We start from the raw sequence: 57,671 nt of genomic DNA, 5'->3' as shown, positions 1-57,671 counted from the left end.
TTGCAACATTAAACGCCAGTACTGGACCAATATATATAGGAAAAAATGCCGAAATAATGGAAGGCGCGATTATCCGTGGGCCATTGGCACTTTGCGAAGGTGCGGGTATAAAATTAGGCGCAAAAATTTACGGGCCTACTACTGTGGGGCCTTTTAGTAAAGTTGGTGGAGAAGTTAACAACTCTGTTATTTTTGGGTATTCAAACAAAGGTCATGATGGATTTTTAGGAAATTCTGTTTTGGGCGAATGGTGCAATTTAGGTGCAGACACTAACAATTCAAATTTAAAAAATAACTATGCCGAAGTGCGTCTATGGGATTATCAAACTCAAGGTTTTGCCAAAACAGGACTGCAATTTTGCGGCCTTATGATGGGCGATCATAGCAAATGTGGCATCAATACTATGTTCAATACAGGAACCGTTGTGGGTGTAAGTGCTAATATATTTGGCAGCGGTTTCCCGCGTAATTTTGTACCAAGTTTCAGTTGGGGCGGCCATAGCGGATTTACAACCTATCTCACAAAAAAAGCTTTCGAAGTTGCCACGGTGGTTATGGCTAGACGAAATGTCGAGTTTTCAGACCAAGATAAAGCCATTCTCGAGCATGTTTTTGAAGAAACCAAACAATATAGAAGAGATTAAAATTTGGGCGTTGCCTTATATAAAAGATGGGATAAACTATACAAGTAGAAATATACCAAACGACTAATCTTTTCTCACGTACCTTAAATCCAATAAATTAATAGGATTGGTTCCTAAGCCTTTTACATTTTTTCTTGTAAAGCGTATCACTTCATCATAATACAAAGGCACCATAATGGTTTTTTGCATCGCTAAAGAATCAATGGTGGTATATAAGTGTTTTCGTTTTTCAATATCGGTTATCGTAAATGCTTTGTTGTACAAACTATCTACAAGAGCGCTCTTATAATGAAAGTAATTGGAGCCATCGGGTGCGAAATTTTTACTGTAAAATATCGATAAGTAGTTTTCAGCATCTAAATAATCAGCAACCCATGAGCTTCTAAACATATCTACTTTGCCGTTCGATCTTGCAGATCTTAATGTAGATTCGGGCATCACGTCCACATTAATGGTTAAGCCTGTTTTTTCAAGTTCACGCTGTATAAATTCACAAAAACTTAGGTAGTTGCTAGAAGTGACTAAGGTAATTTCAGGATTTGTAATTCCGCTTTCCTTTTTAAATTGTTCTACCAGTTGTTTGGCTTTTTCAGGTTGGTAAGTAAACCCAATTGTTGTATTGTGCCCCGGTAATCCTTTCGGAATAAAACCGCCATTCGCAGGATTACCAATACCGTTTCTTAGATAAATCATCATTTTTTTTCTGTCAAAACCATAGTTAATAGCTTTTCGTATCAATTCAGATTTAATTTCTGGTGTTTCAGAATCCAAATAAAATCCCAGGTATTCAGTATTCAAATATGGGCCACGAATCATATCTACCGTTTCAGCATATTTAGCCCTCAATTTTCCATCGGCAGTTAAAAGTTCGTCTTTATAGGAGGCATCCAAACTGTTCAAGAAGTCAATATTCCCTTGAGCGAATTGTAAAAATTCACTTTGTTTATCGGGTAAAAAAGTAATAGCTACAGCCTCTAAATAAGGGAGTGACATTCCTTGCTCATCAGTTTCAAAATATAAATTGTTTCGTCTAAAAACCAATTTAATATTTTCTTCCCAACGCTTAAATTTAAATGGGCCTGTGCCAATGGGATTCGACCTAAAATCAGTGCCGTAATAATCAGCAACTTCTTTTGGTACTACCGAGCAATATTTCATACTTAACAAACCTATAAATGCTGGAAATGGTTGTGTTAAATTAATTTCAAAAATAGTATCGTTAACTGCTCTAAAATTAGCTACTTTATTTAATACCCAGCTTCCAGGGGCTGCAATTTTTTCATCTTTTAGGCGGTTTAAGCTATAGGCGAAATCATCTGCTACAACGGTTCTAGTGGAGTCCTTTCCAAATAATTCATGTTTATGAAAGTACACATCGCTTCGTAAATTAAAAGTGTATGTTAAACCATCCTCAGAAATAGTCCAGTTTTTTGCAATCGATGGTAAAATATTTAATTCACTATCCAGCTGAACTAACCCATTAAACAGTTGGTTGCATACCCAGGTGTCTTGTAAAGTTCTGGAAAATGCAGGGTCGAGGGTGTTTATGTTGGCGTGTTCGTTGTATCGAAATACTAAGTGGTCTCTATCGATCTTTGATTTTTTGTCACAGGAAAAAAACAAAATGATAACGCAACTAATTGATAAATAGGTAATTGATCGACTTAAAATTGGTTTTATCATGTAAGTAATTAGTTGTAAATTTGCAGACTTTTAAATGTAAAGATAAATTTTTTAACCTTCCTGATGCAAACTCAGGATGATAAAAATAATGAATAAAAAAGTTGCTTTTTATACTTTAGGTTGTAAACTGAATTTTTCAGAAACGTCTACCATTGCCAGAAGTTTTAATAGTGAAGGTTTTGATAGGGTTGATTTTTCTGAAAAGGCAGATATTTACGTTATAAATACCTGTTCGGTTACAGAAAATGCCGATAAGCGATTCAAAACTATTGTAAAGCAAGCCCAAAAGGCAAATCCTGATGCTTTTGTTGCTGCGGTTGGTTGTTATGCACAACTAAAACCACAAGAATTAGCCGATGTTCATGGTGTTGATTTGGTTCTTGGAGCAACTGAGAAATTTAAAATTACGGATTACTTAAATGACCTTTCTAAAAACGACTTTGGCGAGGTGCACTCTTGTGAAATTGAAGATGCCGATTTTTACGTTGGTAGCTATTCCATTGGTGATAGAACACGTGCCTTTTTAAAAGTACAAGATGGGTGTGATTATAAATGTACCTATTGTACCATTCCGTTGGCAAGAGGAATATCTAGAAGCGATACCGTGGCCAATGTTTTAAAAAATGCGCAAGAAATTTCGAAGCAAAATATTAAAGAAATTGTGCTTACAGGCGTCAATATTGGTGATTATGGAAAGGGTGAATTTGGAAATAAAAAACACGAACACACCTTTTTAGATTTAGTTACCGAATTAGATCAAGTAGAAGGAATTGAGCGCTTGCGAATTTCGTCTATCGAGCCTAATTTATTGAAAAACGAAACCATTGATTTGGTGTCAAAATCGAGAGCCTTTGTGCCTCATTTTCATATTCCTTTACAATCAGGAAGTAATGCTATTTTGAAAAAAATGAAGCGTCGCTATATGCGTGAATTGTATGTGGATAGGGTAGAGAAGATAAAAGATGTGATGCCTCATGCTTGTATAGGAGTAGATGTTATTGTTGGTTTTCCGGGTGAGACAGATGAGGAATTTCTTGAAACTTACAATTTTTTAACGGAGTTAGATATTTCATATTTACACGTCTTTACTTATTCAGAAAGAGATAATACCGAAGCGGCTACAATGGAAGGTGGTGTGCCAAACAATGTAAGAAGTAAGCGTAGCAAAATGTTACGAGGGTTATCTGTAAAAAAACGTCGTGCTTTTTATGAAAGTCAGTTGAAAACAAAAAGAACGGTATTATTTGAAAGCGAAAATAAAGAAGGATTTATTCATGGATTCACTGAAAACTATATTAAAGTTAAAACGCCATGGAATCCGGAGTTGATTAATACCTTACATCAAGTAGAATTAACTGAAATTGACGCAGATGGTTTAGTGAGATTTGAGTTTGATAAGCTGTTTATGAATTAATTGAGGTCATTTTAAACTTATAAACCTTGATTTTAAGCCCTTTAGCCTATTAATTATGCAATTAAAACAATCGCTATTATTTTTACTAGTAATTAATCATGCCCCAAAATGAATAAGGTAATTTTTAACCTCTTAGCTATCCTAATTTTAGTTTGTTTTGCCAGTTGCTCTTCTGATGACAATCAAGAAACAGATAGCAATCCATTAACAGGTGTTTGGGAATTAACGGCTTGGAATATTGACGGGGGTTTTGATATTAATAATGATGGCACAGTGAATACAAATCTTCTAAACGAGATAGACTGCGCGAGAAATGAAACTTTATTTTTTGATGATAATGGTGTGGTTTCTTTAAACACGACCTTCAATCCAGACTTAGACATTATTTTATTAGATCCTTTATTGAATCTATATAGTTTTAATGTTACATGTGATACTGAAGGCATTATTAGTCTAGCAACTTCTTATACAAGGTCTAGCGAGATAATTAACATTGGTGAAATAGAAGCATATTATGATGGTACTGAAATTTCAATTGTTTTTGAAGACAGACTTGAAGTGTATAATGCAGATCTTAGCGAAATAGTAGAGACTAAAGATTTAACTTTAGTCTATCAGAAAAATAAAATACTTTAAAACAAAAAAGCCGAAACTAATAGTTTCGGCTTTTTTGTTTTTTTTAGAAAAATTAAATTCTAACTCCAACAGGGAGCATACGTTTGTACTTTCTGTTACTCCTTACAAATTTAGCAATTGCAGGACATGTAGGCATAACGCTTAAGTTACGCGATTCAATTTCTTCAAATACAAGTGATAAAAATTCTTTTTTGAATTCTTCATTGTTAATTGTATCTGGAATAATAAGTTTGGTTAAAAAAATCTTTCGCTCTTGTAATGAATATTCGATTTTTGCTAAATCATTATCAATTTTAATTTCAAATTGACGTAAAAAATCATTGTCAATTAATTCTGCAGCTTCAACCATAATAATTTAATGTTTTAATTCTTTAGGAAATCCGTAATAGTGAGTACTATTTCTATAACTTTGTGCAAAAGTACGAAAAAAAAACGACATTTTAAAGGGAATTAAAGGTTAATGCCTTATGGATCAAGAGATAATACATGTGTATTTCATGCCAGGAATGGCAGCTAGCCCAAAAATTTTTGAGCATATTAAATTGCCCGAAACTCAATTTAAAATGCACTTTTTAGAGTGGCTAATTCCTAATGATAATGAGTCTTTAAGTGATTATGCGTTAAGGCTTTCAAAGAACATAAAGCATGAAAATATTGTATTGTTAGGGGTGTCTTTTGGTGGTGTTTTAGTTCAGGAAATGAGTAAATATTTAAATGTTAGGAAGCTCATAATTGTTTCAAGTGTTAAAACTAAAAATGAATTACCTAAGCGTATGCTTTTAGCTAAAGCAACTAAGGCTTATCTTTTGGCACCAACGAGTTTAGCAAGTAAAATTGATGTGTTTGAAAAATATGCATTTGGTAAAAATATTGTAAAACGATTAGAACTTTATAAAAAATATTTGTCTGTAAACGATAGCAAATATTTAAGTTGGGCTATAAAAGAGATGGTATGTTGGAATCAAGAAAATTGTCATGAAGAAATTATACACATTCATGGAGATAAAGACCCAGTTTTTCCTATTAAATATATTACGAGATGTATTGTGATAAAAAATGGAACTCACATAGTTATCATTAATAAATATAAATGGTTTAATGAAAATTTACCTAAACTTATTTTAGATAGCTAAGGTATTTTTTTTTAATTTTAACCAAAACTTATAAAAATGAAGATAATACAGAAAGCATTGGCGATGGTGGGATTATTAAGTTTATGTGCCTTATTTATTTATGCCCTACAAGATGCTCCTACCGATGAAAATTTTGAAACGAAATTAATTAATGATTATAACATTTATGCACTTCAAATTCCAGAAGATTTGAGTTTTGCAGGTGAGCCTGTACCACTTCAAAATCCTGATATTTTAGAGCGTATGGATAGAGAATTATTAGTTAATACCTATTGGCAATCCAACGGCTTATTAATGTTTAAGCGGGCCAAAAAATATTTTCCAATTATTGAGCCTATTTTAGCTAAACACGGTGTACCAGATGATTTTAAGTATTTGGCTGTTATAGAAAGCGGACTAACAAATGCAGTGTCTCCGGCAGGAGCCAAGGGCGTTTGGCAAATTATGCCAGCTACAGGAAGAGAAAATGGATTAGAAGTTAATAGTAATGTGGACGAACGTTATCATTTAGAAAAGGCTACTGAAGTGGCCTGTAAATACATTTTAAAAGCAAAAGAAAGTTTAGGTTCGTGGACTTCGGCTGCAGCTGCTTATAATGCTGGAAATGCTGGAATTTCAAGACGACTTGAAGAACAAGGTGTTACTGATTATTATGATTTGCTTTTAGGCGAGGAAACAGGACGTTATCTTTTTAGAATTGTAGCCTTGAAAGAGATTTTATCGAATCCAAAAAAATACGGATTTAACTTTAGAGAAAAAGATTTATATACCAATATTCCAACCTATAAAGTTGAAGTGGATACTGCTGTTACTGACTTTACTCAGTTTGCAAAAAGATTTGGAATCAACTATAAAATTTTAAAACTACACAACCCTTGGTTACGTGAACCACATTTAAATAACCGTAGCAGAAAATCATATTTAGTTGAAATCCCAAAAGAGGGTTTCTACTCTTATAATTAAAAAATGATTGAATACATAAAGCATAATTACTGGAGTATTCTCTTAACGTTAAACTATATAATAGCAGCTTCGGCTGCTATTACTATTTTGCTCAAAAATATTAACCCTACAAAAACGCTATCCTACATTATAGTATTAATATTTTTTCCGTTTCTAGGGCTAGTAGTTTATTACTTATTTGGTCAAGAATATCGAAAGAACAAAATCTTCAACAGAAAAAATGTACTAAATCAGAGCATTATTAAATCGATTCAGGAAGATTTTAAATTTGATGAAAAAGAAATACAGAAAGTAGATAACTATTTAGATGAGAAGGTCAAACTCGTAAATCTGCTGTATAGTAGCGATAACTCACCCTTAACGTTGCATAATGATATAGAAATCTTGAAGGATGGAAATATTAAGTTTCCAAAACTTATTCAAGATCTCGAATCAGCCAAACATCACATTCATTTAGAATATTACATCATTAAGGATGATAAAATAGGAACCGAAATTTTAAACATCTTATGCGAAAAAGCAAAAGAAGACATTGAAGTACGCTTGACTTATGATGATGTAGGTAGCAACATATCGGCAGTGATGAAGCGAAAACTTACTGATAATGGTGTAGAATATTATCCTTTTATGCCCGTTTTATTTTCAAGATTTACTGGCAAAATGAATTATCGAAATCATCGGAAAATTGCCATTATTGATGGTGTCATTGCTTATGTTGGCGGCATAAATATTGAAGATGAGTATTTAAATGACGAAAGTAAAAATCATTTTTGGAGAGATACACATGTTAGAATTGTAGGCGAAGCTGTAAAATCATTACAAATCTACTTCTTTACCACCTGGGATTTTGTTTCAAACCAAAAGTTTCAAATTGAGAAAGTTTATTTTCCAGACACTGAATGCACGAAGAATGTGGCATTACAGATTGCGGCAAGCGGACCTGATACCGATTGGGCAAATATTATGGAGGCTATGTTTACTGCAATTGCCACAGCCGAAGAGTATATTTACATAACAACTCCTTATTTTGTACCTAATGATGAAATTATAACAGCGCTAGTAATTGCTGCTAAAAGCGGTTTAGATGTGAAGCTTATTATTCCAAAAAAGTCTGATTCTAAAATCGTAAAGCACGCCACAAATTCTTATTTAGATAAGTTGTTAGAAGCAGGGGCAAAGGTATACCGTTACAAAAAAGGATTTATTCACGCCAAAACTATGGTTGTTGATGATATTTTTTCAACTGTAGGAACCGCTAATATGGATTATAGAAGTTTTAACATCAATTTTGAAGTGAATGCCTTTATTTATGATAAAGAAACGAGTAAAATATTAAAACAACATTTTTTAGACGACCTTCAAGATTGTGAAGCAGTTGATTATGAAGATTACCTACAACGCTCCAGATATAAAAAAATAAAAGAATCGGTATGTAGGCTTTGGTCTCCTTTAATATAAATTATCTACCTCTTCTTTTTTGCGATCTCACAGAAGCACCAGCTCCATAATGTTGGTTAGGGCCAACAGCTTGCTTCATGTTTTGTTTCATCATTTTAATCTGCTCAGTAAGCATGCCCTGTTTGTCTAATTTTTGAGCTTCAGCCAACAGTTTTTGAGCTTCTTGTTTTCTACGTTTAGAAAAAGCAATACCTGCTAAATTCAGTTTAGCCATAGCTAAGTCATGATCCATTGACAATCCTAAAGAAACAGCTTTCTTAAAATATTTTTCGGCTTCATTCATATTATCTTGAGAAACCATAATACCATGTAAGTAATTATAATAACCTTGCTGTTTAGTTACCAACGCAGATTCAGGGTCTTTAATTTTGTTTAGCCATTTTTTAGCACCTTCAAAGTCCTGTTTACGTAGCCTTAAAAAAGCTAATAAAATAAACTCATTCTTAAAGTATAAGAATACAAAGATTGAAGCTAAAAAAATAAGGGAAATACCATTGCCAATATAGCCTTCAGTAAATTGATAAACTGCAAAAGCAATAATTCCTGCAGCAATAATAAGTTTTATGATTTTATTATACATATTTATTAAATTTCAAATAATTAAATGTGTTTTCAGTATAGAATGAAACCACATTGATGTTTTGAGACTGCAAAGAAACTAAATTTTTATCAAAAAATATATAAAGACTTTTAAGATTGTATGCGTTTATCCTAAATAAATAAAGGTCTCACGAAGATTTTTCAAGGGTAAAAAATATTTCTAATTTTTTTATAAAAATGATTTGCAAAGTAATAAAGGCTTTGTATATTTGCCCTCGGTTTTAACAAGCCATCTATTTTAAAAATTACAATTCAGTTTTAAAGATATAAGATAATGAGTAAAAGAACATTTCAGCCTTCGAAAAGAAAGAGAAGAAACAAACATGGTTTCAGAGAAAGAATGGCTTCTGCTAACGGTAGAAAGGTATTAGCACGTAGAAGAGCTAAAGGAAGAAAAAAGTTATCTGTGTCAACTGAAGCTAGACATAAGAAATAATGATTAACAATTGTTGATAATATAAAGGTGTTACTTAAGTGTAACGCCTTTTTTTATATCTACGGATTACTATTTTTGTAACAAATTAAAATACAACTTATAACCAAAAGAAAATGCCGAAAAATTCGAAAATTAAATCTATTTTAATTATTGGTTCCGGACCTATCGTTATCGGGCAAGCCTGTGAGTTTGATTATTCAGGATCGCAAGCCCTTAGATCGTTAAGAGAGGATGGAATTGAGACGATTTTAATTAATTCAAACCCAGCAACAATCATGACTGATCCGTCAATGGCAGATCATGTTTACTTACTTCCGTTAAATACAAAATCTATTATAAAGATTTTAAAGGAACACCCTCAAATTGATGCTGTTCTACCAACAATGGGAGGACAAACCGCTTTAAATTTAGCTATTGAAGCTGATGAAAAAGGGATATGGAAAGATTTTGGTGTTGAGCTTATTGGTGTTGATATTGATGCAATAAATATTACTGAAGATAGGGAGCAATTTAGAGAGCTCATGGAAAAAATTGGTATCCCAATGGCACCTCAAGCTACAGCTTCTTCATTCTTAAAAGGAAAAGAAATTGCTCAAGAGTTTGGTTTTCCATTATGTATACGCTCTTCGTTTACTTTAGGTGGTGCTGGTGCTGCAATTGTTTATGAAGAAAAGGATTTCGATAAGCTTTTACGTCATGGATTAGAAATTTCACCTATCCATGAAGTGATGATAGATAAAGCACTTTTAGGATGGAAGGAATATGAATTGGAGTTACTTAGAGATGCTAACGATAATGTGGTGATTATCTGTTCAATCGAAAATATGGATCCCATGGGTATTCATACAGGAGATTCTATTACGGTTGCGCCGGCAATGACGTTAAGTGATAGAACGTATCAAAAAATGCGTGATATGGCAATCCATATGATGCGAAGTATTGGTGATTTTGCAGGTGGTTGTAATGTGCAATTTGCTGTAAGTCCTGATGATAATGAAGATATTATTGCTATTGAAATTAACCCGCGTGTATCACGTTCTTCAGCATTGGCAAGTAAAGCTACTGGATATCCAATTGCAAAGATTGCTACAAAATTGGCTTTAGGTTATCATTTAGATGAATTAAATAATCAAATTACGAAATCTACTTCGGCGTTATTTGAGCCTACTTTAGATTATGTTATTGTAAAAATACCACGTTGGAATTTTGATAAATTTGAAGGTTCTGATAGAACATTAGGCCTTCAAATGAAAGCTGTAGGTGAGGTTATGGGGATTGGTCGCTCGTTCCAAGAAGCACTGCATAAAGCTACACAATCATTAGAAATTAAGCGTAATGGTTTGGGTGCCGATGGTAAAGAAAATACCAACTACGAACAAATTATAGAAAAGTTAACTCATGCTTCTTGGGATCGTGTATTTATTATTTACGATGCCATTAAAATGGGTATTCCTTTAAGTAGGATTTTTGAAATCACTAAAATCGATATGTGGTTCTTAAAACAATATGAAGAACTATATTTCTTAGAAAAAGAGATTTCTACGTTTAATATCGATACTATTGATAAAGAATTATTATTAGAAGGAAAGCAAAAAGGGTATGGAGACAGACAAATAGCTCACATGTTGGGATGTTTAGAAAGTCAGGTATACAACAAACGTGAAGAACTAGGTATTAATCGTGTATACAAGTTGGTAGATACTTGTGCTGCTGAATTTGAAGCAAAAACACCATATTACTATTCAACATTTGAAAGTGATATGCAAACTGCTGATGGTAAGCGATACTCTGATAATGAAAGTATAGTTACAGATAAAAAGAAAATAATTGTTCTTGGTTCTGGACCAAATAGAATCGGACAAGGAATTGAATTTGATTACTGTTGTGTACATGGTGTGTATGCTGCACAGGAATGTGGTTACGAAACCATCATGATAAACTGTAATCCAGAAACTGTTTCAACAGATTTTGATACAGCGGATAAACTATATTTCGAGCCTGTTTTTTGGGAACATATTTACGACATCATTAAGCATGAAAAACCTGAAGGTGTAATTGTTCAATTAGGTGGGCAAACAGCACTTAAACTTGCTGAGAAACTTGATAGATATGGTGTAAAAATTATTGGAACGAGCTTTAAATCGTTAGATTTAGCTGAGGATAGAGGATTATTTTCAAATCTGTTAAAAGAAAATAATATTCCTTATCCACAATTTGATATTGCAACAACAGCAGATGAAGCTTCAGCCATTGCCGATGTTTTAGACTTTCCTATATTAGTGCGTCCATCATATGTACTTGGAGGTCAAGGCATGAAAATTGTAATTAACAAGCAAGAACTTGAAAAGCATGTAGTTGAATTGTTAAGCGCAATGCCTGGGAACCAATTACTTCTCGATCATTATTTAGAAGGTGCTATTGAAGCAGAAGCCGATGCAATTTGTGATGGTGAAGATGTTTACATCATTGGAATAATGGAGCATATTGAACCTTGTGGAGTTCACTCTGGAGATAGTAATTCTACATTACCACCTTTTAATTTGGGTGAGTTTGTGATGCAACAAATTAAAGATCACACGAAAAAAATTGCTTTAGCCTTAAATACTGTTGGATTGATTAATATTCAATTTGCAATAAAAGATGATGTGGTTTACATAATTGAAGCCAACCCAAGAGCTTCTAGAACCGTACCATTTATTGCTAAAGCTTATGGTGAGCCTTATGTAAACTATGCAACCAAAATAATGCTTGGTGAGAAAAAAGTAAAAGACTTTAAGTTTAATCCACAACTTGAAGGTTACGCCATTAAGCAACCAGTATTCTCTTTTAATAAATTCCCTAATGTTGATAAAACCTTAGGCCCTGAAATGAAAAGTACAGGAGAGAGTATTTTGTTTATAGATAGTTTGAAAGACGATGAGTTTTACGAATTATACTCGAGAAGAAAAATGTATTTGAGTAAATAGTAAACATATATTGAATAAAAAAAGCCGCTTTAAGCGGCTTTTTTTATTTCTTTTTTAAATCAAACTGAAAAGACACTTCAATATCTTCAGCAATTTTGTTACTAACTATTTTAGGAATTTTAATATCAAAATCTGAAGCTAAAGCTTTAAAATTTCCTGTAATGGAAATTTCATTTTCTCCCTTGGAAATATTAAACACAATATCTTTGAGTTGCTTTGTTTTACCATGAAAATTTAACTCACCATTAGCTTTAAAAGACGTGTTTGTTGTGATATTCCCTAAATTAAAATCAGTAATTTTACCCTTAAAAGTCGCTTTAGGAAATTGGTCTGACTCTGCATAATTTTCATTAAAATGTTCCTCCATTAAGGCATTTTTAAAGCGAAAGCCTTTTATAAGAACAAGTGCAGCAAATTCACCAGAATCTGTATTTATAATGGCTGTTACCGAATTGTTTGATGCTTTTACTTCTTCAAAAGAGGGGACTGAGGCTTCAAAAGATACCACACCGGTTTTAGTAATGTACTTGGTTTGAGAAAAACCAATACAACTAATAAAGCATATGACTAAAGTCAAAAAATATTTCTTTCGTATCATATTTCTTTTAATTTCATAATCACTAAACACACGCAAAAACTAAACCAGAAATTAAAAAAAATTAGTTTTCTAATAGTCCATCATCTTTCCATTTTTGTATCATGTCCCTCAAATTGGAACTTATCTGGCCAGATGGAGGCATTGGATTGGTTGAATTATTTACACGCGCAATGATGCGGTCAACTCTACCTCTTACAGCATCGTAAGTGGTTAATGAAAAAGGCGCATTGTTAGTTGGCGTACTTCCATGGCATTGGTTACAATTGTTATTGATAATACTTGCAATATGTGCATCATAAGTAATTGTAGTTGGATCTGGATTCATTTCTTGTTCCTTGACATCATCATTACTATCACTAGAACAATTGAATAGCAACATCGACATTGCTAGAACGAAAATTAAATTTTTAGTTTTCATAGTTTTTATTTTTAAGTTATTTGTTGAATTTTATTTTTATAATAATTAATTCTAAAAAAATTTAGAAAGTTCTACTCAAGTTAAATCCGAAATAAATATCACCATCACCCCAATCACCAGTTCCTTGTCCTAAAAAACCATTGGTATTCATTGCTTGAGCATTAGAAAAGTGCATTTGGAATACATGGCCACCAGTTTCTAAATCGAATCCTATAGATAACGGATTTTTAAAAGGCGAGTTATCTGCTCTGTTAAGATGCAAACCATAATCGGCATTTACAGACCATCTTTTTCCTAATTTGTATCTACCACCAAGACCAAGAGCTATTTGTGAATTTGCTTGTGCATCAAAAACAACATAATTGTCATGAAAAAAAGTTGGCGCCAATTGTAAGGTTAAATCAGTATTCACTTTTCTTGAAATTAATAGTTGTGCCGTATAGCCTAAACGGTGTTTAAATTCTAAAAGGGGCAAATTATCTTTATCTAAAGCCGTGTTAATTAATAATGCATTGAATCCGACTACGGTAAAAGGAAACCCATTTTCTTTTTGACGTATTAATCTATACTTTGCCGTAACATCATAGATTTTAAGAAATGAACTTCTAGAAACCCCTATATTTATAGCTTCCGTTAACCCGTAAACAAAATGTATCCGTGTTACTGCCTCATCAAGACCAAAAAAACTATCAAATCCGCCTTCAACACTTCCAAATCTATGAGATACAATAAAATTTAATTCTCCTTCAGCTACTAGTTTAGTAGATTCAAAATTCACAATTTTTAATCCTTTAAAGGCAGCAGTTGCATATTGGTCAACGAGCGTATCAGAATCTATTTCATCTAATAAATCGTTTTGAGAAATTGCTATTATCGGAATAAGTAAAAATGCTAATAATTGATATTTCATTTGGCTGGTATTTATTATAGAGAATTTATTTTTTGTAATTGTTCAATAATTTTAAGTCTATATTTTAATGAATCGTTTAGTTTTAGTTTTTCCTTCAGATGATATTTTTACAAGATAAATACCATTACTTAATTTAGAAATATTTATTTGTTTCTCTAATATACTATTAAAATACACTTCTTTACCTAATAGATTATAAATTTTAACTTCGTCTATCTTAACATTTAAAGGCATTTTTAAGTTGATAACAGTTTTTACTGGATTAGGCGATATTGAAAAGCCATTTTTAAAAAAATCATTAACGCTTAGCGTGTTTTGAACTGTAATTGTTCCAGCCATTGAGAATGGATGAAAACTACATTCGTATGGATTACTGCCAACAATGTTGAAAACTCTTGAATATGTCGAGCCATTACCAGTAATGGACCCACTGTTAAAAGATTCTGCGCTTCCAGGTAAACTTGTAACAGTATGGGGTGCATTATCTGTCCAATTCCAAATAACGGTATCACCAACTTCAATAGTTAAATCTACATTTGTGCCAATTCCAATTTGCCAATTTAAATTATGAGTTGTTTGAGCGCTTAGGGATGTAATTCCTAAAAAAAATAATGTTAGTAGTTTGATTTTCATAGTAATAGTTTCTTAATTAATGCCAACTGTACATTGGTCTAGTTTGATTTGTTCTAATAAATCATCATAGCCTATAAAACGTCCTTTTATTTTGACTTGGGAATTCATCGAAAGTGATTTTTGTAAATGCTCTGAAAATTGACAAAAAATGATATTGTTTAAGGTAAGATTGGTGGCGTTTATATCTGTAATTGAGCCAGTTATTTCAATAGTTTTATTAAGATATTTGGTTTCTGATTCAATCGGATTTATTGAAAACTCATTAATTAGCGTGCTTGATTTAAGTTCAAAACTAGCTTCTTCGTTTTCTATATCTCTATGATTCTGATAAACATATTTATACAAGCAAAAAGCTGTAATTATAAGCACAATAATAAGTAGTAACTTTTTCATGGTATTATTTCAAAGTATTTTAAAACTGCTTCGGTAATCAAATACCGAAGCAGTTGCTAGCTAACCAATTATTTCCTAGATTGTATGGGAAAATAATCCGATCAAGAAACTTTTCTTTTTCATAAAAGTATTTCTACTAGCTTAATTTTTTTTTAGAGGTAACAATGTTTGTACATTGTTATCCACTATTATTAGTTGCAAATGTTCTCATATCTTAACCTACTATAACTTCCTACTCTTAGATCAATTTTTGTTTCAGAATATTCAGAAATCTCGTGTAATATCCAATCATTATTACAATATGGTAAATCAGGTATATCAATAGTTACTGTTATATTATTGCCAGCTCCACTTGCTGTCCATGTACCATATGCAGAACCTCCAGAGTAATATACGCTTACAGTTCCATCTTTTTGAAAGTTAAAGGTGTAACCGTCATACACATCATCATAGTCATTACCGTAACGTTTTAATTTATCTACTGTCCAATCCGAGCAATTTGTTAAAATATCAATCAGCTGGAGGGGATTGCAATCATTACAATCATCATCATTAAAATCATAATCGTCGTCTTCATCGCAGGAATCTTTGTAAGCTTCAATAGTGGTTTCTAATTGATTTAAATCATTAATTATCAACTCGGTGCCATCATAAATCGTCAATGTTAATGGAAATCTTAGAGATACAAAATCAAAGTTATCAAGGTTCTGAATGAGGTTAAATATTTCGCTATCGTTAGTTATTTGTAGTGTGTATATAATTTCATCATTGGAATTGAAAATAAAAGCTGAAATTGGGTAGTTAAAATCTAAACATTCAATATCCTCATCATATTCATTTTCACCATTACAGTTACTGGAATAGCTCAATAATTCGGTATTATTATTTATAACAACTTCACTAAAATCTTTAAGAATTATTTGTATCGGATAGGTAATGCTGATAGTATCCACGTCGTCATCAGAGTCATCAAATATATACTCTATCTTTTTGTAATCGTTTTCATAATTAATAGTAATTTCTTGCCCGTTTGCGTTTACTTTAACTGGTAATTTGATATTAAAACAATTGGCATAATCAATTATATTGTCAATCGATCCATCATTGATGGAAACGTTTTGCATTAGTCTTGTTACTGTAGAACTCGCAACTAAAACATCTTCAGGAGGAGATTCTATGAGTTCTGATTCTTCAGTTCTACATGACGCAAATGCCAGTGAGACAAAAAATAAAACTAGCACCGATTTATAAAATGATTTTCTCATGATTATGAAACCCTCAACAAAGGCCTTTATTAATAAAACAACTCAAACATAAAAACTCCTGAAACTTTTTTTGATTTTATTTGAAGTATATGTAAAAACTATAATATGGTAGATTGTTATAAGTTACTCAACTATCTTTTTATTAAAACTTCGATACATAATATAACTCTTTAAATTCGTACAAATTTTTTATCTAACTTTAGAGAATAAAATGAGCCACCTTGCCGAAAGAACTTAACGATAATATTTGTGAAGATGCTATTTTTGAACGTATTTATAAAAAGTACGCGAAAGATTTGTACAACTTTTTGTATTACAAATATGGAGAGCAATATAATCCCTCAGATAAAACCCAAGAAGCCTTTATTAAACTGTGGAATAATTGCAGAAAAGTACCGTTCAATAAAGCTAAAGCGTTTTTATTTACTGTGGCTAATAATATGACGTTAAATGATATTAAACATCATAAAATTGTATTAAAATATCATTTAGAAAAGCCAGAACTATATACAAATGAGTCCCCAGAGTTTATTCTAGAGCAAGAGGAGTTTTTACAACAATATCAAAAAGTATTAGAGAAATTAAGTGAAGAACAACGTGTAGCTTTCTTATTGAATAAAGCTGAAGGGAAAAAACACAGTGAGATTGCAGAGCTTTTAGGGGTTACACAAAAAGTAGTTGAATATAGAATTTACAGTGCTTTTAATATTTTGAAAAAAGAATTGAAAGGATTTAAAATAAAATAATCAGGAGTTTCTAAGTTTTAGTTGTTATATATTAAAGTTAAGCTTACAATGGATAAAGAATATTTAATAAAAAAATGGTTGAATGAAGATCTTACAGATTCTGAAAAACAAGCATTTAATGAATTAGATGACGCTGCTGTAAACCAATATATTGTTGATAGTGCTAAATATTTTAAAGCAGATCCTTCTCAAAAAATAGCTGATTTTGATAACCTAAAAGCTCAATATAAAGCATCAAAAAAAACAACCAAAAAGTTAATTTGGTTTAATCCATTTATAAAAATAGCAAGTATTGTATTTTTATTATTAGCGATGTACCTTACCTTTATTTACAATAACAATATAGTTGTGAAAACTTTAGCAAGCCAAAAAACGACAATACAACTTCCTGATAATTCGCAAGTTGAATTGAATGCGCTTTCTTCAATAGAGTATAATGATAGAAATTGGGAAAATAAAAGGACTTTAATATTAATTGGTGAAGCCTATTTTAAAGTCGCCAAAGGAAACTCGTTTCAGGTAAAAACAACCACTGGTTTAGTTACCGTTGTAGGTACAAAATTTAATGTAAAACAACGTAAAAATTATTTTGAAGTTAAATGTTTTGAAGGCGAAGTAAATGTTGTTTCAGATACTATTGTTAGACAATTATCGGCTGGTGATGTCTATCTGATTCTAGATGGTAAGTTTTCCAAAGCAAAGACTTTAGCAGGTTCGCCAAAATGGACTCAAAACATAAGTGAATTTAATGCTATTCCTATTGGTGAAGTTATAGCGGAACTAGAAAGACAATATAAAATTGAGGTAGTCTCGAAAAATATAGATGTAACAAGATTGTTTACTGGAATTTTTCCACATGATAATCTTGAAAATGCCCTTATTGCAATAACACAACCCATGAATATAACCTATGAAATTAATACTTCAAATCTGGTAGTAATACATGGTAATTAGAAAAAAAAAAATAATCATTTTTTTTAGTTTATTATTTTTTGTTCTTTTTAGTTGTTATGCTCAAAAAACTAAAAAGCAAGAGTCACTTTCTCATGTTATAGATGTATTACAAGAACGTTTTGATGTTCAGTTTAATTATGCTGAAGATACTATTGACGACTTTGTTATAATGCCTCCATTGGAGCGTTTGTCATTAAATGAAGTGCTAGCTTATTTAGAAACTAAAACAGGCTTGTCGTTTTCAATTATGAACGATCGTATCGTATTAGTAAAGCCTAAAAAGGATAGCATATTTTGTGGTTATATTAAAGATAAAAGTAATTTGCAACCTTTAGTAGCTGCAACCATTCAGTCAACAAATCATTCAACAATAACCGACGACAATGGTTTTTTTCAAATAGAAATTGAAAATATAAACACACCTATAACCATTCGGTTTTTAGGTTATAAAACCATAACAAAACCATTACATGAATTTAGTATATTGAAATGTGAAGATATTTATTTATCCTCAAATGTTCAATCTTTAGCCGAGGTTGTTATTTCAAACTATATTACTGGCGGGATTAATAAGTTAAGTGATGGTTCTTACGAAATAGATTTTTCTAATTTTGATATTTTACCAGGATTAATAGATGATGATGTTTTGCAATCTGTTCAGGCGTTTCCAGGTATTCAAAGTATAAATGAATCGGTATCTAATATTAATATTCGAGGAGGAACTCACGACCAAAATTTAATGCTTTGGGATGGAATAAAAATGTATCAATCCGGTCATTTTTTTGGTCTCATTTCTATGTATAATCCACATATTACGCAAACTGTTTTTTTAAGAAAAAATGGTAGTGATGTAAGCTATACCGATGGTGTTTCTGGTACCATAGCAATGCAAACCGATAAGGCGATAAATAAAGAGTTTGATGGTTTAGCTGAAGTTAATTTAACTAATATAAATAGCTTTGTGGATGTGCCAATTAACAAATCGTCTTCAATACAGATTGCTGCCAGAAAATCTATTAGTGATTTCGTTGAAACACCCACCTATACTGCTTTTTTTGACCGGATTTCGCAAAATACCGAGGTCTCTAGTAATGCTTCAACAATTACCAATAGCAATGAAACGTTCGACTTTTACGATACGTCTTTCAGATGGATTTATAAAATTAGTGATACCGATGAGGTTCGACTTAATTTTATTAATGTTCATAACCAACTTCAATTTAATGAGAATGCTACAATTAATAATCAATTTGTATCTCGAGAAAGTCAATTATCACAAAATAGTATTGCAGGAGCGTTACATTATATTAGGGAATGGAATCAGGATTTTAATACAGAGCTAGAAATTTATGAAACCGATTATAAACTGAAAGCGGTAAATGTAAATGTTTTAGAATCTCAGCGTTATCTTCAAGAGAATATAGTCTCCGAAACTAGTATTAAACTTAAATCGAATTATAAATTAAACAATACGTTTAAGTTTTTAACTGGCTATCATTTTGTGGAAACTGAAGTAACAAATTTGGATGATGTTGACATCCCTAGATTTAAAAATTTGGTTTCTGAAGTTCTAAGAACTCATGGCATTTTTTCTCAGATAGATTATAAATCGTTAAACAGAAGAACCAGTTTAAATGTTGGATTGAGGTACAATTATATTAATAAATTTAAAAAATCAATTTGGGAACCAAGACTGAATTTTAGTCACCAATTTCTTGAACACTTTTCGTTTGAAGTTTTAGGAGAATATAAGCATCAAAATACATCACAAGTTATAAATTTTCAGAATGATTTTTTAGGCATAGAAAAACGGAGATGGCAATTATCAAATAATCAAAACATCCCTGTTATTACAAGTAAACAAATTTCTACTGGAATAAATTATAACAATAATGGTTGGTTGGTTGATATTGATTGGTTTTATAAAGTTGTGAAAGGCGTTACAACTCAGAGTCAAGGGTTTCAAAATCAATATGAATTTGTAAAAAGTAAAGGAAAGTATGATGTAAAAGGCGTTGACGTTTTAATAAGTAAACGACTCAAAAAATTTAATACCTGGCTAAGTTATTCTTTAATGAATAATCGCTATTTTTTTAATGAATTAGAAGCTGATTATTTTCCTAGTAATTTTGATGTAACACAAACTTTTACTATGGGAACTGCATATAAATTAAATAAATTAAAACTTTCAGCAGGTTTAAATTGGCATTCTGGAAAACCTACCACCTTACCAATTTTAGGAAATGAGATTATTAATAACGAGGTGAATTTTGGTGCAACCAATGCTTCCAACTTAGAAGATTACATGCGAATAGATCTTTCAGCAATTTATGATTTCAAATTAGGACCTCATACAAAAGCCAATATTGGAATTTCAATATGGAACCTTTTAGATTATGAAAATCAGATTAATAACTTTTATCGTCTTAATAACGAACAAGTTGTTGAGACCACACAAAATTCTTTAGGATTTACTCCAAATGCCGTTTTTAGAGTTTATTTCTAAAGCTCAAGTTTAACATTGTGCAGTTTTATAGCCTCTAAATGCTCTTCCATCTTAAATTCTGAAGACTTAAATCTTGATGATCTGGTTTTAGCTTGTTCTTGTCTGGCTATGCTTCTGGCAAAACGTCTTACACTTTGTTTGTCATCTAAAATTAAACCAGGAACCTTAACATTTTTACCATTTTCATCTTTAGCAACCATTGTGAAGTATGACGAATTACAATGTTTCACTTTACCTGTTTGAATGTTTTGAGATTCTACTCGAAGCCCAATCACCATTGAAGTTCTTCCGGTATAATTTACCGATGCTTTGAGGGTGACCAATTCACCAACTTCAATAGGGTTTAAAAAATCTACACGATTAACAGATGCGGTAACACAATAGTTTCTGGAGTGTTTTGAAGCGCACGCAAATGCTATTTGATCCATTAAATTTAAAATATGACCACCATGAATTTTACCACTAAAATTAGAATGGGCAGGTAACATAAGTTCTGTAATTGATACTTGAGAATCTTTGGCGTGTTTGAACATGAGTGATGGTTTTGGTTTATTATATAGCTAAAATAATAATATATTGATTGCGCTTTTAAGTAGGCCATTATTTTTAAGAAGTTATGAATTATTTCACTTTAAAAAATAATTTCAATAACTATTTATCGATCAATCGTGATAATCAATAATTGCTCTGAGTTAAGAACAAATAAAAGAGGCTACTCTTCTTCAGCTCGTTTTATAATGGCTTCAGGGAGCGATTTTTTGGCTTTTGCACCCATTTTTTTTAGTTTTTCAACACTTGTGATCAGATTTCCTCGTCCTTCTACTAATTTGTTCATAGCTGCGGAGTAATCACTTTTAGCGGCATCAATTTTTTTGCCAACGCCAGTTAAATCGGATACTAAGCCTTCAAATTTATCGTAAAGGGCTCCAGCTTGTCGCGCAATTTCAATGGCATTCTGTTGTTGCTTTTCATTGTTCCACATACTATCAATCGTGCGCAAGGTAGCAAGTAGTGTTGATGGTGTTACAATTACAATATTTTTTTCAAAAGCCTTATTATAGATAGAATTGTCTTCATTTACAACCACAGCAAAGGCAGGTTCTATAGGGATAAACATGAGCACAAAATCTGGCGATTCTATATCATATAAATCTTGATAATTTTTCTCGGAAAGCTGGTCTACATGTTTTCTAATTGAATTAACATGTGCTTTTAAAAAACGGTCTTTATCTTCATCATCGGCATTAACCAATCGTTCGTAATCGGTTAAAGATACTTTACTGTCAATAATCATTTTCTTTCCGTCGGGAAGATGAAGGACAACATCTGGTAATACGCGCGAACCGTTTTCTAGTGTAAAACTTTGTTGCACAAAATACTCTCTGTCTTTTTCTAAACCAGATTTTTCCAGAACACGTTCTAATACCAATTCACCCCAGTTACCCTGCATTTTACTATCACCTTTTAGGGCTCGAGTTAAATTGGTGGCTTCCTTAGTCATTTGTTGGTTAAGGTCTTTTAAACCTAGCAATTGCTCTTTTAAAGCCGAATGCATACTAATGCTTTCCTTTTGGGTTAAATCTACTTTTTCTTCAAATGTTTTTATTTTTTCTTGAAGCGGATTTAATATGTTTTTGATGTTTTCTTTATTCTGAAGTGTAAATTTTTCCGACTTCTCTTCTAAAATCTTGGTAGCTAATAATTCAAAATCTTTACGAAGTTGCTCTTGGCGTTCTTCAAGTTCTTTATCTCGTTTTAGGTTTAATTCTTGAAGGTTTTCGTATTCCGAATTTTTTCTCGCTAATTCGGTATTTAAAAAATCTTTTTCTCTTCTAATCTCTTCACGTTCAGATTCAATTTTACTCAAATTTTGCTTTAATTCTTCAATAGTTAATTGCATTTGATTTTGACGTTCTTCAAGCGTGGACTGTTCACTTTTACTTTTCAATTTTGTAAAAAGCATGCCTAAATAACCACCAATGGCTGCAGAAATTATAATAGATAGAATAAGAATAAGATTGTCGTTCATTTAAAAAGAATAATAAACTCAAAGATAATTTTTTTAGCCTTAAAAGTTTTGAAATTGCATTACTTTTTGAATTTATTTCTTCACCCTAAAACTACCCGTTTTCTCATCAAAAGCAATTAAGTCTTTAGGAAACAGCGTTTCAAAAGTACCTTTTTTTATTAAGTTACAAGGTGCGTCTGAAACGACTCCCGTTTTTGTCATCACAACCAATTGATCACACAGTTGAATAGCCAAATCGATTTCATGCGAAGAAAAAAGTATGGTTTTATTGGTTTCTATGGCTAACCTCTGAAGTAGTTTTAAAATATAGGCTTTATGATACATATCTAAATGCGTTGTAGGTTCATCTAGAATAATTAAATCGGTATCCTGTGCTAAAGCCCTTGTAATCATGACTTTTTGAAGTTGACCATCACTTAATTCAAAACATTTTTTGTGTTTTAATTCTGTGATATTAGTTTGGTTCAAGGCTTTATTAATAATCTCTAAATCCCGTTTGGATAAGCTCCCAATCCAGTTTGTATAGGGTTGTCTGCCTAAAGCTACGAGCTCTAAAACCGACATGTTTTTTGAAGCTACAGGTTCGGTTAAAACCAAACTTAAAACTTTAGCCAAATCAATAGCAGCGTATTTTAGTAAGTTGGTGTTGTTGATGTAAACTTCTCCACTTAGTGGGTTTTGTACATTGGTGAGCGTTCGTAATAGGGTAGATTTACCAATTCCATTTGCACCAATTAGTCCAACGAGAGTACCTTTTTTCAATTCAATATTAATGCTCGAGGCCAATACTGTTTTAGACTTCTTGGAAGTATAACCAATAGATAAATCTTTAGTTTTTAAAATGATATGTTTGTTGGTGTCTGTCATTAAAATATCATTTTTCGTTTTCTAACTAAAAGCCAAATAACCACAGGCGCACCTACTAGAGACGTAATTGCATTTATAGGTAATGTATAATCGCTGTGCGGTAATTGCGCAATTATATCGCAAATAAGCATCACAATGGCCCCAAATAAAAAAACTGCTGGCAGTAATATTTTATGATTTGAGGTATTAAAAACTTGTCTTGTTAAATGTGGAATTGCCAGACCAATAAATGCGATTGGACCAGTAAAAGCGGTAATAGTTCCCGCTAGTAAACTCGTTGCAATTATAATTAAGAACCTACTTTGTTTTAAATTCAAACCTAAGCTTTTGGCGTAATTTTCGCCTAAGAGAAATGTATTTAATGATTTAATTGATGCAATGCCGAGAATAAGACCGATGCTATAAATTGAAAGTAAAATAATTAAATCATCCCAAGTTAAATTGCCTAAACTACCAAATCCCCAGAAGATATATTGCTGTAATTGTTCCGCAGACCCGAAAAAGGAAAGTACACTAACAATTGCTGCGGTAATACTGGCAAACATAAGTCCTATGATTAATATGGCCATGGTATCTTGTACTTTTAAAGAAACCAATAGCACTGCAATCAATACCAAAAAACTACCTAAACTCGCTGCTAAAACTATGCCCCATTTTGAAATCATTAAAGCGGCCAATACACCTCCAAAAATATTTGATCCTAGAATAACAAGAGCAACGCCCAAACTGGCACCAGAGCTTATGCCTAAAACAAATGGTCCTGCTAAAGGGTTTCTAAAAAGTGTTTGCATGAGTAATCCAGAAATCCCTAAACCGGAGCCGACTATAATCGCAGTTAAGGCTTTTGGTAATCTATAATTTTGAATAATAAGTTGCCAAGTTTCTTGATCCGTGGCGTTACCAATAAGACTATTAACTATCGCTTTTAACGGAATAGAAACCGACCCTAAACTGATATTCACAAAAAAACACACAATTAATAAAACTATTAATATGATGAAAGGCACCTGATATGTTTTTTTATTCAACAATTATTCTAAAGGTTTAAAGAAGAAGGGTTTGTAATCTTGAAGTAAGTTGGGGTGACAAATTTTAATAAGATCTTTTAATACCAAATCTGGTCTTGCCATTCCTAATTCGTAGTATAAAACACCGCCAGTTTTCCCGGTAGTATTAGTAAATGAATACACATTTTTATTTTTGAATGCATCAAACATCGCATGGTTTTCGTTACCATTTTTTAAAGCATCTAAACTTGAATAATTTGACGGGTTCAACCAAATAGCGGCGTCTCTCGCTTTAATAAAAACCGATTCAAAATTAAGCTGCAAACTTCCTTTTCCTTCGGAATCGTTCCAAAGATAATTCACGTTAGCATCAATTAAAAGTTGTGCCTCAGTACTATTTCCGTTTGGCAAGTACCAAATGTCGTTATGCATGGCACCACTTAATACGCTTGGTTTAGTTGTTGCATTAAGTGCCAATTGTTTAGTAGCTAAGTAATCTTTTTCAATATGATTAAAAATAGAATCTGCCTTTTTTTCTTTATTGTAAAGGACACCAAAAAATTTAATCCATTCAGCCTTTGCAAGCGGTGAATGCTCAACCCAATCGCCATTAAATATTACAGGAACCCCCGATTTTTTAATAATTTCAAGAGAGCGGTTTCCTCCATCAATACCAAAACCAACAACAAGATCTGGGTTTAATTCTAACAATACTTCGGTATTTATGCCTTCATTTTTCCCAAGCTCTCTTACTTTGTTATTGTCTATTCGGTTTCTAATGGATTCTGATGAAATGTAATGTGTTCCCGGAAAACCAACTAAAGTTTCTTCTTCCTCGAGTAATTCTAACGCAGGAAGGTGTGTGGTTGAAGTGACTACTATTTTTTCAATTGGGGTAATTATAATGCCATCAAATTCATCTTTTAAAAAGCTAGTTTTGGCAGCATTTGCTTTAGAAATCACCACATATTTATAACTTTTCTCAGCATTAGGCCAGGGCTGATTTATTTCAATAATAGTGTAATTGGTTGTTTTAGTTATCGAAAATCCTTCGGCGTATTTTAATTCTGATTTTTGATTTTCTTCTGAATTTAATATTTCAGTTTTAACCTTTTTATTACAGGCAAGCAGACTACAAATTAGAAATAAATAAAGAAAAGTTTTGGTCATAGTTGTAATATGATAATTGTCAGATTTAAACATGATTTGGTTACTTATTTTTGACAAAAATAAAATCATGCGAGACGGTTCAAATTTAACAATATATATAGTAGCTGGAGTTATAATAGCTCATTTTCTTGTTGGTTTTATTTATCTTATTTACAAACTAAATAAGAAAAAGTAGTTTTTTATAGATTTTAATCTTTAAAAAAGTACATTTACACCGAAATTTGGTTCGACTATATTTTATGTCGATTAAAAGGGAATCAAGTGCGAAGATTTACATACATAGTAGCGATACTTTGTCTTCAATTCTTGAACTGTTCCCGCAACTGTAAGCTATAAAGCTTCATGTTATACTTCAATGTCACTGTCATTTTGATGGGAAGACCAACATGAAGACGCAAGTCAGGAGACCTGCCATTTTCAAAACAAATAAGTTAAACTTTCGGGATAAAAGTTTGAGTACGGTTAACACCTTACCATTCCGAGTAATTAGTCATTTAAATGAAAAAAACTAATGTGTTAGGACTCCTATTATTAGGATTCGCATGGACTGGTTTTGCGCAAGAGCAAACCAATTTAAGCCAAATTGAGCAACTTGATGAAGTTGTAATTTCAGATTCACGATTTAAATTGAAACGTGAAAATTCAGGTAAAACGGTAATTAAGATTTCAAAGCAAGAGCTTGAAAACAATCAAGGCAGAACTGTTGCCGAATTAATTAACACCAAAAGTGGTATAGAAATTAATGGAAGTAGAAGTGTAGAAGGTCAAAATCTTGGAAGCTTTGTTAGAGGTGGAAACAACAGACAGATATTGGTTTTAATTGATGGTGTTCAGGTAAACGACCCGTCGTTAGTCTCGAACGATTTTGATCTACGTTTATTAGATGTAAATACTATTGAATCGATTGAAATTATAAAAGGTGCAGCAAGTACCCTTTATGGGAATGCAGCTGCAACGGCTGTTATAAATATTACAACTAAAAAATCATCTACAGATAAGATTGCAGGAAGTTTTTTAACTGTAGTTGGAACCAATCAATCTCAAGATGATTTGAATTATAACGGTGCCAATTTCACAAATAATGTATCGATAAATGGGACACTGAATAAATTGAGTTATTTAGCAAGTTTTGGAAACCGATATGTTGATGGATTATCGGCAGCAAAATCTGAAACTCCAGAGAAAGATCCATTTTCGAGATATAACACCAATTTAAAATTGGGTTATGAATTCTCCGATAAGTTTGAATTAACGGCTTTTGCAAGTTATGATAAATTTAAAACCGATATTGACGGGTTTCCACCACCGTTTTACACTTTTACTGATACTGAAGATACTTATACATCTCAGCAAAAACGTGTGAGTCTATCACCAAAATTGAGCTATAAAAATGGTAGTTTTCAAATTAATGCGGCTTTAAGTAAAATTGATAGAGAAACTATTTCAGATTTTAGTACAGTAAACGAAGCTAAGAGTTTTGTTGTTGATGCATTTAACAAATATGTGTTTAATGATTCGTTCTATACCATTGTTGGTTTAAATTATGGAGATTATGAGAGTTTATTCGTTGAAGATGAAAGTTTTACAAACACAGACCCTTATGTAAATGTGGTTTATGTTTCTGATTCTGGGTTAAATTTGAATATTGGAGGTCGTTTAAACAACCATAGTGAATACGGTTCGCATTTTGTTTATAGTTTAAATCCGTCTTTTAATATTCCTGTTGATAAGGGTTACGCGAAGGCGTTCGGATCATATGCAACTTCGTTTATTGCGCCAAATTTATCTCAGTTATTTGGCTTTTTTGGAGCCAATCCTGATTTGCAACCAGAAGAGAATGTTACCATTGAAGGTGGTTTAGAATTTAACACGAAAAACGGATTTCGAGTTAACGGTGTTTATTTTAATAGAAAAGAAAAACAGACGATTATTTATACCACAGCTTATGAAAATGCAACTACCGATGCCACGGTGCATGGTTTAGAATTGGAAGCTGAGATTGATTTGATTGAGAATTTATCTGTTTCTACAAATTATACCTTCACAGAAGTTAAAGATGGTGTAAGATTAAGAATACCTAAACATAAAGCGAACGCAAGTTTAGGATATAATTTTTCTAAAAAATCTTTTGCGTCATTAAATTATCAATTTGTAGGAAGTAGGACTGATCTTAACTTTTCAACATTCGTAAATGAAGATTTGAGTTCGTATTCGTTAGTTGATTTATACTTTAGTCATAAATTGATTCATAATAAATTGAAGTTATTTGCGACTGTAACTAACCTGTTAAATGAAGATTATTTTGAAATATTGGGTTATACAACCAAAGGAAGAAATGTGAGTTTAGGTTTGAATTTGAACCTGTAAATTTATTTTAAATCATAAAAAAGACCTGAAGAGTTTATAGTAACATCTTCAGGTCTTTTTTTATACGTTCTTATCTTTTCAGTAATCCTGAAGGTAATTCTTTATTACTATACATGCCTAATCCAGCAGGAATATAATCTTTACTGCTGAAAGTGAATTCTAGTTCTGAATTTTGCTTTTCTTGAATAAACCGTCCTTCTCCTGTAATATCTGAAATTGCAGCAGCCAGGAAGCGTTCGTTTTCATTACCTAATACACCTAAGTTTCTAACTTGCTCACTAATTAAAATGTCTGGTTCTAAACCATCAAAATAATCGGTATTACCAACAGCATTTACGGATTTGTAAATTAATGGTAACATGGCATAAGAATGACCTTGATTAGCACCTTCTCGACCAAAATTTGCTGAGTCATAAACAATCGTAGACGCTTGATATTTTCCTGTTGTTGTTGTGCCTATTTGCACCACATCAATATAAGGTCTTAATGAATTTATAACCAATTCGCTGGCAGAAGCACTTCTACCCGTGGTTAAAAAATAGACTTTAGATAAGTTCAAACTGTTCAATAAATTGCCTTTGTAAGAACCAACAAAATTATTAATTAGTGCTTCTGGGTTTTGAGATTCAAAAGCTTCTTGAAATTCTGAGTTCCATTGTTCTTTACTAAAAACATCACCTTCAAATTGTCCCGTTATTAAGCTTCCAAGTAATACAGCACTTTCCACAGAACCTCCAGAATTGTATCTTAAATCTACCACAAGTTCGTTAACACCAGTACTTTTGAATCCTGCAAAAACAGTATTTAAAGCATTATTATAGGTTTCGGTTCCTGTAAAACCATTATACATGAGATAGCCAATTTTAATACCATTAACATCTATTACTGTATTGACATGGATTGGGTTTTCTGAGTATTGTGATTTAGAAAGTGCAATACTTTCTGAGGTAGTATCCACGGTGTCATCTGTGGTATCTTCAGTACCATTGTCGTTATAAATACCAATATTAATGGTGTAGTTATCTTGATTAGTAAGATCGCTAAGATTAGAACCTGTAAGTTGTATGCCATCTATACCATAAAAAATATCGCCACGTTTTATGCCTTTAGCTGCAGCATCTGTATTTGGTAACACGTGTGTAACAATTCCGTATCTATTGGTGTCTGATAGAGCAAACCGAAATACTTGAAACTCCATGCCATTACTTGCTGTAACGCCATCTAATAATTGTTCTAAAGCGATATAATCATCAACAATCCAACTAAATCTATCAACATTTTGTCTGTCATATACTAAACTTTCAAACAAACCAGGTGGCGTTGAAAATGTGTTTAAAAACGAAGCGTATTCGGCATCGCTTGAAAATCTGGTATTGCCTAAGTCTGGTACATCATCTTTGTATAAATAGAAAAGATTCATGCCTTTCCACACAAAATCGTTTATTTGGTTTGCAGTAACGCCAATATCATCGTTATCTTCAAAACAATTGAAAAAGGAAAATGAAACAATAAGAAGTAGGATTAGGGCTTTATAATTTTTCATAGCAATACTTTAGATAATTTTAATCTGTAAAACCCTAAATTTACTGACATTATTGTGTATAAAAAAATTAATGTGAATTATAGGGGCTAAAACGCAATAGTATGTTAAAAAAAACGGCGTTTTAACTATAATTTGACTGACATGCACGCGCCCAAATATTTTATTTTTTTCATGGTCATGTAACAAATTAATTAATGTATCGTCGTAATACTAAATAGCCGTAACTAAGCTGTTTTAATTAAACCAAACCAAAATGACTCAAACAGAGTTTTTAAATATTGTATTGCCTTTTAAGGATAAGGTATTTCGATTGGCTAAACGCTTGTTGGTATCGACAGAGGAGGCCGAAGATGCAACACAAGAAGTTCTGTTGAAATTGTGGAATAACAAAAATAAAATTGCTGAGTATAGGAATGTTGAGGCTTTTTCGATGACGATGACAAAGAATTATTGTTTTGACAAATTAAAATCGAAACAATCGCAAAATTTGAAAATTGTACATAGTAATTATGAGGAAAAAAGCACACCGTTACAGAAGCAAGTTGAGTTAAATGATAGTGTAAATTGGGTAGCAAAAATTATTGAGGAGTTGCCAGAACAACAACGCATGATAATTCAGCTACGAGATATAGAAGATTATGACTTTGATGAGATTGCTAAAATGCTGGATATGAATAATACGGCAGTACGCGTAGCCTTATCGAGAGCGAGAAAAACAATAAGAGAAAAATTAACAAAAACACACAGTTATGGTGTTAAATAATATAGAAAAATTACTAGAAAAGTACGAAAACGGTGAAACATCGCTTAAAGAAGAGCAAGTGTTGAAAACCTATTTTACCAGCGACACAGTTGCGCCACATTTAGAAGTGTACAAGCCTATGTTTGCGTATTTTTTGGTAAACAAACAAGAACAATTTACTAAAGACGTTCCATTAAAAACTAAGACAATTTTTAATTATAAATGGATTTCGGTCGCAGCAGTAGCGGTTCTTGCGTTGGGGATTTACTTTGGAACTACGATTGGTAGCAACGATCTAGGAACTTTTGAAGATCCGGAATTGGCTTTTAATGAGTTTTCGAAATCTATGGAAATGATTTCTAAAAACTTTAATAAAGGCACAGCAACAGTTGGTTATCTTAATGAAGTGAATAAAGGCACTGCAACGTTAGGATATCTTAATGAAATTGAAAACACAACAAGTATCATTTTTAAAAAAGTAAATCATTAAAATTAACACACACACACACAAATAACTTAAAAACAAGAACGATGAAAAATAAATTAATAGTACTAATAATGGCCATCATGTTATTACCACTAACGGGAATGGCGCAGTCGAACATTTTTGATAAATATAGCGATAACTCTGATGTTACCTATGTTTCAATAAAACCTAAAATGTTTCAAATGATAGCTAAAATGGGTATTAATGTTGAAGACCCAGAAGCTAAAGCATATATGGATATGGTAAGTAGTATTACCAGTTTTAAAACTATTGTAACGGATAACAAAACCATTTCTGCAGATATTTACAAATATGTAAAATCTAGATCTGCTGGTTTAGAAGAGTTAATGGAGGTAAAAGACGATGGTACAGAAGTGAAATTTTATGTAAAAGAAGGTAAGGATGCCGACCACGTTAAGGAACTTTTAATCTTTGTGAATGGTATTGATAAAATGATGGACGATAAGATTGAAATTAACGGAAAAGAACGTAAAATTGAAACCGTTGTGGTGTCGATGACTGGAGATATTGATCTTAACCAAATCTCTAAACTTACCGATAAAATGAATATCCCAGGAGGGAAGCATTTAGATAAGAATAAATAAAAACTAAACATCAGTCAATGCGACGAGCAATCAAATTACTAGTATACACAGTACTTACCGCAGTTTTTTTAACGAGCTGCGGTAATGGTACGAGTTTACAAAGCTATTTTGTAGACCACCAAGAAGCTAAAAACTTCATGACTCAAGACTTACCACTTTCTATGGTTGAAATTGATAAATCTAAGTTTACCGAAGCGCAAACAGAGGCCTATAATTCGGTAAATAAATTGAATTTTTTAGGCTATAAAGCCAGCGAAACCGACGCTGAAACTTTTAAAAAAGAAGTGGAAAATGTTAAAACTATTTTAAGCGATAGTAAGTACAACGATTTAATGGAATTTAGTGATAAAGGGAACAAAATATATGTAAAATATATAGGTACCGATGAAGAGGCTGATGAAGTTGTTATCTTTGGAAGTGCTAAAGATATGGGATTTGGTATCGTTAGAATTTTAGGAGATGATATGAATCCTGAAAAAATGGTTACCTTAATGGAAGCCTTACAACATGCCAATGTTGAAGAAGGCCAAATAGAAGACATTTTGAATTTCTTTAAAGAATAAAGTATAAATCTGAAATTGTTATAAAACGAAAAAGCTTCCTGAATTAGGAAGCTTTTTTATTTTGTATAGGTACTTCTTTTAATGTTTCTTTAGGTTTTACTTTAGCATAAAACATGTTAATGACTATCGTAAAAAACACAATGGTTAAAACCGTTAAAATGATAAAATTGTCTAAGATATCTAGTATTCCAAAAATGAAAATACTAGCAGCCATTAGTCCTGAAAGAATTAATGATTGTTTATCGTTCAACATAATTTTAATTTTAAATTCCAGTATAATTACTAGGAGTAATACGTTTTAATTCTTCTTTTATTGTGTTAGAAACCTCTAATGTATCAATAAAATTTGAAATAGAGTCCTGATTTATTTTAGTATTTGTTCTAGTAAGGCCTTTTAAGGCTTCGTATGGGTTAGGATATCCCTCTCGACGTAATATGGTTTGTATCGCTTCTGCAACCACAGCCCAATTATTTTCTAGATCTTCAGCAAACTTACTTTCGTTAAGTAATAACTTGTTTAATCCTTTTAAAGTTGATTTAAATCCTATAAGCGTATGTCCGAAAGGCACGCCTACATTACGTAAAACAGTACTATCAGTTAAATCGCGTTGTAATCTAGAAACTGGTAGTTTAGCTGATAGGTGTTCAAAAATAGCATTTGCAATACCAAGGTTTCCTTCAGAATTTTCAAAATCTATCGGGTTCACTTTATGTGGCATTGCCGAACTTCCAACTTCACCAGCTTTAATTTTTTGTTTGAAGTAGTCCATAGAAACGTAGGTCCAAATATCTCGGTCTAAATCAAGAATAATGGTATTAATACGTTTTAAAGTATCAAACAACGCTGCCATATGGTCGTAATGCTCAATTTGTGTTGTTGGAAAAGAGTGTTGTAATCCTAACTTTTCTTGTACAAATTGGCTTCCAAAAGTTTTCCAATCAATATTTGGGTAAGCCACATGGTGCGCATTAAAATTACCTGTTGCACCACCAAATTTTGCGGCACTCGGAATATCATTTAATAAATTAAATTGCTCTTCTAATCGTACTACAAAAACTTCAATTTCCTTACCAAGTCGGGTAGGAGATGCAGGTTGCCCATGCGTTCTCGCTAGCATTGAAATAGCTGCCCAATCTTTAGCTAAAGTTTTTAGTTTTTCTAATACTTTAAAATATTCAGGAACATAAACATCGTTCATGGCTTCCTTAATGCTTAAAGGAATTGCTGTATTGTTTATGTCTTGAGAAGTCAATCCAAAATGAATAAACTCTTTAAATTCAGATAACCCTAAAGCATCAAATTTTTCTTTTATAAAATATTCAACAGCTTTGACATCATGATTGGTAACACTTTCTATCTTTTTTATTGCTGTAGCATCTTCAGAAGAAAAATCTTTATAGATGGCTCTTAAACTATCAAATACATTGGTGTCAACAGATTTTAGTTGCGGTAACGGAATTTCGCAAAGCTCAATAAAGTATTCTATTTCAACTAAAACACGGTATTTAATTAAGGCTTCTTCAGAAAAATAAGGTGCTAATTCATTTACTTTACTTCTGTAGCGTCCATCAATTGGAGAAATGGCATTCAATGCTGATAACGACATAATTTAAGATTGGTTTTAAGAAGTTGCAAAGATAGAATTTTTACTGAAGACCGAAGATTGAACAAGGAAGTTTTTTGCCTATTTTAAGATTTGATTTTCTTAACCTTTTTTAAAATATGGCTCGCTCTAGCTTTAAAAGCAGCACTTTGTTTGCTAAAATCAGTTTCTAAAATACGAGTGAGTTCGGGGTAAACCCAATCATAATCTTTTCCCAATAGAAAAAGTGTAGACATACTATAAGCCTTTGGTGCCACTTTTTCATCATTAATCATGTAATCAAAACAGGTTTCTATAATGCGTTCAATTTGTGTTTCGTTTAGAGTTTTTTTGATTTTATTGTCTTCTTTTGAAGTGTAAGCAATTGCTATTAACTCACAAACTTTGGCAACAGGTCTTACCGCCGAATCGATATGTACTTTATGGATGTTTGCTGTAAATACCTCTAAATGTGGTGTAATAGTTTCAATATTCTCTGAACACATAAACTCGAAAACCCAGGCTGCCCGTGGCGAAATTTTGTCGTCTACTTTAAATAAAATGTCTAATAAAATCGGAATTAATTCCGGATTGCTTTGCATTAAGCGAGCATAGTGTAAGCGCTTTTCTCGCGAATGGTCCACATAATTTAATTCACTATATAATTGCGCCGTAGTCAAAAGGATTTCTTATTTTTAGTTTTTAAATTTACTTAAAATGCAAATAATAAAAAAAGTACTTTGGCTATTACTCATTGCTTTGGTGATTGCACAATTTTTCGGTCCAGAAAAAAACCAAGGTGATATGGCTTCAATTGACGCATTTATGGTTGAAACAAAACCGCCCGAAGATGTGAAAATGATTTTAAAGGAAGCGTGTTTTGATTGTCATAGCGATGTAACGCGGTACCCTTGGTATAACAATATTACACCTGTAAATTATTGGTTAGCAGACCATATTAAGCATGGAAAAAAACATTTTAACGTGTCTAATTGGGAAGGGAATTCTGTAAAAAGAAAAGACCATAAATTTGAAGAACTTATTGAAATGGTTGAAAAAAAAGAAATGCCTTTAAATTCTTATACTTGGACTCATACCGAAGCGAAACTTACCGATGCACAAATAAAAACTGTAGTAGATTGGGCTAAATTAGTGCGACTTAAATACAGTTTAGAACCCAAGCCTGAATAGAATTTTAATAATCTAACCATTTCATGCGTAAGCATCTTTTAATAATTGGTTTTGTATGGCCTGAGCCAAAAAGTTCTGCGGCTGGCAGTAGGATGTTGCAGCTCATAGAGGCTTTTCAATTAGATGATTATAAGATTACCTTTGCAAGTCCTTGTGCGAAAAGTGATAATGCTTTTGATTTAGAAAGTATTAATGTGACTCCAAGTTCTATTGAGCTAAATAATTCCTCCTTTGATACGTTTGTAAAAAACTTAAATCCCGATGTGGTGTTATTCGACCGTTTTATGATGGAAGAACAATTTGGTTGGCGTGTATCAGAACAATGTCCGAATGCCTTAAGAGTTTTAGATACTGAAGATTTACATAGTTTGAGAAAGGGTAGGCAGCAAGCTTTTAAAGATGAAAAAACCTTTGATGATTCTTACCTGTTTAGTGATATCGCTAAGCGCGAAATTGCTAGTATTTACAGATGTGATTTGAGTCTGATGATTTCTAAAGCTGAAATGGATATTTTAAAACAACAATTTAAAGTTGATGAATCTTTGCTTTTGTATTCACCGTTTATGCTTGAACCGATTTCAAAAAGCCATTCTGAAAATTTACCAAAATATGATTTTAGAAACCATTTTATAACTATTGGGAACTTTTTGCACGAGCCAAATTATAACGCAGTACTTTATTTAAAAGAAACCATTTGGCCATTAATTAGAGCGAAATTACCGCAGGCAGAACTACATGTATATGGTGCTTATGCATCGCAAAAAGTAAATCAATTACATAATGAAAAGGAAGGTTTTTTAATAAAAGGCTTTGCCGAAAATGTTGATAGTGTTATGAAAAATACCAAAGTCTGTTTAGTACCGGTAAGATTTGGTGCTGGTTTAAAAGGCAAGATTGTAGATGCCATGAAAAACGGAACTCCTGTCGTAACCACAAGTATTGGAGCTGAAGGCATGTATGGAAATTTAGAGCCTAATGCATTTATTGAGGATAATCCTGAAGCCTTTGCCATAAAATCGGTTCAATTATTTGAAGATGAAAATTCATGGCGTGCATTTCAAGCCAATGGTTTTAATGTGATTAATAATCGGTTTGATAAGAACAAGCATCAGAAAATATTATTGAATAAAATTTCAAAAATAGCGAGTCAACTTAAGCAACATAGAATGAACAATTTCACAGGGCAAATGCTTCAGCATCATGCTTTGCAAAGCACCAAATTTATGAGCAAATGGATTGAAGAAAAACATAAAAACGAATAACTATCATCATTTGATTATGTTATAAATTCGATTTACTTTCGTTACTAACATACTTTATCAAGAATAATGTTAAAAAAGCTTTACAATTCAATTAAAAAAAAGTACCGAAAAATAAGGGTATATACTCAGCCACATCCACTTTATAGTACTTTAGATAGAGTTAAACTTTCAAAAATAGAACGCGGAAATCCTAAAAAAGGATTTGTGAAATTGAATTTAAACGGATTAGGTCACGACATAAAAATCCGTAAAAATTTTATTGATAAAGAAGTGGTGGGTTACGTATTTGCAGATCAATATCATTTGCCACCAAAAGAAGTTTCGTTACCTGAAAACCCTGTTATTTTAGATTTAGGAAGTAATATAGGGTTGACTATTGTGCACCTCAAACAGGTTTATCCGCGAGCAACTATTTATGCTTATGAAATGAATACTGATAATTACTGGTTAGCAAAATATAACACTAAAAGTTATAATGATGTTCATGTACATAATCAAGCCATTTGGATAGAGAATACTACGGTTGGCTACAACCCGAGTTCAGATTTTGATGCTTATTCTTTAAAAGAAAAAGCTGATGGCGACAATAGTATCAAAATAAAAAGTACAACCATTTCAACGATTATAGAAACGTATAATTTAACTAAAATCGATTTCATAAAAATGGATATCGAAGGTGCTGAAGAAGATATCTTAAAAACCGAAGATTTATCCTGGTTAAAAATTGTCAATGCGTTAAATATAGAAATGCATCTTGACGAAAACGAAAGTGTAGAACCCTATCTCAAGATTTTAGAAAAGCATGGGTTTAAAGCTTGGAAAGACACTAAGCACTGGTCTAGTATCATGGCAGTTAGAAATTAAAAGAGCTTACAAACATTTTCATGCCTACCGTGGCTCTTTCTGCAATTACAGTTAAGTTTTCTTTGCTTTCAATATTTGGCTTAGGGTCAATAAAATAGGTTGGTGTCTGTTGTGGTACGTAATGCATTAAACCGGCAGCAGGATATACTTGCATTGAGGTTCCAATAATTAATAATTTATCGGCTGTGGCACAAATATCCATGGCTTTTTCAATCATCGGAACATCTTCTCCAAACCAAACAATATGCGGTCTTAATTGATGGCCTTTTGGACACAAATCGCCTAGGCATAAATCGTTGGTCCATTGTTGTATATCAGATTTATCATAAGTACTTCTTACTTTTAAAAGTTCGCCATGTAAATGAATCACATTAGAACTTCCTGCTCGCTCATGTAAATCGTCTATATTTTGTGTGATGATAGTAACCTTAAAATGTTTTTCTAAATCGGCTAAATCAAAATGTGCAGGGTTAGGTTCTACTTCTAATAACTGCCGTCTTCGTTGGTTATAAAAATCTAAAACCAATTCCGGATTAGCATGAAAACCTTCAGGTGTTGCCACTTCCATAACATCATGTCCTTCCCATAAACCATCGGCATCTCTAAATGTTTTAATACCACTTTCGGCACTCATACCAGCTCCAGTAAGTACAACAAGATGTTTCATTATTTTACATTATGCAATTAAAAGTGAAAACTATTCAAAGATACTAAGTATTCATTATTTCTCATAGGGACGAAAAACTTTCTTTATTTTTGAATAATGATTGATTTAAAACTCTTAGAACATTTAGAATCTTATCTCACTGCCTCTAGAAAACGACGATTTGATGCTGTTTTATCACAACGCACAAAGCACTTTACTGTGGCTACTGAAGATGTATATCAGCTTCATAATACAAGCGCTGTCATAAGAAGTTGCGATGTGTTTGGTATACAAGAAGTGAATATTATAGAAGAACGAAACACTAAGCGCATTGATAAAGAAATTGCCATGGGTGCACAAAAATGGGTGGATTTAAATCGGTATCAAACGGTACGTGAATGTATCTCAGATTTAAGAGCAAAAGGTTATCAAATAGTTGCGACAACGCCGCATGCCCATGATTGTGAATTGCATGATTTTGATGTTACCAAAAAATCTTGTTTTTTCTTTGGAAGAGAAACTGAAGGGTTATCGCAAGAAGTACTGAATATGGCAGATTGCTATTTAAAAATTCCCATGGTAGGTTTTACTGAAAGCTTAAACATATCAGTTTCTGCAGCTATCATATTACAACAAGTTTCTACTAAATTAAGGCAAACCGATATCAATTGGCATTTAACAGAAGAGGAATTAAATGAAAAGCGCTTAGATTGGTGTAAAAAAACCATCAAAAGTTATGATGAAATTGTTGAACGCTACTATAATCCCGAATAAAATTAGTACATTTAAAAGTCTAATTAATAAGAAGTTATCATGAATATTCTACTCTATATTTTAATTGCATTAGTCATAATAACAGTGATTCTTGCTTTAGTAGCTCCAAAGACTTATGAAGTAAATAGAAGTATCGATATCAACAAATCGCTTCCTGAAGTATTTAAATATTTAAAATCTATAAAAAACCAAAATGATTGGTCGCCATGGAAAAAGAAAGACCCTAATATGAACCAAGAATTTATTGGAACAGATGGTGAGGTAGGTTTTTTGTCAAAATGGGAAGGCAACAAAGATGTAGGTACTGGTGAACAGGAAATACTGCGTATTGTTGAAAATGAAGTTATCGAATCGCGATTACGCTTTTTTAAACCATGGAAATCACAGTCAGATGCCTATTTAAAAGTTGAAGATGCAGGCAATAATAATACCAAAGTAACTTGGGGATTTTCAGGTAAAAACCCAATTCCATTTAACATTTTTATGATGTTTTTTAATATGGATAAAACCGTTGGAAAGGATTTTGAAGAAGGATTAGCAAGTTTAAAAATTATTTTAGAAAAATAAATTATACGTAGAGATGAAACGAAATATGGTAGGTTGGTTTGAAATTCCAGTAAGCGATATGGATAGAGCCAAAGCATTTTACGAAACAGTTTTTAAAGTTCAAATTGAAATTCATGATTTTGGAGGCATGCTCATGGGATGGTTTCCTTTTTCAGAAGGGAAAGAAGGTGCTGCAGGAACGTTAATAAAACAAGAAACTTATGTGCCAAGTAAAGAAGGGACACTTGTTTATTTTATGAGTGATGACGTGCAAGTGGAATTGGATAGGATAGAAAGTGCTGGGGGCAAAATATATCAACCTAAAACTCAAATATCTCCAGAGTACGGTTATATGGGCGTTTTTATTGATACTGAAGGTAACCGAGTGGCTTTGCATTCAAACAAATAAAAAAAGGAATCATTTACGATTCCTTTTTTACTTATATTTTTCTACTTCGGCCTCGACTCAGGAGTTTATATTCTTCATAACAGCCACTAATAGCATCGAGTATCTGAAGGTCGTTTGCAGTTTGTATAAAACTTTTGGAGTAATTACACTGACTTACAATTTCATCTAAATCAACACGATCAACTTGCAGTAAAACGGTTAGCATTTCACGATCAAAACGAGACGCCAGTAAGTTTCTAATCTCATCATCTTCCTTCATCTTTTTAAGCTTACGCAGTTCATTTGGCTTTTTACCAAACATACGGTGTAAAAAATCTGCAGGATTAAAAATAGAACCAATCACATTGGTTAACCCCGATTTTTTGCTCGCTTCATAACCTGTGCCTTCTAGCCCAGAAATACTATAACGATAATTGGTATTAATATCAGGTACTTGTTTAATGTCAACTTCTAAATACCCTGTTAGTTTTAGTTGGTTAATAACCACTTCTTCTAAGGCAAGAGCCAATTCTGTTAATTCAATGTTGGAACTTCCAAACTTTAACCAGTCGTTAGTTACTCTAACTCTAATAGATTTAAAACCTAAATAAGAAAAGTGAAGGGTATCATTAACTTGGGCCTTAATTTGAAACTCTCCCTTTTTATTGGTAGTCGTTCCCACAACTTGGTTTAGGTTAACAATATTTACATTCTCTAAAACCGATTTATCGGCAGAATTTAAAACAACACCCAAAACTTTGTCGGTTTCTTGAGATAATCCAACTGCAGAGCATAATAAAAAAAGACAAAGATAAACGTACTGTTTCATGAAATAATTAACGCTAATTAAGTTATAAAAGTACTAAAGAAAACTTTAGAACAGGTATTATGCCAGTTTTTTGACTTAAAATTAACAAAAATGCTTACAATTTATCGTCTAGAGCGTCTTGGTCTAGAGCTTGCAAAATCACTAGAATTAGAACGTCTAGGTTTCGAGCTACCTTCACTTTTGCGTCTGTCGCTTCGGTTTCCAGATCCGCTTTTTCTATCGTCGCGTCTTCCGCCGCCACCGCGTTTATCGTCACGTCGTTTTCCGCCACCTTTTCTGTCGCGTCTTCCACCACCGCCACGGTTCTCGGAAACTTCGACATTTACAAAACGTCCTTCGTGTTTAAAGTCGGTAAAATGCGCTAAAACTTTCTCTTTTAATTCGTTTTCAGTGTTAAAAAACGAGAAACTATCTTTAGTTTCGACTTTAAAAACATCATCTCTACCAAGCCCTAATTGCTCTTTTAAAAAGTCTTTCAACTTCATCCAATCAAAACCATCTTTTCCACCAACATTAATAAAGTAACGTGTAGAATCTTTTCCGCCTCTACTAAAATCGCGTCCGCCCTCTCTATCGCTAGAGCTTTCAGCAACATTTAAGTCTTTCGATTTTTGGTAATAATTATAGAAACGTGTAAACTCAACCGAGAAGAATTTTTTAATCAATTCATCTTTATCAGTATCAGCAAATAACTCGTTAATGCTCGCTAAATGCTTATCTATTTCGTGGTTTATTTCGGTGTTGTGAATTTTATTGGCAAGCGACATTAATTGCACCTCGCAAATTTCAGAACCATCAGGAATTTCCTTTTTCTCAAATTGCTGGTTTATAATACGCTCTATACTTTTTATTTTACGCACCTCACTTTTAGAAACAATCACCATAGAAACCCCAGTTTTACCTGCACGCCCTGTTCTTCCAGAACGGTGAGTATAGGTTTCAATCTCGTCAGGTAATTGGTAGTTTATAACGTGTGTAATATCGTCAACGTCAATACCACGTGCAGCCACATCGGTAGCCACAAGCATTTGTATTTGTTGATTTCTAAACGATTTCATTACCAAATCACGTTGGTTTTGGCTCAAATCGCCATGTAATGCGCCAGCGCTATAACCATCCTCAATTAAGTTTTCAGCAACTTTTTGAGTATCACGTTTTGTTCTACAAAAAATTACCGAAAAGATATCCGGATTAGCATCCGATAGACGTTTCAACGCTTGGTAGCGGTCTCTTGCATTCACTAAATAGTATTCATGCGATACGTTACTTGTACTTTCATTTTTCTTTCCAACCGTAATTTCTTCAGGGTCATACATGAATTTTTTAGCAATAGTTGCCACCTCACGAGGCATCGTTGCCGAAAATAACCAGGTATTTTTATCCTCTGGGGTATGCGATAAAATATCAGTAATATCCTCTTTAAAGCCCATGTTTAACATCTCATCGGCCTCATCTAAAACCGAATATTGGATTTTAGAAATATCAACCAATCTACGGTTAATCATATCTTTCATACGTCCCGGAGTCGCCACAATAATTTGGGCACCACGTTTAATCTCGCGCGCTTGGTCTGTAATACTAGATCCGCCGTAAACCGCAACCACGTTAAGGCCTTTACAATATTTACCATACAATTTCATCTCGTTGGTAATTTGTAAACAAAGCTCTCTGGTAGGCGATAAAATTAACCCTTGTGTAGTTCTGCTATCTACATCAATTTTTTGTAGCATTGGAAAACCAAAAGCAGCGGTTTTACCGGTACCTGTTTGGGCTAATGCTACCAAATCGGTTTCAGAATTTAATAAAATAGGGATGGCTTTTTCTTGTACTTCACTAGGTTTTGTAAACCCTAAATCTGTAATAGCTTGTAATAGGTCGTCATTAAGACCTAAATCTTTGAATGTGTTCATTCTTGTTTTATGTATGCGATTTAATTATGTAGTGTTACATAAAGAAGCGAATCGACATACTTAACCTAAACTTCCAGTAACACATCCTCTCTCTGAGGAATTTAAACTCGTCTTGAGTTTCAAGCGGCAAAGATACATTATTATTTGGATTGTCATTCCTTCATAGACAGGAATCTCATCATAAGGTGCTTAATTTAAATTATTTGGGCGTTCCCCTCCTTAGGTCGGGTCTGGCTTTACGCTATATCTTTTTTGCTTTTATTGGCAAAAAAGGATGCCGCTGCAATCCCTAACGCGGGCATCTGCCAACGTCATTGCGAAGGAGGTACGGCTGTGCTAATCGGTTTTAAGCTTTTTTGTATGATTTTGAAGTTTCGTTTAACCCCTGCGGATATGACAACGTTTTAATGTTTTATATCCGAAGTTAAACGAAGGTAGACGAAAGTATTTACAAAATCAAGTTTAGCTTTGTGATTTAGCGCCTTGGCCAGAAATAATTCTTTAGCTTGCTTTCCTGAAAAAGCACTCGGAACTGGGTGTGCCTCATAAAAACGTTATTTCCTCAAATTCCCAATACGTTCCAAAAGCGTAGGATGCGAGTAATGCATAAACACGTAAGCAGGATGCGGTGTTAAATTACTCAAACTGTTTTTAGAAAGCTTTTTAAGCGCCGTAATTAAGGGTTCCCCTTTATAGGTGTTTTTAGCATAATCGTCGGCTTGATATTCAAATTTTCTAGAAAACAGATTCATTATCAAGCCTGTAATTTCAGAAATAGGTGAGTACAGGAGTCCAAAAGCAATCAACCCAATATGAAAACTAGGAATTTTAACACCCAAAGCTTGCGATAATAACGGATTAGAAATAAACAACGACAATATATAAAGCGTCAATCCTGTGAGTAATATCGAAGCAATTAAATTAAAAATGATGTGCTTCTTTTTGTAATGTCCAACCTCGTGCGCTAATACCGCAACAATTTCTTCATCGTCTAAATCGTTAATCAAAGTATCGTAAAGCGTTACACGTTTTTCACTTCCAAAACCAGAAAAATAAGCATTGGCTTTGGTACTTCGTTTTGAGCCATCAATCACAAAAATCTTATCTAATTTAAAACCTACGGTTTTTGCGTATGCCGATATTTTATCGCGTAAAGTACCCGCTTCTAAAGGCGTTTGTTTATTAAACAAAGGCACAATCAATTTAGAATAAAACATATTCATAAACACGGTAAAAACAGTTACTAATCCCCAAGCATATAGCCAAAAGTGTTTTCCTGTAACTTGATAAAACCAGATAATTAATGCCAAAATACCACCGCCAACAAGGGCCATCATCAACCAGCCTTTTATCTTATCTAAAACAAAAGTTTTTAAAGTTGTTTTGTTAAATCCGAATTTTTCTTCAATAACAAAAGTGCTGTAATAGGAAAATGGCGTAGTGATAATATCGCTACCAATCATAATTATACCAAAGAAAATTAATGCAATAACAATCGAATTATCGCTGTAAGTTCTTGCGATGTTATCTACAAACTCAAATCCATCAAACCATAAAAAGCCTAACGTTAAAAGTACAGAAAATGTTGAGGTTGTCAAGCCAAATCTGTATTTCGTGGCTTTATATTGTTGCGACTTTTTATATTCGGTCTCGTCATAAACATCTTGTATAGCTTCTGGTAGTTTATCATTAAAATGCTTTGCATTTAATGCGTCTAGTATTTTATCAATTATAAAATTGATAATGATTATAGCAATGATGATATAAAAAAGTGTGGTTGATGTCATGAAATATTATTTGAAATTTCGTTGTCTTTTGGCCTCAAAAATAAGAATTCCTGCTGCTACTGACACATTCATGGAATCAATTTCACCTTGCATAGGAATAATAATATTTTGAGCTGAGTTTTCTAGCCATTCTTCACTCAAACCAGTAGCTTCTGTACCAACAACAATGGCAGTTGAGGTTGTGAAATCTTGAGTATGATAGTTTACCGAAGCTTGTAACGCCGCACAATAAATACTGATGCTATTTTGATTCAGAAAATTTATAATCTCACTTGTGCTTCCAACGGCAATTTGATTGGTAAAGACACAACCCACACTCGAACGAATAATGTTGGGATTGTATAAATCGGTTTTAGGATTCGCAATAATTACCGCATCAACATGAGCAGCATCAGCAGTTCGTAGAATGGCACCAATATTTCCGGGTTTTTCTGGCGCTTCAGCAACTAAAATTAGTGGGTTTTTACGCTCTAGTTTTAAATTGTCTAAACTATTGGGTTTAGTTTTGGCAACTGCTAAAATGCCTTCAGTAGTATCTCGATATGCTAGTTTTTGGTATACTTCTTTTGAAATCTCTATGATGTTAATTTCTTGATTTATGAAGTCGTTACGTTTTTCTTCTGAAAATAATTCTGGATAAAATAAAACCGTTTCTAAATCATAACCGCCTTTTATTGCCAATGAAATTTCGCGCACACCTTCAATCAAAAACTGTCCTAATTTCTTGCGTTCGCGTGACTTATCCTTTAATTGAACAAGTTGTTTTATATATGTGTTTTGTGAACTGGTAATTGTTTTCATAAGAATCAAACAAAAGTAATTGTTTTTTATGTAATTATGCGTTGATAAGGTCGACAAACCCCAAAATCATACAAAAACATATTCATGAAAAAATTAATTCTTTTAGTACTAACAATTTCAGTAATTGCCTGTAAAAATAAAACAACAACTACGGTTGATTATTCCGAAGAAACTCTAGATATAACCACAAGTATTTACCCAGAAAACATCACTAAAGTATTCGAAGCTCACGGAGGCTTAGATAAATGGAACACCATGAAGTCGCTAGAATTTACGATGCCAAAACCCGATGGTAATGAGGTAACAACAACCAACTTGAAAAATAGAAAATCTTTAATAGAAATGCCACATCACTCTATTGGTTATGATGGTGAACATGTTTGGTTAAAAAATAAAGATACCACTACGTACACACTTTACGGAGGTAATCCAAGATTTTATTACAACCTGATGTTTTATTTTTATGCCATGCCTTTTATATTAGCCGATGATGGTATTATCTATGAAGATGCTGAGCCTCTCGTTTTTGAAGGGCAATCTTATCCTGGTATTAAAATTTCTTATGAAAACGGAATAGGGGAATCATCAGAAGACGAATACATACTGTATTACAACTCAGAAACTTATAAAATGGAATGGTTAGGCTATACCGTAACATTCTTCTCTCAAGAAAAGGCTAAGGAATTTCATTTTAGACGCTACAGCAATTGGCAAAATGTAAATGGATTATTATTACCAGAGACGATGGTGCGTTATAACTATGAAAATAATTTACCGACCACTGTACATAGCGAAAATGTATTTACCAACGTAAATCTTTCAACGGAAAAACCAGAACCAGAAATTTTTGAAGCGCCGGCAGGTGCAACAATTGTTGATTAATTACAGAGGTTCGTTTTCAAAATAATTAACAATAAGGGCTACAACATAATTGTAGCTTTGCATGCCTTTACTTTGTTTATTGGCTTTTAAAAAATTACTATAAAAAATCTTAAAAAGGGGTTCGGCAGGATTTTCATGGGCTTCCCAAAAATCTCGAACCTCTTTATAGTTTTTTAAAATGCCTTCATTTACATTTAAAACAACGTCTTCATATAAAGCTTCGTCGCGCCTGTAAATTTCATTCAAACAAAACCGTAATGCAAAGGTGTAACCAGCGTATTTAAAGTAAATATTATCATTGTTTGTAGTTGCCATAAAACCAATAAAATTCGCTTCATTTTCAGCAGCATAACCCAACTGATGCGCAATTTCATGTGCCGAAGTGGTTGGGAATTTAAAAACTGGAATTAGACCATCCACTTGAGCTTCGTTAGTTAATGGATTTAAATAACCACTAAAACCCATGTAAGTTAAAGGATAGCTGTATAGCGATTTTTTTAAACTTTTTGGGTGGTATTCTAAGTGCTGGAATCGTTGCATTAAATTTTCATATCCCGAAGGTGTCATTTTAAAAATTTCAGATTTAGTTAATGGAATATCAACTTTAAGAGTATCATTTTCTGAAATTTCAGAATGTAAACTGTTTGATTTTTCAATAAGTAATTCGGTGACTTTTACTAATTGCTCGGTGGTATAATCTTGTTCTAAATTTAAACTTTTATGCAGCGGTAAGCGATGATAATTGAGGCCCCAAAACAAATGAAAAGCACCAAAGAGTATAGCAAAAGCAGCAAAAACATCTATAAACCAGTACTTCGTGTCTTTAAGTAACCGTTTTCGGTTTTTATAAAACCACCTTATCGCATAAATACTACCAAAAGTATAGATCAAATCACCAAAAGAAAAAGGCATCCAACCTAAGGTATATCTTAAAAATTTGGAAATAATAGGATACAAGCCATTGCTGTAATACTGTTCCACAAAATCAGGATAATTTGATATTAGCTTAATTACCAAATACTGCGGAATTATAGAAAGCGCAATTAATTTTTTTTTATTTTTTAGCATCATTCAAAAATAGGAAATAGTTTATGAATGCTAATATGAATATGTACCTTTGTAAAACTTTACTATTAAATTATGAGCACCGAAATAAGACAATTACAGCCACAGGCACTTTGGAATAAATTTGCGGATTTAAACGCAGTACCACGACCATCAAAAAAAGAAGAGCGCGTTATCGCTTTCATGAAAGATTTTGGAAAAAATCTAGGTTTAGAAACCATTGAGGATGCCGTTGGAAATGTAATAATCAAAAAACCAGCAACTCCAGGAATGGAGGATAGAACAACAGTTGTGATGCAATCGCATTTGGATATGGTTCATCAAAAAAACAACGATACTATTTTTGATTTTGATACACAAGGTATTGAAATGTATGTTGATGGCGATTGGGTCAAAGCTAAAGGAACAACCTTAGGAGCAGACAATGGTTTAGGAGTAGCAACAATAATGGCTATTTTAGAAAGTACCGATATTCCGCATCCAGCAATTGAAGCTTTGTTTACTATCGACGAAGAAACAGGAATGACTGGTGCTTCGGGCTTAAAAGGAGGATTGCTTACTGGTGGAATTTTACTCAATTTAGATACTGAAGAAGATGATGAAATTGGTGTAGGATGTGCAGGAGGAATTGATATTACTGCAACAAGAACTTATAATGAAGAAGAGACTCCAGAGTTTAAAATAGGATATGAAGTTTCAGTGAAAGGATTGCAAGGTGGTCACTCGGGAATGCAAATCCATGAAGGATTGGGGAACGCGAACAAAATTATGAATCGTGTGTTGTTTGATGGCTTTGAAAACTTCGGATTGCGAATTTCTGAAATTGATGGAGGTAGTTTACGCAATGCGATTCCTAGAGAAAGTAAAGCTGTTGTAGCTATTGATGCTATTCATGAAGATGCATTTTTGTTAGAAATGGCTATGATTTCTACAGCGATAAGAAAAGAATACAAAACGATGGAACCAAATTTAGAGATTAACGTTTCTAAGGTGGAATGCCCGCGTAAAATAATGGATTTAGGAGTACAGGAAGGATTTACTAGAGCAATGTATGCTGCACTTAATGGTGTTTATAGAATGAGTGCTGATATCCCAGATTTAGTAGAAACTTCAAATAATATAGCTAGAGTTGTTGTAAAAGACGGCCATATTAAAGTGGGCTGTTTAACACGATCTTCTGTTGAAAGTGCTAAAATGGATTTAGCTAATACGCTGCGTGCTGCTTTTGAATTAACGGGATGTGAGGTTGAATTTAGTGGAGATTATCCGGGTTGGACACCTAATATGGATTCGCCAATTCTGAAAGTTATGACGAAGCTATACGAAGATTTAAATGGTGAAAAACCACATGTTGCAGCATGTCATGCAGGATTAGAATGCGGTATTCTTGGTCAAAATTATCCAGAAATGGATATGATTAGTTTTGGTCCGAATATTAAAGGCGCACATTCTCCAGACGAGCGCGCTCAAATTTCTTCTGTTCAAAAATATTGGAAATTTGTGTTAGAGATATTAAAAGCGATTCCAGTTAAATAAAATTAATCTAATCTGCTTTTGAATATACGATGTTTCCATCAAAAATGGTCATGACCACTTCAGTGTCTAAAATTTGAGATTCTTCAATGGTCATGATGTCTTGGTTGAATATGGTAAAATCAGCAAGTTTACCAACACTAATGGAACCTTTAATCTGTTCTTCAAAAGCGCCATAAGCAGCATCTAAGGTATAAGATCTTAAAGCTTGTGTTCTTGTCATTTTTTGTTCTGGTTCATAGCCACCTTCAGGCGTACCCTTTAATTTTTTCCTGCTCACACTGGCATAAAAGCTCGCAATGGGATTTATAGGTTCAACGGGTACATCAGTTCCATTTACTATCGGAACACCGCTTTCTAATAGGTTTTGCCACATGTAGGCTCCTTCTTTAATTCGCTTTTCGCCTAATCTATCAATAGCCCAAGGTCTGTCAGACGACATGTGTACGGCTTGCATTGCAGGAATGACTTGTAATTCTGCAAAACGGGGAATATCATCAGGATGCAGATGTTGTGCGTGTTCTATTCTAAATCTATGATTTGTTGTGGCATCAGGAAATTTTTTAAAAGCCATTTCATAACGGTCTAAAATTTCTCTATTCGCACGATCTCCAATAGCATGCGCACATACTTGAAAGCCATGATTTAAGCCTTTGATTGCAGTTTCTTCTACAAATTCCATGGGTAAGGTTTCGTGACCAAAATGATCTGGTCTATCCGTATAAGGTTCCAGTAACCAGGCACCTCTTGAACCTAAAGCACCATCGCAATTTAATTTAACAGAGCGAATGGTTAAAAGATTATCGGGATCAATCATTGGGCCTTTGGAATACCAGTCTTCGAGCAAGTCTTTATCCCAACCAGTTAACATGGCGTAAATTCTTGTATTCATCTTGCCTTCCGATTTCATTTTTTCATATAACGCGATGGTTTCTTTAGGGATTCCGGCGTCATGAAAACTGGTAATGCCATTTCTTTGACAAGCTTTTACAGCTAAATTAAATGCTTGTTGGTCGGTTTCTAACGTTTTTTTAGGAATATGTTTGGCAATTAAAGTTTGGGCACGTTCATTAAAAATACCTGTGGGTCTTCCAAACTCATCAATAATAACTTCTCCACCTTCTACTTTAAAATTCTTAATACCTTCTTTAGCTAAAACTTGCAAACCCGCAATTTCCATAGCTTTGGCATTAGCAAATCCTGCATGACCACTAGCGTGTCTTAAATAAACCGGATTGTCTGGCGATACTTCACTTAGCAAGTGATGTGTTTGAAAACTATTTACTAATCCAGAAGGCATGGAATCCCATTTGCTTTGATGCCAGCCTCTGCCAATTATCCATTCTCCTGGTTGCGCAGTTTTTACGCGTTCTGCGACAGCATCAACAATATCTTGGTAGCTTGTTGTGTTCATCAAATCTAGATTGAGTTCATTGTAACCTAAACCCATGAAATGACCATGACCTTCAATAAAACCTGGTGTCATGGTTTTTCCTTTTAAATCAATAAGTTCTGTATTGTCATTTTTGAATCGTTCGGCTTCCGATAATTTTCCAGTAAAAATGATTAGATTGTTTTTTATAGCTACAGCTTCAACTTGAATAGAAGTAGAATCTACGGTATAAATTGTACCACCATAAATAATCAAAGTCGCAAATTCGTTTTTAGGATTTGAACAAGCCGTTAGAAAAACTAATAATAAGCTTATATATTTCAAAGGGAAATTTTTTAATTTCATCAAAGTCAGTTTTAAACTTTCAAATTACAATAATTATACAAAGCGCAAGGCCATAAGTCATATATTAATAGTAAGTGAATCGGTAGAAAAAATCTAAAGAATCAATAATATAACAACGTTTGATAAAATATAATGAAAGAAAAAACAACTTAAAATTACATTTTATCGAATTTATTTGTGTTTTATCTATAATTTAATATATTTGTAGTACAACATATGAAATATGTACAAAAGCAAATATTTAGTGAAACATAAAGTAAGCCCTAAATTGCCTCTAAAAAGAAACATTTATTTATTTGCTTTTTTTTTTTAATTGTTTAAAAAAGGTTTTGACAAACTTGTTAAGGCACAGGGTCATAGCCGGAACCTCCCCAAGGATGACAACAAAAACAAGATAAATTATTACATCAGTACGACTAATTTTTGTACAAAAATTATATTTTCAGTATATTTAAAAAACTTACCAGCCCAATAAAATTGATCAACAATAGAAAAACGACATTGTTTGACTCATCAAAATTTAGCAAAGAAATTGCTAAAATTCTGCATAATCGTATTGTAAAAACTCATAAGTTCAAGTCGATAAAAAAGTTCCCAATAGTAATGGGAAAACAGGCCATGTATATTTTAAACTGGCAAAAATCGCGATTGGAATATTCGCGAGGAATTCGACAAATGTTAGGCTATTCAAAAGATGAATTTACCATGGAAATGGCATTAACATTAATACATCCAGATGATATTGATGTTATTAATCGCATACTTAAAGGCGTTGTGAATTTTGCAATTAGAAATAATGTAAGTGCACAAAAGCAATATTTGAACGTCACCTTCCGGTTATTAAAAAAAGATGGAACCTATTTAAGGGTGATGCGGCAGTCTTTACCGTTTCAAACAGGCGAAGATGGTATATTATTGACGCATTTATCGGTTTTAACTGATATTTCGTTCATCAAAACAAGTACTAATTTTGTCGAATGGGAGCTTTATGCGGGTAATATAGATGTAAGCCTTTTCAAAAAAAGTATTTATCATGAATTCGCTAATTTTTTTACAGATAGAGAGAAGGAAATTATCAGCCTTATTGATAAGGGTTTTACTAATAGCAACATTGCTAGCACTCTATTTATAAGTATTCATACTGTAGTGGCTCACCGTAAAAATATCCTTAAAAAAAGTAACTGCCATAACAAAAAAGAGCTTATAGAGTTTTGCCATCTTAATGGTATTTTATAGTATAAATGGCTCGTTTTAACGAATTACCGTCTTCACGGTATTTTATAACTTAGACTTAATCTCTAATTTGTCGGTGCTATTATTAATTTCCCTAACGATTAAATTCATGTTTTAAAGCCGTATTCCTTCATTTAAAAACTGGAATTCAAAATTTATATGGCTATTTAAAGCGTTTTCTCTAATTATACTTCTTATTAGCACCCTAAATGTATCATAAAATTAAATGCAGTATTGTTTTCTTATTGTAGGCAAACAATAGTTACCTGACTTGTTTGTGTTTTGGTTAATTATCACTAAAACCAATCATTATGAAAACCAACCAACTCAAAAATTTCTTTCGTGGCATTATTGTATTTATGCTTTTTTCATTTCAAACGTATGCTCAGGACTCCTGGACATTGTTAAAAGAAGAATCTAATATTCAAATTTTTTATGAATTAATTCCTTGTGAAAGTGGGCAGAATATTGATCCAATAGAATTTGCAGAACAAGGAGATTTAAGACACGAAACATTCAAGCTCAAAATTATAAATAATAATGCTTCAAGCAAATCCATAACTTTTTCTAAAGTGACGACAACAAATAATAGCGACGAACTTGAAACTATCTCCGTAGTTTCAGGTACAACCTTATTACAAACTTGCGAATCGGCACCTAAAATGATGCTCACAAAACAGTATCAGGACCAATATCCGATAGCAGTTACTGATTTTTTAAACGAATTTATAATTAACATTGAAAATTAAGGGCTATGAAAAAAATTACACAAATTACTTCGATAATAGGACTCTTATTTTTAATGTCCGCTACATTAAATGCACAAACAATTTTTCCAATAGTACCAGGTTCTGCAATTGCAGTAGGAAATGATGACCAAGTACTAAGAGACTGGTTAGATGACTACGGCGTAGCGCCTTCTGGTACCTTGTTGTACCGGAGGTCTATACATGGCGCAAGTGCAACTGCATTTCATAATTTATGTGATGATAAAGGACCAACGCTAGTTGTTTTTAAAGCCAGTAATGGGCAAGTGTTTGGTGGGTATACACCAAATTCTTGGAATTCTTCATACTTTAATTATAATAGTAGTTCACAGGCTTTTTTGTTCAACTTGAATTCTGATAGAAAAGCGAGCCCTTATTATCCACAAAATAGTACTTTGAGCAGACCGGGGTATGGACCAATTTTTGGTGGTGGTCATGATATTTTCATTAATAATTCTATGGATAGTGGGTATTTTAGACCACACTCTTATAATAATATTGATGGAAGTGGTTATGCTTATAATTCATCTACTGCAATAAAAGCATTAACAGGCATTAATACAACAAGAACGTATTATTCATTTGGTTCCGGGTTTATTACAGAAATTGAGGTCTATCAAATAGAATTTAATACATCTGCACCAATTATTCAAGGGCAAGATATTACAGTGCTTTTAGATGTAAATGGCAACGCTACCATTACACCACAAGACATTGATACAGGTACTACAGATCCTGATGGAACTGTAACTCTTAGTATAGATAATACTTCTTTTAATTGTGATAATTTAGGTGGTAATTCTACAGCAATTACACCAACTTTTATTGGTTCAGAAACACAACAAACACACTCTCATGGTGGAGGCTACAATCCAATCACTGAAGAATTTTGGTACCCACAGTGGGGAAACTCTAATGTTTATAGATATGATAAGGATCATAATTATTTAGGATCATTTAATTCTGGGCAACAATATATTATGCAGTTATGGATGGATACGGATAGTGCAACTGATTATTATACCTCAAATTGGGGGCAGAGAACTATTACCAAAAGATCAGGTAGCAATATTATTTGGACCTATAATATGGGAATTACAGCGGCTTCCGTTTCTGCTGACGCTAATTTTGTGTATGCCTATGGTGCATGGGAAAACGTCATTCGGGTTTTGGATAAAGATACAGGTGTATTTATAAGGAATATTACGTTACCAGGTTCAATTTATAGTTACGGAGGATTAGTTGTTGCAAATGATAATATTTATATAGCAGGACAAGCTAACGGCTGGTCAACCAATTCTGGAGATATGAGATATTTGCATAAATTAGATTTATATGGTAATTATATAAATTCTACTTATCTTCAAACATATCCATATAATACTGCTTTTGATGGTGAAACAATTTGGGTTTCACAAAATAATAATACAATCTATGGGGTAAAGATTTCTGAAGGCAGCGCTTATGGAGGTTCAGGCTCAAATGCAGTTACTTTAACTGCCACAGACCCATTAGGTAATGCTAGGTCAAAGACCTTTAGTGTTACCGTTATAGATGATATTGTACCTACCATTACATTAAATGGCGATGCAATAATAGATGTTATAATAGGAGAAACTTTTACAGATCCAGAAGCAACTGCTACAGATAATTGTGCTGCTGAAATTGAAATTACAGGTACAGTAGATGTAAACACCATTGGTGAATATATTTTAAGCTATAAAGCTGTTGATGGTTCAGGTAATGAATCGGAAGTTTTAACACGTACGATTAATGTTACAGGTTGTGACCTTGCTTCCGTAACAGCTAATACAATAGATGCTTCTTGTGCCACAGCAGAAGATGGTGGAGCAGAAATAACCATAAATTTTGCAGATGCTCCGGTAGCTATAGAGGGTAATTTAGGCGGTCCAGACTGGTTTCCTTTTGGTACCCCACCAACAAACCCGTTTGCACTACCTATAGATAATTTAGGCCCAGGAACCTATACAGTATCTATTAGAGAAACTGATGATACCGATTGCCAACAAAGTTATGAGTTTACAATAGGTATACAGCCCAATGCCACAGATAATGATGGTGATGGTGTTACTGTAGATGATTGTGATTGTGACGATAACAACGCTTCAATTTACCCAGGAGCAGATGAACTGTGCGATGGTATAGATAATAATTGTGATGGTGAGATTGACAATAATGCTGTGTCAGATGCCTTTTTGGCAAGTTTAACAGGTACGGATTTGGTGCTATCTCCTGCTTTTGATTCTAATACTTTTGCCTATACAGCAGAAGTATGTAACAGTATTACAGAAACCATAATAAGTGCTACTGCAACTAACACATTACCCAGCACAAGTATTGTAGGTGATGGGTATACAGAATTAAGTGCAGGGCTAAATATCATTACAGTAACAGTTGAAGCTTGCGGTATAACTCAGGACTATTCCATTGCCGTTACCAGATTGTCTGAAGTCCTATATTATACAGATGCAGATAATGATGGTTTTGGTGCAGATACTGTAGGGACGGCCTTATGTAGTTTACAAGCTGGTTATGCAACAAATAATCAAGATTGCGACGATACTAATTCCAGTGTATATCCAGGAGCTTCAGAAGTAAATTGCGACGGCGTAGATAATGATTGTAATCCTAACACACTAGATAATATGAATTCAGTGGACGTGGATTTTGATGTAACTAGTGTTACTCACGGCCCTGTAACGCCTTTAGAATTTGGTGTTGATTTTGTAGATGGTACTGATTATACATTTGCTTCTGCAGGTAGTAACCCAGGAGAAGCTGGTGGGAGAACTTGGACTTTTACAGACCTCTTACCAGAAAATTATGGTGGCTTATGGTTTACTTTTAATAATATAGAAAACCCAAGACACAGTACTCAGGCAGCAACAGGCTCTATGGTTTTCCATAGTTTTGATGTAAATACGGGTGTGGCTACTTTCCACAGTACAGCGCCACTCACATGGACAAATCCAGCGAATGGTCAACTGCAAAGCGTCAATACACAATTCAGAATGCAAGTTCAACCAGTTGGAGCAACTGGTACCTCACCAATGAGTGCAGGTGTTGTTGGAAGTATTCCAAACCATTTTGTAGATGGTGGCGAAACAGGACTTCCAAATTTAGGATTAGATTGGCCTGTATTAGATATTAGTCAACAAGGAGATTTTAAGGTGTGGTTTGCTTTTGAAGTGCAAGGCACCAATCAACCATTAACACAGTATTATGATAATGCTAGTACACCACCAAATACCTCATTCTTTACTTCGGTGTATAGTGGTTTTTATGGAGCAGATAAAGTGTGCAGCAATCCAGGGAATGAACTAACCCTTACTGCTATACCAGATACTAATAATTCTGGGCCATTCGTTTATACATTTAATAATATTACAAACACAACGGGTATATTCTCGGGCATTGCTGCTGGTAATTATGATTATAGTGTACTCGCTAACAATGGTTGTTTAACAATAGGAACACATACAGTAGGGCCGCCAGATCTTAGTTTATTGTTACCAATACCAGATTTGGAAACGTTGCCAGATATAACAGCAGAATGTGAAGTTACACAATTAACACCTCCTTCGGCTAGCACAGTTTGTGGAGGCTCAGTAAATGTGATGCATGATGCTAATTTGCCAATTATTGCCCAAGGAACAACGGTCATTACTTGGACATACGAAACTGATGGAGGTTCAGTAACTCAAACTCAAAATGTGATTTTGGAAGATACAACATCACCAGTATTGGTTTGCGAACCGCTTACGGTTGATGTAGACCCTGGAGTATGTGAAGCTAATATATCGGTTATGCCACCAGGTGTCACTGATAATTGCAGTAATATTGGGTCAACATCTTTAGAGTTTGACGGAATTAATGATAAAATTATTATTCCATATAGTTCGAGTTTTTCTTTTGGTACCGAGGTAACAATGGAAGCATGGATCTATCCTGAAAAAAATACTTATTCAAGAATTTTAACTAATTACTCAGGAGGAGGTAGTAATCCAGGTGAATTCGTGTTCGATACCTATGATCCATCTGAGCCAAATGGGCGAGGTCTGAGATTAGTATTTCTTAACAATGCGGCATCAGCATCTGTTTCGAGTCCTAATGTTCTGAGTCTAAATTCTTGGAATCATGTTGCAGGGACATTTGATAATGGTACCATAAGAATTTATGTAAATGGTATAGAAGTAAATTCTTCAATGGCCACCTTTACATCAATAACACCTTCAAATTTAGATTTAATAATAGGTGAAGATAGGATTACCGGTGTTCCAGAGTTTTTCAAAGGAAAAATGGACGAAATGCGTATTTGGAATCGAGCATTGTCAGCAACAGAAATCGCTTTTTCTCATAATAAATTACTATCTGGAACTGAACCAGGATTAGTAGCTTACTATAATTTTGAAGATGGTGAAGGCAGTAATACTTTGGCCGATAGCTCTGGAAATGGTAACACTGGTACTTTAAATAATATGGTTCCTGCAACAGATTGGGTTATTAATGATATACCATTATTGGCTTATAGCCTGACTAATAATGTTACAGGAACCAGTGATGCTTCCGGTGTTTATCCTGTTGGTAGTACAGAAATTATTTGGACAGCAACTGATGCTAATGGAAATTCAGATTCCTGTACACAAACTATAACTGTTGAGGATAATTTACCACCCGATGTAGTTGGTCAAAATATAGAAGTAACATTAACGGCGAGCGGAACCGTAAGTATTGTTGCTAATGATGTTTTAGATACAGGTTCAGATAATTGTGGATTAGTCGATTATAGTATAAGTCAGGATACATTTGGAGCACAAGATGCTATAGATAGCCCCGTAACCATTCAATTAACCGGAACCGATCCTAGCGGAAATGAAACAACAGTACCTGTAATAGTAACTGTTATTGACCCAGTGCCAAATGCTATTTGTCAATCTATTACAGTTTATTTAGATGAAAATGGAACTGTAACAATTGCTCCTGAAGATATCGATAATGGATCTAATTCGGTTGTCGGTATTGGTAGCCTAAGTTTAGATATTGATACTTTTGGTTGTGAAAATGTAGGAGAGAATACTGTAACGCTTACTGTTGAAAGTACTCTTGGTGCTATAGCAACATGTGATGCTACGGTTACGGTTGTTGATAATTTACCGCCTGTTATTGTCTGTCAGGATAGTATAATTCAATTAGATGATAATGGCACAACAACCATTAACGCATCAGATATAAATGGAGGAGCATCAGATAATTGTGGAATTGCTTCCGTATCATTTCTTACAGGTACTTTAGGTGGAGAAGAATTAGTCCAGAATGGCAGCTTCTTACAAGGAGCTTATGCATGGGCTGTTACTAATAATTCGATTGGTGGACCACAATCTGGTGGTGGTAATCCTGTTGAATTCTTTCTTTTAAGTGGTGATGGAAATGCTGGGTCTGATCCTACCATTCTTCAAACCATCAATAATCTTAACATTGGAGAACCGTATACCATCACTGGAGATTATAAAAGCAATGATAGCAATACAACTGGAAGTGACATTTTTGCAATTGATTTAGATGGAGTAGAAATTGCTACACGTCCAAATCCTGGTACTAATTGGACAGCCTTTAGTGTAACTTTTGTGGCTACTGCTGCTAATCAGAATATAGGTTTCAGGGCTGAAATTAACGGCACTGATACTGATATTGCATTAGATAATATTCATATTAAACAAACTATTACCAATGTTACTGCAGAGAGTATTGATTTTGATTGCTCAAATATTGGTGCTAATGAAGTGACTTTATTGGTTATGGATGTTAATGGTAATAGTTCAATTTGTACAGGGAATGTAACAGTAGAAGATAAGGTTGTTCCTGTTGTGGTCACCAAAGATATTACGGTTCAACTTGATGCTACTGGAAATGTTTCTATTGTTCCTGGTGATATCGACGATGGTTCATCTGATAATTGTGGGATTGCCACTTACGAACTTGATATCGATAGTTTTGATTGTACAAATATTACAGGTTTACTAAACACTGCCAACACGGTAGAAGTTACCTTAACGGTCACTGATATTCATGGTAACGTAAACAGTGAAACAGCTACGGTAACCGTAGAAGATAAGGT

52 protein-coding genes and 1 riboswitch (1 of these 53 running past the window's edge) are annotated in these 57,671 nt (G+C 33.2%); of the genes, 27 read left to right on the top strand and 25 right to left on the bottom strand.

The window, feature by feature from the left end; genetic code table 11:
• On the top strand, positions 1-644 hold the 3' portion of the coding sequence (locus BUA46_RS00260) for a GlmU family protein (protein WP_019387108.1). It extends 532 nt beyond the left edge of the window; 644 of the gene's 1,176 nt are visible here — the last part of the coding sequence; the start codon falls outside the window, past its left edge; the stop codon is at positions 642-644.
• Between the two features lie 63 nt (positions 645-707).
• Here BUA46_RS00260 and BUA46_RS00255 read toward each other — a convergent pair whose 3' ends face one another.
• Positions 708-2,327, bottom strand: a complete 1,620-nt coding sequence (locus BUA46_RS00255; protein ID WP_019387109.1) for an ABC transporter substrate-binding protein — start codon at positions 2,325-2,327, stop codon at positions 708-710.
• Between the two features lie 88 nt (positions 2,328-2,415).
• On the opposite strand from BUA46_RS00255, the gene mtaB reads away from it, so the two are divergent.
• Together mtaB and BUA46_RS00245 are read left to right on the top strand one after the other, a co-directional pair.
• The gene (gene mtaB, locus BUA46_RS00250; protein WP_019387110.1) at positions 2,416-3,741 is read left to right on the top strand and encodes a tRNA (N(6)-L-threonylcarbamoyladenosine(37)-C(2))-methylthiotransferase MtaB; all 1,326 of its coding nucleotides are present in this window, start codon (positions 2,416-2,418) and stop codon (positions 3,739-3,741) included.
• Between the two features lie 108 nt (positions 3,742-3,849).
• Positions 3,850-4,377, top strand: a complete 528-nt coding sequence (locus BUA46_RS00245; protein WP_019387111.1) for a hypothetical protein — start codon at positions 3,850-3,852, stop codon at positions 4,375-4,377.
• A gap of 52 nt (positions 4,378-4,429) precedes the next feature.
• Here BUA46_RS00245 and BUA46_RS00240 read toward each other — a convergent pair whose 3' ends face one another.
• Positions 4,430-4,726, bottom strand: coding sequence for an N-acetyltransferase (locus BUA46_RS00240; RefSeq protein ID WP_019387112.1), 297 nt, complete (start codon positions 4,724-4,726; stop codon positions 4,430-4,432).
• Between the two features lie 118 nt (positions 4,727-4,844).
• On the opposite strand from BUA46_RS00240, the gene BUA46_RS00235 reads away from it, so the two are divergent.
• Genes BUA46_RS00235 through cls form a run of 3 tightly spaced genes read left to right on the top strand, consistent with a single transcriptional unit; the run spans position 4,845 to position 7,931 of the window.
• Positions 4,845-5,510, top strand: coding sequence for an alpha/beta hydrolase family protein (locus tag BUA46_RS00235; protein WP_019387113.1), 666 nt, complete (start codon positions 4,845-4,847; stop codon positions 5,508-5,510).
• Between the two features lie 36 nt (positions 5,511-5,546).
• Entirely contained in the window at positions 5,547-6,473 is a 927-nt protein-coding gene (locus BUA46_RS00230) for a lytic transglycosylase domain-containing protein (RefSeq protein WP_019387114.1), read from the top strand.
• 3 nt (positions 6,474-6,476) lie between these two features.
• A complete protein-coding gene (cls, locus tag BUA46_RS00225; protein WP_019387115.1) occupies positions 6,477-7,931 on the top strand; it encodes a cardiolipin synthase in 1,455 nt (484 codons plus the stop codon).
• A gap of 1 nt (position 7,932) precedes the next feature.
• Here cls and BUA46_RS00220 read toward each other — a convergent pair whose 3' ends face one another.
• Complete coding sequence (locus BUA46_RS00220; protein ID WP_019387116.1) at positions 7,933-8,511, bottom strand: tetratricopeptide repeat protein; 579 nt, start codon at positions 8,509-8,511, stop codon at positions 7,933-7,935.
• 294 nt (positions 8,512-8,805) lie between these two features.
• Here BUA46_RS00220 and rpmH point away from each other — a divergent pair, with 294 nt between their 5' ends.
• Both rpmH and carB read left to right on the top strand, forming a co-directional pair.
• The gene (gene rpmH, locus BUA46_RS00215; protein ID WP_019387117.1) at positions 8,806-8,967 is read left to right on the top strand and encodes a 50S ribosomal protein L34; all 162 of its coding nucleotides are present in this window, start codon (positions 8,806-8,808) and stop codon (positions 8,965-8,967) included.
• Between the two features lie 113 nt (positions 8,968-9,080).
• On the top strand, positions 9,081-11,933 hold the full coding sequence (carB, locus tag BUA46_RS00210; protein WP_019387118.1) for a carbamoyl-phosphate synthase large subunit: 2,853 nt from the start codon (positions 9,081-9,083) through the stop codon (positions 11,931-11,933).
• Positions 11,934-11,976: 43 nt separating this feature from the next.
• Here the strand turns inward: carB and BUA46_RS00205 are convergent, their stop codons facing one another.
• The 6 genes from BUA46_RS00205 to BUA46_RS00180 all read right to left on the bottom strand — a co-directional run bounded on the left by BUA46_RS00205 (position 11,977) and on the right by BUA46_RS00180 (position 16,150).
• On the bottom strand, positions 11,977-12,531 hold the full coding sequence (locus BUA46_RS00205; protein ID WP_019387119.1) for a YceI family protein: 555 nt from the start codon (positions 12,529-12,531) through the stop codon (positions 11,977-11,979).
• Between the two features lie 61 nt (positions 12,532-12,592).
• Complete coding sequence (locus BUA46_RS00200) at positions 12,593-12,949, bottom strand: hypothetical protein (RefSeq protein WP_143148033.1); 357 nt, start codon at positions 12,947-12,949, stop codon at positions 12,593-12,595.
• Between the two features lie 61 nt (positions 12,950-13,010).
• Positions 13,011-13,859 carry a DUF5777 family beta-barrel protein gene (locus tag BUA46_RS00195; RefSeq protein ID WP_019387121.1) on the bottom strand — a complete coding sequence of 283 codons (849 nt, stop codon included), beginning with the start codon at positions 13,857-13,859 and terminating at the stop codon, positions 13,011-13,013.
• A gap of 57 nt (positions 13,860-13,916) precedes the next feature.
• Positions 13,917-14,492, bottom strand: a complete 576-nt coding sequence (locus tag BUA46_RS00190; RefSeq protein WP_019387122.1) for a T9SS type A sorting domain-containing protein — start codon at positions 14,490-14,492, stop codon at positions 13,917-13,919.
• 12 nt (positions 14,493-14,504) lie between these two features.
• Positions 14,505-14,885 carry an OB-fold protein gene (locus tag BUA46_RS00185; protein WP_019387123.1) on the bottom strand — a complete coding sequence of 127 codons (381 nt, stop codon included), beginning with the start codon at positions 14,883-14,885 and terminating at the stop codon, positions 14,505-14,507.
• Between the two features lie 191 nt (positions 14,886-15,076).
• Positions 15,077-16,150, bottom strand: coding sequence for a hypothetical protein (locus tag BUA46_RS00180; protein ID WP_019387124.1), 1,074 nt, complete (start codon positions 16,148-16,150; stop codon positions 15,077-15,079).
• A 221-nt stretch (positions 16,151-16,371) separates the two neighbouring features.
• On the opposite strand from BUA46_RS00180, the gene BUA46_RS00175 reads away from it, so the two are divergent.
• Genes BUA46_RS00175 through BUA46_RS00165 form a run of 3 tightly spaced genes read left to right on the top strand, consistent with a single transcriptional unit; the run spans position 16,372 to position 20,356 of the window.
• The gene (locus BUA46_RS00175; RefSeq protein ID WP_019387125.1) at positions 16,372-16,896 is read left to right on the top strand and encodes an RNA polymerase sigma factor; all 525 of its coding nucleotides are present in this window, start codon (positions 16,372-16,374) and stop codon (positions 16,894-16,896) included.
• 48 nt (positions 16,897-16,944) lie between these two features.
• Positions 16,945-17,850: a FecR family protein gene (locus BUA46_RS00170; RefSeq protein WP_019387126.1), complete on the top strand. Its 906-nt coding sequence runs from the start codon at positions 16,945-16,947 to the stop codon at positions 17,848-17,850.
• On the top strand, positions 17,840-20,356 hold the full coding sequence (locus BUA46_RS00165; RefSeq protein ID WP_019387127.1) for a TonB-dependent receptor: 2,517 nt from the start codon (positions 17,840-17,842) through the stop codon (positions 20,354-20,356). Before BUA46_RS00170 ends, BUA46_RS00165 begins: the two co-directional genes overlap by 11 nt.
• Here the strand turns inward: BUA46_RS00165 and BUA46_RS00160 are convergent.
• From BUA46_RS00160 to BUA46_RS00140, 5 genes are all read right to left on the bottom strand, one after another.
• Positions 20,353-20,889 (bottom strand): acyl-CoA thioesterase, encoded by a 537-nt coding sequence (locus tag BUA46_RS00160; protein ID WP_019387128.1) that lies wholly within the window; start codon positions 20,887-20,889, stop codon positions 20,353-20,355. The genes BUA46_RS00165 and BUA46_RS00160 overlap by 4 nt on opposite strands.
• Before the next feature lie 179 nt (positions 20,890-21,068).
• Positions 21,069-22,385: a DNA recombination protein RmuC gene (locus BUA46_RS00155; protein WP_019387129.1), complete on the bottom strand. Its 1,317-nt coding sequence runs from the start codon at positions 22,383-22,385 to the stop codon at positions 21,069-21,071.
• A 72-nt stretch (positions 22,386-22,457) separates the two neighbouring features.
• Positions 22,458-23,252: an ABC transporter ATP-binding protein gene (locus tag BUA46_RS00150; protein WP_019387130.1), complete on the bottom strand. Its 795-nt coding sequence runs from the start codon at positions 23,250-23,252 to the stop codon at positions 22,458-22,460.
• A complete protein-coding gene (locus tag BUA46_RS00145; RefSeq protein ID WP_019387131.1) occupies positions 23,252-24,283 on the bottom strand; it encodes a FecCD family ABC transporter permease in 1,032 nt (343 codons plus the stop codon). Before BUA46_RS00145 ends, BUA46_RS00150 begins: the two co-directional genes overlap by 1 nt.
• Entirely contained in the window at positions 24,284-25,462 is a 1,179-nt protein-coding gene (locus tag BUA46_RS00140) for an ABC transporter substrate-binding protein (RefSeq protein ID WP_019387132.1), read from the bottom strand.
• Between the two features lie 172 nt (positions 25,463-25,634).
• A riboswitch (cobalamin riboswitch) is annotated at positions 25,635-25,859 on the top strand.
• 68 nt (positions 25,860-25,927) lie between these two features.
• Here BUA46_RS00140 and BUA46_RS00135 point away from each other — a divergent pair.
• On the top strand, positions 25,928-27,796 hold the full coding sequence (locus BUA46_RS00135; protein ID WP_019387134.1) for a TonB-dependent receptor plug domain-containing protein: 1,869 nt from the start codon (positions 25,928-25,930) through the stop codon (positions 27,794-27,796).
• 70 nt (positions 27,797-27,866) lie between these two features.
• Here BUA46_RS00135 and BUA46_RS00130 read toward each other — a convergent pair whose 3' ends face one another.
• Positions 27,867-29,339, bottom strand: a complete 1,473-nt coding sequence (locus tag BUA46_RS00130) for a GFO_1087 family putative carboxy terminal peptidase (RefSeq protein ID WP_019387135.1) — start codon at positions 29,337-29,339, stop codon at positions 27,867-27,869.
• Between the two features lie 253 nt (positions 29,340-29,592).
• Between BUA46_RS00130 and BUA46_RS00125 the strand changes: the two genes are divergently transcribed.
• Genes BUA46_RS00125 through BUA46_RS00110 form a run of 4 tightly spaced genes read left to right on the top strand, consistent with a single transcriptional unit; the run spans position 29,593 to position 31,736 of the window.
• Positions 29,593-30,102 (top strand): RNA polymerase sigma factor, encoded by a 510-nt coding sequence (locus tag BUA46_RS00125; protein WP_019387136.1) that lies wholly within the window; start codon positions 29,593-29,595, stop codon positions 30,100-30,102.
• A complete protein-coding gene (locus BUA46_RS00120) occupies positions 30,089-30,571 on the top strand; it encodes a PG0215 family putative anti-sigma factor (protein WP_019387137.1) in 483 nt (160 codons plus the stop codon). Before BUA46_RS00125 ends, BUA46_RS00120 begins: the two co-directional genes overlap by 14 nt.
• Before the next feature lie 41 nt (positions 30,572-30,612).
• A complete protein-coding gene (locus tag BUA46_RS00115) occupies positions 30,613-31,173 on the top strand; it encodes a DUF4252 domain-containing protein (protein WP_019387138.1) in 561 nt (186 codons plus the stop codon).
• 17 nt (positions 31,174-31,190) lie between these two features.
• Complete coding sequence (locus tag BUA46_RS00110) at positions 31,191-31,736, top strand: GFO_1091 family lipoprotein (protein ID WP_026009998.1); 546 nt, start codon at positions 31,191-31,193, stop codon at positions 31,734-31,736.
• Positions 31,737-31,779: 43 nt separating this feature from the next.
• Here BUA46_RS00110 and BUA46_RS00105 read toward each other — a convergent pair whose 3' ends face one another.
• The 3 genes from BUA46_RS00105 to BUA46_RS00095 all read right to left on the bottom strand — a co-directional run bounded on the left by BUA46_RS00105 (position 31,780) and on the right by BUA46_RS00095 (position 33,921).
• Positions 31,780-31,989: a hypothetical protein gene (locus BUA46_RS00105; protein WP_019387140.1), complete on the bottom strand. Its 210-nt coding sequence runs from the start codon at positions 31,987-31,989 to the stop codon at positions 31,780-31,782.
• Between the two features lie 10 nt (positions 31,990-31,999).
• Positions 32,000-33,343: an adenylosuccinate lyase gene (gene purB, locus BUA46_RS00100; RefSeq protein ID WP_019387141.1), complete on the bottom strand. Its 1,344-nt coding sequence runs from the start codon at positions 33,341-33,343 to the stop codon at positions 32,000-32,002.
• 83 nt (positions 33,344-33,426) lie between these two features.
• On the bottom strand, positions 33,427-33,921 hold the full coding sequence (locus BUA46_RS00095) for an adenylosuccinate lyase (RefSeq protein WP_237714659.1): 495 nt from the start codon (positions 33,919-33,921) through the stop codon (positions 33,427-33,429).
• Positions 33,922-34,036: 115 nt separating this feature from the next.
• Here BUA46_RS00095 and BUA46_RS00090 point away from each other — a divergent pair, with 115 nt between their 5' ends.
• From BUA46_RS00090 to BUA46_RS00080, 3 genes are all read left to right on the top strand, one after another.
• On the top strand, positions 34,037-34,510 hold the full coding sequence (locus BUA46_RS00090) for a heme-binding domain-containing protein (RefSeq protein ID WP_019387143.1): 474 nt from the start codon (positions 34,037-34,039) through the stop codon (positions 34,508-34,510).
• A gap of 23 nt (positions 34,511-34,533) precedes the next feature.
• The gene (locus tag BUA46_RS00085; RefSeq protein ID WP_019387144.1) at positions 34,534-35,772 is read left to right on the top strand and encodes a glycosyltransferase; all 1,239 of its coding nucleotides are present in this window, start codon (positions 34,534-34,536) and stop codon (positions 35,770-35,772) included.
• A 66-nt stretch (positions 35,773-35,838) separates the two neighbouring features.
• Positions 35,839-36,636: an FkbM family methyltransferase gene (locus BUA46_RS00080; protein WP_019387145.1), complete on the top strand. Its 798-nt coding sequence runs from the start codon at positions 35,839-35,841 to the stop codon at positions 36,634-36,636.
• Here the strand turns inward: BUA46_RS00080 and BUA46_RS00075 are convergent.
• On the bottom strand, positions 36,626-37,303 hold the full coding sequence (locus tag BUA46_RS00075) for an SIR2 family NAD-dependent protein deacylase (RefSeq protein WP_019387146.1): 678 nt from the start codon (positions 37,301-37,303) through the stop codon (positions 36,626-36,628). The genes BUA46_RS00080 and BUA46_RS00075 overlap by 11 nt on opposite strands.
• A gap of 96 nt (positions 37,304-37,399) precedes the next feature.
• On the opposite strand from BUA46_RS00075, the gene BUA46_RS00070 reads away from it, so the two are divergent.
• From BUA46_RS00070 to BUA46_RS00060, 3 genes are read left to right on the top strand one after another with little or no spacing between them, the layout of a single operon-like run.
• On the top strand, positions 37,400-38,056 hold the full coding sequence (locus BUA46_RS00070) for a TrmH family RNA methyltransferase (RefSeq protein ID WP_019387147.1): 657 nt from the start codon (positions 37,400-37,402) through the stop codon (positions 38,054-38,056).
• Between the two features lie 39 nt (positions 38,057-38,095).
• Positions 38,096-38,623: an SRPBCC family protein gene (locus tag BUA46_RS00065; protein WP_019387148.1), complete on the top strand. Its 528-nt coding sequence runs from the start codon at positions 38,096-38,098 to the stop codon at positions 38,621-38,623.
• A gap of 13 nt (positions 38,624-38,636) precedes the next feature.
• Positions 38,637-39,011, top strand: coding sequence for a VOC family protein (locus BUA46_RS00060; protein ID WP_019387149.1), 375 nt, complete (start codon positions 38,637-38,639; stop codon positions 39,009-39,011).
• A gap of 31 nt (positions 39,012-39,042) precedes the next feature.
• Here the strand turns inward: BUA46_RS00060 and BUA46_RS00055 are convergent, their stop codons facing one another.
• From BUA46_RS00055 to BUA46_RS00040, 4 genes are all read right to left on the bottom strand, one after another.
• Positions 39,043-39,819 (bottom strand): carboxypeptidase-like regulatory domain-containing protein, encoded by a 777-nt coding sequence (locus BUA46_RS00055; protein WP_019387150.1) that lies wholly within the window; start codon positions 39,817-39,819, stop codon positions 39,043-39,045.
• 101 nt (positions 39,820-39,920) lie between these two features.
• Positions 39,921-41,729: a DEAD/DEAH box helicase gene (locus BUA46_RS00050; RefSeq protein ID WP_019387151.1), complete on the bottom strand. Its 1,809-nt coding sequence runs from the start codon at positions 41,727-41,729 to the stop codon at positions 39,921-39,923.
• A 554-nt stretch (positions 41,730-42,283) separates the two neighbouring features.
• Positions 42,284-43,516 carry a M48 family metallopeptidase gene (locus tag BUA46_RS00045; RefSeq protein WP_019387152.1) on the bottom strand — a complete coding sequence of 411 codons (1,233 nt, stop codon included), beginning with the start codon at positions 43,514-43,516 and terminating at the stop codon, positions 42,284-42,286.
• A gap of 6 nt (positions 43,517-43,522) precedes the next feature.
• A complete protein-coding gene (locus BUA46_RS00040; protein WP_019387153.1) occupies positions 43,523-44,317 on the bottom strand; it encodes a TrmH family RNA methyltransferase in 795 nt (264 codons plus the stop codon).
• An 84-nt stretch (positions 44,318-44,401) separates the two neighbouring features.
• Between BUA46_RS00040 and BUA46_RS00035 the strand changes: the two genes are divergently transcribed.
• Entirely contained in the window at positions 44,402-45,199 is a 798-nt protein-coding gene (locus BUA46_RS00035) for a DUF6503 family protein (protein WP_019387154.1), read from the top strand.
• On the opposite strand, the gene BUA46_RS00030 is transcribed toward BUA46_RS00035, so the two are convergent.
• The gene (locus BUA46_RS00030) at positions 45,200-46,267 is read right to left on the bottom strand and encodes a DUF3810 domain-containing protein (RefSeq protein ID WP_019387155.1); all 1,068 of its coding nucleotides are present in this window, start codon (positions 46,265-46,267) and stop codon (positions 45,200-45,202) included.
• A 72-nt stretch (positions 46,268-46,339) separates the two neighbouring features.
• Here BUA46_RS00030 and BUA46_RS00025 point away from each other — a divergent pair, with 72 nt between their 5' ends.
• Positions 46,340-47,800, top strand: a complete 1,461-nt coding sequence (locus tag BUA46_RS00025; protein ID WP_019387156.1) for an aminoacyl-histidine dipeptidase — start codon at positions 46,340-46,342, stop codon at positions 47,798-47,800.
• Between the two features lie 7 nt (positions 47,801-47,807).
• On the opposite strand, the gene BUA46_RS00020 is transcribed toward BUA46_RS00025, so the two are convergent.
• A complete protein-coding gene (locus BUA46_RS00020; protein ID WP_019387157.1) occupies positions 47,808-49,535 on the bottom strand; it encodes an amidohydrolase in 1,728 nt (575 codons plus the stop codon).
• Between the two features lie 603 nt (positions 49,536-50,138).
• Here BUA46_RS00020 and BUA46_RS00015 point away from each other — a divergent pair.
• The 3 genes from BUA46_RS00015 to BUA46_RS00005 all read left to right on the top strand — a co-directional run.
• Positions 50,139-50,771 (top strand): LuxR C-terminal-related transcriptional regulator, encoded by a 633-nt coding sequence (locus BUA46_RS00015; RefSeq protein WP_143148032.1) that lies wholly within the window; start codon positions 50,139-50,141, stop codon positions 50,769-50,771.
• 308 nt (positions 50,772-51,079) lie between these two features.
• Positions 51,080-51,517: a hypothetical protein gene (locus BUA46_RS00010; RefSeq protein ID WP_019387159.1), complete on the top strand. Its 438-nt coding sequence runs from the start codon at positions 51,080-51,082 to the stop codon at positions 51,515-51,517.
• Between the two features lie 5 nt (positions 51,518-51,522).
• A partial coding sequence (locus BUA46_RS00005; RefSeq protein WP_143148031.1) for a LamG-like jellyroll fold domain-containing protein occupies positions 51,523-57,671 on the top strand: 6,149 nt, incomplete at its 3' end.

It is taken from the genome of Algibacter luteus, from assembly GCF_900141715.1.
Classification (GTDB): domain Bacteria; phylum Bacteroidota; class Bacteroidia; order Flavobacteriales; family Flavobacteriaceae; genus Arenitalea; species Arenitalea lutea.
This window is presented reverse-complemented; position numbering and strand designations above follow the sequence as displayed.

What these genes read in the sequence shown, in the direction of transcription:
- BUA46_RS00255 (WP_019387109.1), bottom strand. Translation starts at nt 2,327, where the DNA reads ATGATAAAACCAATTTTAAGTCGATCAATTACCTATTTATCAATTAGT.
- BUA46_RS00230 (WP_019387114.1), top strand. Translation starts at nt 5,547, where the DNA reads ATGAAGATAATACAGAAAGCATTGGCGATGGTGGGATTATTAAGTTTA.
- BUA46_RS00040 (WP_019387153.1), bottom strand. Translation starts at nt 44,317, where the DNA reads ATGAAAACAATTACCAGTTCACAAAACACATATATAAAACAACTTGTT.
- BUA46_RS00055 (WP_019387150.1), bottom strand. Translation starts at nt 39,819, where the DNA reads ATGAAACAGTACGTTTATCTTTGTCTTTTTTTATTATGCTCTGCAGTT.
- BUA46_RS00165 (WP_019387127.1), top strand. Translation starts at nt 17,840, where the DNA reads ATGGTAATTAGAAAAAAAAAAATAATCATTTTTTTTAGTTTATTATTT.
- BUA46_RS00190 (WP_019387122.1), bottom strand. Translation starts at nt 14,492, where the DNA reads ATGAAAATCAAACTACTAACATTATTTTTTTTAGGAATTACATCCCTA.
- BUA46_RS00200 (WP_143148033.1), bottom strand. Translation starts at nt 12,949, where the DNA reads ATGAAAACTAAAAATTTAATTTTCGTTCTAGCAATGTCGATGTTGCTA.
- BUA46_RS00125 (WP_019387136.1), top strand. Translation starts at nt 29,593, where the DNA reads ATGACTCAAACAGAGTTTTTAAATATTGTATTGCCTTTTAAGGATAAG.
- BUA46_RS00180 (WP_019387124.1), bottom strand. Translation starts at nt 16,150, where the DNA reads ATGAGAAAATCATTTTATAAATCGGTGCTAGTTTTATTTTTTGTCTCA.
- carB (WP_019387118.1), top strand. Translation starts at nt 9,081, where the DNA reads ATGCCGAAAAATTCGAAAATTAAATCTATTTTAATTATTGGTTCCGGA.
- BUA46_RS00060 (WP_019387149.1), top strand. Translation starts at nt 38,637, where the DNA reads ATGAAACGAAATATGGTAGGTTGGTTTGAAATTCCAGTAAGCGATATG.
- BUA46_RS00185 (WP_019387123.1), bottom strand. Translation starts at nt 14,885, where the DNA reads ATGAAAAAGTTACTACTTATTATTGTGCTTATAATTACAGCTTTTTGC.
- BUA46_RS00020 (WP_019387157.1), bottom strand. Translation starts at nt 49,535, where the DNA reads ATGAAATTAAAAAATTTCCCTTTGAAATATATAAGCTTATTATTAGTT.
- BUA46_RS00150 (WP_019387130.1), bottom strand. Translation starts at nt 23,252, where the DNA reads ATGACAGACACCAACAAACATATCATTTTAAAAACTAAAGATTTATCT.
- BUA46_RS00160 (WP_019387128.1), bottom strand. Translation starts at nt 20,889, where the DNA reads ATGTTCAAACACGCCAAAGATTCTCAAGTATCAATTACAGAACTTATG.
- BUA46_RS00095 (WP_237714659.1), bottom strand. Translation starts at nt 33,921, where the DNA reads ATGCAAAGCAATCCGGAATTAATTCCGATTTTATTAGACATTTTATTT.
- rpmH (WP_019387117.1), top strand. Translation starts at nt 8,806, where the DNA reads ATGAGTAAAAGAACATTTCAGCCTTCGAAAAGAAAGAGAAGAAACAAA.
- BUA46_RS00105 (WP_019387140.1), bottom strand. Translation starts at nt 31,989, where the DNA reads ATGTTGAACGATAAACAATCATTAATTCTTTCAGGACTAATGGCTGCT.
- BUA46_RS00025 (WP_019387156.1), top strand. Translation starts at nt 46,340, where the DNA reads ATGAGCACCGAAATAAGACAATTACAGCCACAGGCACTTTGGAATAAA.
- cls (WP_019387115.1), top strand. Translation starts at nt 6,477, where the DNA reads ATGATTGAATACATAAAGCATAATTACTGGAGTATTCTCTTAACGTTA.
- BUA46_RS00030 (WP_019387155.1), bottom strand. Translation starts at nt 46,267, where the DNA reads ATGCTAAAAAATAAAAAAAAATTAATTGCGCTTTCTATAATTCCGCAG.
- purB (WP_019387141.1), bottom strand. Translation starts at nt 33,343, where the DNA reads ATGTCGTTATCAGCATTGAATGCCATTTCTCCAATTGATGGACGCTAC.
- BUA46_RS00240 (WP_019387112.1), bottom strand. Translation starts at nt 4,726, where the DNA reads ATGGTTGAAGCTGCAGAATTAATTGACAATGATTTTTTACGTCAATTT.
- BUA46_RS00245 (WP_019387111.1), top strand. Translation starts at nt 3,850, where the DNA reads ATGAATAAGGTAATTTTTAACCTCTTAGCTATCCTAATTTTAGTTTGT.
- BUA46_RS00065 (WP_019387148.1), top strand. Translation starts at nt 38,096, where the DNA reads ATGAATATTCTACTCTATATTTTAATTGCATTAGTCATAATAACAGTG.
- BUA46_RS00075 (WP_019387146.1), bottom strand. Translation starts at nt 37,303, where the DNA reads ATGAAACATCTTGTTGTACTTACTGGAGCTGGTATGAGTGCCGAAAGT.
- BUA46_RS00135 (WP_019387134.1), top strand. Translation starts at nt 25,928, where the DNA reads ATGAAAAAAACTAATGTGTTAGGACTCCTATTATTAGGATTCGCATGG.
- BUA46_RS00110 (WP_026009998.1), top strand. Translation starts at nt 31,191, where the DNA reads ATGCGACGAGCAATCAAATTACTAGTATACACAGTACTTACCGCAGTT.
- BUA46_RS00205 (WP_019387119.1), bottom strand. Translation starts at nt 12,531, where the DNA reads ATGATACGAAAGAAATATTTTTTGACTTTAGTCATATGCTTTATTAGT.
- BUA46_RS00195 (WP_019387121.1), bottom strand. Translation starts at nt 13,859, where the DNA reads ATGAAATATCAATTATTAGCATTTTTACTTATTCCGATAATAGCAATT.
- BUA46_RS00120 (WP_019387137.1), top strand. Translation starts at nt 30,089, where the DNA reads ATGGTGTTAAATAATATAGAAAAATTACTAGAAAAGTACGAAAACGGT.
- BUA46_RS00035 (WP_019387154.1), top strand. Translation starts at nt 44,402, where the DNA reads ATGAAAAAATTAATTCTTTTAGTACTAACAATTTCAGTAATTGCCTGT.
- BUA46_RS00130 (WP_019387135.1), bottom strand. Translation starts at nt 29,339, where the DNA reads ATGAAAAATTATAAAGCCCTAATCCTACTTCTTATTGTTTCATTTTCC.
- BUA46_RS00080 (WP_019387145.1), top strand. Translation starts at nt 35,839, where the DNA reads ATGTTAAAAAAGCTTTACAATTCAATTAAAAAAAAGTACCGAAAAATA.
- BUA46_RS00220 (WP_019387116.1), bottom strand. Translation starts at nt 8,511, where the DNA reads ATGTATAATAAAATCATAAAACTTATTATTGCTGCAGGAATTATTGCT.
- BUA46_RS00085 (WP_019387144.1), top strand. Translation starts at nt 34,534, where the DNA reads ATGCGTAAGCATCTTTTAATAATTGGTTTTGTATGGCCTGAGCCAAAA.
- BUA46_RS00235 (WP_019387113.1), top strand. Translation starts at nt 4,845, where the DNA reads ATGGATCAAGAGATAATACATGTGTATTTCATGCCAGGAATGGCAGCT.
- BUA46_RS00115 (WP_019387138.1), top strand. Translation starts at nt 30,613, where the DNA reads ATGAAAAATAAATTAATAGTACTAATAATGGCCATCATGTTATTACCA.
- BUA46_RS00140 (WP_019387132.1), bottom strand. Translation starts at nt 25,462, where the DNA reads ATGTTTAAATCTGACAATTATCATATTACAACTATGACCAAAACTTTT.
- BUA46_RS00170 (WP_019387126.1), top strand. Translation starts at nt 16,945, where the DNA reads ATGGATAAAGAATATTTAATAAAAAAATGGTTGAATGAAGATCTTACA.
- BUA46_RS00050 (WP_019387151.1), bottom strand. Translation starts at nt 41,729, where the DNA reads ATGAACACATTCAAAGATTTAGGTCTTAATGACGACCTATTACAAGCT.
- BUA46_RS00045 (WP_019387152.1), bottom strand. Translation starts at nt 43,516, where the DNA reads ATGACATCAACCACACTTTTTTATATCATCATTGCTATAATCATTATC.
- BUA46_RS00070 (WP_019387147.1), top strand. Translation starts at nt 37,400, where the DNA reads ATGATTGATTTAAAACTCTTAGAACATTTAGAATCTTATCTCACTGCC.
- BUA46_RS00155 (WP_019387129.1), bottom strand. Translation starts at nt 22,385, where the DNA reads ATGAACGACAATCTTATTCTTATTCTATCTATTATAATTTCTGCAGCC.
- BUA46_RS00015 (WP_143148032.1), top strand. Translation starts at nt 50,139, where the DNA reads ATGGGAAAACAGGCCATGTATATTTTAAACTGGCAAAAATCGCGATTG.
- BUA46_RS00010 (WP_019387159.1), top strand. Translation starts at nt 51,080, where the DNA reads ATGAAAACCAACCAACTCAAAAATTTCTTTCGTGGCATTATTGTATTT.
- mtaB (WP_019387110.1), top strand. Translation starts at nt 2,416, where the DNA reads ATGAATAAAAAAGTTGCTTTTTATACTTTAGGTTGTAAACTGAATTTT.
- BUA46_RS00090 (WP_019387143.1), top strand. Translation starts at nt 34,037, where the DNA reads ATGCAAATAATAAAAAAAGTACTTTGGCTATTACTCATTGCTTTGGTG.